Raw genomic sequence first — 56925 nt, 5'->3', positions numbered from 1 at the left:
GATTGCCATTGACCGCGATGATATCAGCAGAAAATCCCGGCGCGATCCGGCCAATCTCATTTTCCAGGCCCAGCACTTCGGCTGCGACCGTGGTGGCTGATGCCAGCACTGCGCGGTCCGACATGCCGCCTTTGCGCATCAGAGCCAGCTCGCCCGCGTTTTGACCATGTGGGAAGACGCCCGCATCGGTGCCAAATGCGATTTTCACGCCGTACTCGTTCGCGCGCTCCACAATCGTGCCCGCAAACTGGCCAACTGTGCGGATCTTGCCCTCCACCACTGGGGTGTAAAATCCGGTGCCGAGATTGGTTTTGATCCCTTCGAACGCCATCAAAGTGGGGACCAATGTCGTGCCGCTGGCGATCATCGCGTCGGCCGCGGCTTTATCGATGTAAGTGCCATGCTCAATCGTGTGCACACCAGCGCGCGCCGCCGCTTCAATCCCGCGTGCGCCATGCGCGTGAGCAGCGACCTTCAGGCCGAGCGTTTCTGCCGTGTCGACAATCGACTTCATTTCGGCGTCGGTAAAGTGCGCCTCTAGTCCCCGGCCCTGCTGGCTGAGCACGCCGCCCGTGGCTGTGATCTTGATCAGGTCCGCGCCATATTTGGATGCCTCGCGCACTTTCTCAGAGCACTCGACCGGCCCGGTGCAGGTGAACCCGGATTCCAGCACGTCGTTCACATGTTTATGAAAACCATTGGTGTCGCCGTGTCCGCCAACAATGCTGATCGTGCGGGCGGATGTTACGACACGCGGGCCGGGCACAATGCCCTCTGCCGTGGCGCGGCGCAGCATTTGCGTAACCTGATCGGTCCGCGAGCCAAGATCGCGCACAGTCGTGAACCCAGCCAACGCGGTGATGCGGGCATTCTTCGCCGCGATCAGCGTGTAATATTCCGGCGGCGTGGTGGCCGCGCGCCAGAACTCACCGCTCGGGTCACCGGACAGATGCGTGTGCAGATCGATCATGCCGGGCAGGACGGTTTTGTCAGAGAGATCGATCTCGCGGTCAACATTGAGGTCCCCCTCACTCTGACTGACCGACACGACCTTGCCATCTTCAATGATAATCACCGCCGGAGAGATCGGCGCGCTGTTCGCATCAACAATCACGCTGCCCGCCCTGATACCAATGGTCTCAGCCACCGCAGGCGCGCTCAGCAGTGTCGCAGCAACGATCGCGGGAACCGCGAGCTTGGATAGCAATTTCATCATTACACCTCTCTTACGTTTCGCACGTGATAGGCTCGCTCTAAGCCGAGCTGCAAGCCCATCAGACAAGAAACGAATGCGCTGAAATTTGCCAAAGGCGCGCTGAACGTTATGAAAGACATGTAATTATCCACCCACAGGGGACAATTTTCTTATGAACCGGCTTTCCTTAATTTCCGCCACATTGTTCGCATCGGTCTCATTAACCGCGGCCGCCCATGCCCGCCCGATGACGCCGGAAGACGTCGCCAAGCTGGAAAGCGTTGGCACAATGGCCGTCTCGCCTGATGGGCAGCGCATTGCCTTCACGACCTCCAGCCTGCCGGATGTGACCGAGGGCGAGAAGGACGGATCGTTCACTCAGGAATTGAAAGTGGCAAGCGCGCCGGGTGATGCCCGCGCTTATCTGCCCGATGATGTCTCACCGGGCGGCGTGGCGTTTTCGCCCGACGGCCAGATGGTCAGCTTCCTGTGGACGAAGGAAGACGAGAAACGCGCCGTTTGGGGCGTTCCAGTGGACGGCGGTACGTATAAGAAACTCGCCGAAGTCGAAGATGCCAATGTCCGCAGCTACCGCTGGAGCGATGATGGCGGCACCTTGTTCCTGCTCGCCAATGCTGAGGACGACAAGCAGCGCGAGACGCAGCGCAAGGCCGGATTTAACGCGCGGGTTTACGAGGAAGAGTTCAAGCCCGCCCGCATGTTCGCGGCGAAAGTCAGCGAAGAAGTGGACGAGAACCCGCGCGAGATCGCTCTGCCCGGTTTCGTCAGCGCATTCGACATTGCGCCGGGCAGTGCGTTCGGCATCGTCGAAACCGCGCCGACCCCGCTGGTCGATGACAGCTACACCAGCAAACGGGTCAATATCATTGATCTCAGCACGGGCAATGTTCGCGCAGTTGTAGAGACGCCGGGCAAGATCGACGATGTCGAAATCTCACCCGATGGCTCGCAGCTCTCGCTGATCGCAGGCGTCGATATGAACGACCCGGCGGCGACCACTTTGCACCTCGTCGACACTGCGACGGGCGCCTACCGCGCGCTCAATGCGGGCGCTGCAGAAGCCGCCGTGGATGCAGAATGGCTCGCCAATGGCCGCCTCGCCACGATCATTCACACCGGCGCGCAAAGCGTGCTGCGGATCTACAATTCGAACGGAACCGTGCGTCAAGAAACCGATCCGGGCGATTTGATCCTGACCCGGGTTGAGGCCGCTGGCGGACGGATGGTTGTCGCCGCAAACAGCCCCAAGCATCCGAACGAAGTGTTCTCCGTAAGCGGCAGCACCTTCACCCGTTGGACGACGCATAACCCGTGGCTGGCCGATATCTCCTTCGGGAATCAGCGCGCCTACACCTACACCGCGCGCGATGGCCAAGAGATTGAAGGCGTTCTGATCGAACCGGTTGGCGGCGTTCCAGAAGGCGGCGCGCCGACCATCATGAACGTTCATGGCGGGCCGGAAGCGCATGAAAGCAATGGCTGGCAAACGGCCTATTCGAAACCGGGCCAAATGGCCGCTGGTAAGGGCTATGCGGTGTTCCTGCCGAATTATCGCGGCTCCACCGGATACGGCGTTGCCTTCGCTAAACAGCATCAGGGCAATTACACCGATCCTGAGTTCACCGATATTGTCGATGCGAAACGCGCGCTGGTCGCGGAAGGCATCACCGATGCGGACCGCACCGGGATCACCGGCGGATCATACGGAGGCTATGCGAGCGCCTGGGGCGCAACCGCGCATTCAGCGGAATACGCCGCCAGCGTAATGTTCGTCGGTATTTCCAACCAGATCAGCAAGTTTGGCACCGGCGACATCCCATACGAGATGTACAATGTGCACAGCCGCAAATGGCCATGGGATGATTGGCAGGCGATGCTGGAGGTCTCACCGATCTTCCACGTCGACAAGGCCGAGACACCGATCCTGATCATGCACGGCGACAGCGATACCCGCGTTGATCCGGGTCAGTCGCTTGAACTTTATCGCTCGATCAAGATCCGTAAGCCCGAAACACCGGTTCGGATGGTGTTCTACCCGGGTGAACCACATGGCAACCGCCGGGCGGGCAGCCGCTATGATTACAATCTGCGGATGCTCGAATGGTTCGACACCTATTTGATGACCGGCGACCGCAAGGCAGCAATGCCCGCCCCGCGCCCGCAATTGGCCGATGGTGCCAAGGGCGCAAAGCCATCAACTAAGGACGATGACGACAGCGAGGATTGAGTTGTTTAGTCAGCGCTACATTTAAAAAAGGGCTGCTCTAACCGGCGGCCCTTTTTATGCTAGGCTGAGCCAACCGCATGCATCTGTGCCCCGCGACCAAGCCATCTAGCTAGTGCTGGTTCGGACCCGCAAGGGTTCGCAAGCGCGACCGCGCGCCCGAGCTTATGCGAGGAAAGCCAAGGCGGACGGATGTCCGCCGCCCGGCGTTTGAGGGCGATCAATCAAAAAGTATAACCCACACCCGCGCCGACCAGGAATTGATCCGCGCTGCCTCGGACCGAGGTAAACGGCGTGTCAGCGGCATCGCCGACCAAGCGGCTGTACCCGCCTATCCCATAGATATTGAGTCCGCCATTGAGCGCATTGCCATCCAGATCAAAGGTAACAATCGCGGTCAGGCCGAGGCTGTTTAGCCCGCCATCGGCGGTAAATTCGGCAAGGCCGCTATCCGCGCTCTGCTGAGGCGTGACGGTGTAGTAATAGTCGGCGAAGCTATCATCGACGAAGCTCGCGCTCGCGCTCACCTGCACTACTGCGCCGCGTCCGACCGGGGTGAAATAGCCGACGCTCGGCTCGATTAGCATCCCGTCATGCGCACCCAAAATGTCCCAGCGCACCTGCGTCGAGAAGGTGACCGCATCGAACCGGTTGAGCACGCCGGGAATGCGCACCCCGCCTTGCACGCCCAGCTCAAATGCGGTGTCCAAATCCTCGGTCAGCGCGACCACCGGGTCTTCGATGTCGCCATCACGGTCGTTGCGCAGGCGAAAGGCTGGCCCAAAAGAGACGCTGGTCTCAGATGGTCCTGCGCTCGGCGCCTGTGACAGCAGATCGAGCGCAAAGCCGGGGCCATTGGGGCTGATCCCGACGCCGCCCACGCGGCCAACGATCAGCGGCAGCGGAAAGACATTGTAATCATCTGAACCGGAATAGCTCGGCACGAGACCCGCGCCGATACCAATCGTCACCCAGGTTTCATCAAAGACGTTCTCGCCGTTCAAGACACCGGGTGGCGGACCACCAGCGCCGCTTGGCGCGCCTTGACGTTCGGTTTGCTGGCCCCCGCCCGCAGCAGCATCGCGCTCGCTCGGCTGGGATGTGCCATCTGCGTCATCACCGCTCGCATAAGCTGGCGGGCTGGCGAAAGTGGCGGCAGCGAACAGCGCCAAAGCGATTGTTTTTCGTGACATTTCTAGCTCCATTTAGCCATTCAACCGACCGCCCTTGGGTCAGTTCCCGAAGGCCTAAGCGGAACCTGCCGCTTGCCACTCGGCAATTGCATCAATCGGGAACAGCAGCATGATCACAGTAAGCGTCAAGCCATCACGCACCACGTATGCTGCGAGCAGTTCCATGAACACGGCAAGAATGATGGTCACTTTGATCGGGAGCTTCATCGCGAGCCAGAAGCCAAACGCCATCCAACCGATATCAGCAAAGGAATTAAGGACGCTGTCGCCAGAATAGCCCCAATTGGCCGTGACCGAGCGGAACCGCTCAATCACCATGGGCGTATTTTCGAGCACTTCCCATGCCGCCTCAAGAAACACCGCGAGTGGTAAGCCCCAACGAAACGCACTCTCTCCGCCGATTTTCCATTTCACAAACAGCAGCCACCCCAGCGCATAAAAGATCGGGCCATGAATGATGTGACTTGGCGTGTACCAATCAGCGATATGCTGGCTGTTGCCGGCAGAATTGATGTCGCCATGCCACAACTTGATATCGCCGCATTCGCAAATCGGCGGGCGGCCCATGACGAGCAAGATCAAGACGGCTGCGATTGCAATCCCGATAGAGACAAGGATCGTGGTGCGATTGGGGATCAGTTTTGCCATTGGCGCAGGGTGTGAATCAGCGCGGGCTCACTTGCAAGCAAAGATCGCCGCAAGCAGCCACAATTGCAGCGCAAAGCCTGAGGCGGCGGCATGGCAATATGCCTGCCATTACAACGCGCCATTGCCGATCTCTCGCGCTTTCCCTAGGGCGAGGTCAGCATGAGCGGAAACACAATCGATGTGGCCATTGTTGGCGGCGGTCTGGCTGGCGGATTGATCGCGCTGGCGCTTTTCCGCGAGCGGCCCGAATTGCGGCTTTCCATCATCGAAAATGGCAAGAGCTTTGGCGGCAACCACCGCTGGAGCTGGTTTGACAGCGACCTGTCCGAGGCTGGTCGGGAACTGCTCTCCGCCTTCCGCCAGACCGAATGGGACAGCGGCTATGACGTGGCCTTTCCGAAATATCGCCGCACACTGAAGACCGGCTATCGCTCCATGGCGAGCGCCGACTTTCACGAAGGTCTCGTGCGGCTGCTACCTGAGGGCGCGATGCGGCTTGGCTGCGCGGCGGAGGCCATCGATGCGCGCGGCGTCACGCTGGCCGATGGAGAGCGGATCAACGCCCGCGCAGTGATCGATTGCCGCAGTTTTTCACCCAGCCCGCATTTGCGCGGGGGGTGGCAGATCTTCATGGGCCGCCAGATGCGGCTGGATGAGGCCCACGGGCTGGAGCGGCCGGTGATCATGGACGCAGCCGTTGATCAGCACGCCCCCCACGGCAATGGCGGAGCTTACCGCTTCGTCTACACTCTGCCGCTGGGCGCGCATGATGTGTTTGTCGAGGATACCTATTACGCCGACGATCCAAAGATGGACCGCAGCGCTTTGTCTTCTCGCATTGATGCCTATACCCGCCAGCACGGCTGGGTCGATGGCGCGATTGTCGGCAGTGAAGCGGGCCTGCTGCCCGTGCTAACTGGAGGCAATTTCGCCGCTTACCAGGCCGAGGTGCGCATTCCCGGCGTCGCCATTGCGGGCGCGCGAGGCGGCTTCGTCCATCCGCTCACCAGCTATACCATGGTGATCGCGGTCGAAAACGCACTGACTATCGCGGCCGAAGCGGACCTTGCGGGCGCTCAGCTGGCCGCACTGTTCGAGACGCGGGCCGCGCGGCACTGGCGCAAGACCGGATATTACCGGATGCTGGCACGCATGCTGTTCTTCGCGCCAAAGCCGCACCGCCGGGTCGACATATTCCAGCGCTTCTACACCCTTCGCGAAGGGCTGATCGAGCGGTTCTATGCCGCGCGCTCTACCCGGCGTGATAAACTGCGCGTCCTTTGGGGCAAGCCGCCCGTAACTATCCCGCGTGCGCTCGCCGCCATGATCAAAAGCGGCGAGCCGCTGACAACCAAATCGCAATCGGAGAAATCGGTATGAATGCCCCCGTGTCGCAGACTGACAGACTGGACCTCGCCTCTCCGCCCCCCACTGGCCAAGGGATCAACCCGGCCTCGGCAGAGAAATATGAAGGCCGCACTGCCTGCGTCGTTGGCGCAGGATTTGGCGGCATGGCGCTCGCTATGCGGCTGCAATCGGCGGGCATTGCGACCACTGTGGTGGAAGCGCGCGATAAGCCGGGCGGCCGGGCCTATTTTTGGGAAAAAGACGGCTTCACCTTCGATGCTGGTCCCACGGTCATCACCGATCCGCCCTGCCTTGAGGAGCTGTGGCAGCCGACCGGGCACGACATTTCTGAAGACGTTGAGCTGATGAAGGTCATGCCGTTTTACCGGCTGAACTGGCCTGATGGCACCAATTTCGAATATTCAAACGACGAAGCGGAACTCAACGCAGAAATCGCCAAGCTCGATCCCGATGACGTGGTCGGATATGCCCGCTTTCTGGAATATTCCGCGGGCGTGCATGAAGAAGGCTATCTGAAACTCGGCCACAAGCCGTTCCTTGATTTCAAGAGCATGCTGAAAGCCGCCCCGGCGCTGGTCAAGAAACAGGCCTGGCGCAGCGTCTATTCTATGGTCTCCAGCTACGTGAAGAACGAGAAACTGCGTGAAGCGTTCTCGTTTCACTCGCTGCTGGTTGGCGGCAATCCGATGAACACCAGCGCGATCTACGCGCTCATTCACAAGCTGGAAAAAGACGGCGGTGTGTGGTGGGCGCGCGGCGGCACCAATCGCCTGATCGCAGGCATGATCCGCCATTTTGAGCGGCTCGGCGGCACCATGCGCGTTGGCGACGGGGTGAAGCAGGTTCACACCATCGGCAACCGCGCCACCGAAGTGGAGACCGAAAGCGGCTGGAAACAGCGCTTTGACGCGGTCGCCTCCAACGCGGATATCATGCATTCCTACCGCGATCTGCTGTCCGGCTCTCCGCGCGGACCGAAGGCGGCGAAAGCAATCTCGCGCAAGAGCTTCAGCCCATCGCTGTTCGTGGTGCATTTCGGGCTGGAGGGCGCATGGCCCGGCATCCCGCATCACATGATCCTGTTCGGCCCGCGCTATAAAGGCCTGCTAGACGACATCTATAAAAACGGCGTGCTGCCGCAGGATTTCAGCATCTATCTGCACCACCCGACCGTCACAGATCCCAGCATGGCGCCTAAGGGCAAGAGCACGTTTTATGCGCTCGTTCCCGTCGCGCACATGGGCAAGATGCCGATTGATTGGGACGTCGAAGGACCGAAGCTCGAAAAGGCGATCCTGGACGAAATTGGCCGCCGCCTAATCCCGGACATTCACGACCGGATCGTGACCAAATTCAGCTATGCACCAAAAGACTTCTCACAAGACCTCAACGCGCATTTGGGCAGCGCCTTCAGCCTTGAGCCCGTGCTGTGGCAGAGCGCATATTTGCGCGGACACAACCGCGACGATGTGATCGACAATTTCTACCTCGTCGGCGCAGGCACCCACCCAGGCGCAGGCATTCCCGGCGTGGTCGGCAGCGCAAAAGCAACCGCAGGCTTGATGCTGGAGGATTTGGCAAAGGCATCCTCCCCATGATGGGGAGGGGGACCGCGGCACCCCGCGCCGTGGAGGAGGGGATAGTCGCTTGATCAGCGGCCCTGCTCAAACCGTAAAGCTAGCGCGAAAACTGCGCCGAGAGATGTCGCTCCCTGAAGTCATGCTGTGGCAAGAATTTCGCAAACACCCTGGAGGCAACAAGTTTCGCCGGCAACATCCCGCTGGCCCGTTTGTGCTCGACTTCTATTGCGCCAAGGCAAAACTGGACGTCGAAGTGGATGGAACGGCTCACGACAGCCCGGCAATGTCCGTCAGAGACGCCAAACGATCAGCCTTTCTCAGACGCAAAGGCATCGCCACAACGCGCATAACAGCCAAGCTCATACTTGCAGATTTGGACGCAGTGGTTAGGCGACTAATTGTGATTTGCAACGAACGATTGGAAGCTATGTCGAACGCCCCCTCCACCAGCCTGCGGCTGGTCCCCCTCCCCGTCTCGGGCAGGAAAGATGAAACGCCTCGCTGTCTATTGCGGATCGGCCACGCCCGAAGACCCGCGCTATATCGAACTTGCCACTGAGGTCGGCCAAAGCCTTGCCACGCGCGGCATTGGCGTCGTCTATGGCGGCGGGCGGCTGGGCCTGATGGGCGCGGTGGCGAATGGCGCGAAAGACGCGGGCGGCGAAGTCATCGGCGTGATCCCAGAGGCCCTGGTCAATTCCGAGGTTGCCAATCACAATTGCGACGAGCTGATCACCGTCACAGGCATGCACGAGCGCAAACAGCGTTTCACCGATCTGTCCGATGGCTTTGTCACAATACCCGGCGGGGTCGGGACAATGGACGAATTGTGGGAAGCGATGAGCTGGGCGCAGCTTGGCTATCACTCCGATCCGGTGGGTCTGCTCAATGCCTTTGGTTTCTATGATGATCTGATCGCGTTCAACGCCAAAATGGCGGATGTCGGCTTTGTCCGCCCGGCACATCAGAACATCCTGATCCACGCGGACACTATGCCCGATCTGCTCGACAAAATGGCCGCATACCAGCCGCATACGCCGATCTTTCGGATGAAGGCTGAGGATTTGTGATGCAGTCTTCGTTGCGCACGGCCCGCACATCCGTGCGTGCCTTGGCCTGGCCAGCCCGCTCCCTCCACCCTTCCACCCGGATTATCACGCCGGGTTACGATCCGGGTGGAAGGGTGGAGGGAGCGGGCTGGCCGGGCGCGAGCGATAGCGAGCCGCGAACACATGGTTGACCCTGAACGCAGGGCCGTCCTCGTCGCTCATTCACGCGGCGCTATCAAGCACGGCTCGCAAAGCTTCTCCGCCGCCTCCAAACTGTTCGACCAGGAAACGCGCGAGCGCGCCTGGCTGCTTTACGCTTGGTGCCGCCGCGCCGATGATATCGCCGACAATCAGGACATGGGCGGGCCACTGGGCGATCAATCCAGCGCCGAGGAACGTCTAGCCCTGATCCGCAAGCTCACCGGCAAAGCGTTAAGCGGCGAGCCGACCGGGGATCCTGCCTTCGACGCGCTGGGCCTGGTGGCCGAGGAATGCGGGCTGACCGCACAGATGGCCGAAGATGTGATCGAAGGCTTTGCGCTCGACGCAGAAGATTGGCGCCCGCGCACCGAGGCCGATATGCTGCGCTATTGCTATCATGTGGCGGGCGCGGTTGGCGTCATGATGGCGGTGGTCATGGGCGTCGCCCCGGATGATGAGGACACGCTCGATCGTGCCTGCGACCTTGGCCTCGCCTTTCAACTCTCCAACATTGCCCGCGACATAGTCGAGGATGACGCGGCGGGCCGCTGCTATCTGCCAGCGGAATGGCTGGTCGAAGAAGATATCGAGCCCGGCCAGCACACCAAGCCGCACCACCGCGAAGAGCTAGCCGATATGGCCGCGCGGCTGGTCGCTTTGGTTGAAAAGCACGAGGCCGCCGCTCGCGTAGGCGCCGCCCGCCTCCCCTTCCGCAGCCGCTGGGCCGTGCTGTCCGCAGCGCGAATTTACGGCGCAATCGGGCGCAAGGTCCGCGCGCGCGGGACCGAGGCATGGAACAGTCGCACCTATGTGCCGCGCTCAGAAAAGGCGCTCTACGGCGTACGCGCATTCCTCTCCGCCGTGATCAACCGGGAAAAGCGCCCCGACGGGGAGATCACCTGGGGCATCAAGGATTTCCGGCCAAACGCTTGAAGCGGGCCGCGCACGCGACTAACCCGTCCAAATGATCAGCAAACTCCTTATCGCTAATCGCGGCGAAATCGCCTGCCGCATCATCGGCACTGCGCGGGCCATGGGGGTCGCCACAGTGGCGGTCTATTCCGATGCCGATGCCAAGGCTTTGCATGTGCGCCAAGCCGACGAGGCCGTGCATATCGGCCCCTCGCCCGCGGCGGAAAGCTATCTGATCGGTGACAAGATCATTGCCGCGGCCAAAGAGACCGGAGCCGAGGCGATCCACCCCGGCTATGGCTTTCTGTCAGAGAACGCAGACTTTGCGCAGGCCGTGATCGACGCGGGCCTGATCTGGGTCGGGCCAATGCCGGACAGCATCCGCGCGATGGGCCTGAAAGATGCGGCCAAGCGGCTGATGATGGATGCGGGCGTGCCGGTCACTCCGGGCTATCTCGGCGAAGATCAGTCGGTCGAGCGCCTGTCCAAGGAAGCGGACGCGATTGGATACCCAGTGCTGATCAAGGCGGTCGCGGGCGGCGGCGGCAAGGGCATGCGCAAGGTCGACACGCCAGAGAACTTCGCAGCCGACCTCGAAAGCTGCCGGCGTGAGGCCAAGGCTAGCTTTGGCAATGATGAGGTGCTGCTGGAGAAGTGGATCACCTCGCCCCGCCATATCGAGGTGCAAGTGTTCGGCGACAGCCACGGCAATGTCGTCCACCTGTTTGAGCGCGATTGCTCGCTGCAACGCCGCCACCAAAAGGTGATCGAAGAAGCCCCTGCGCCGGGCATGGACGAAGCCACCCGCGAAGAGATTTGCGCCGCCGCCGTACGCGCCGCAAAAGCGGTTGACTACGAAGGCGCAGGCACAATTGAGTTTATCGCCGACGCCAGCGAAGGCCTACGCGCGGACCGCATCTTCTTTATGGAGATGAACACGCGGTTGCAGGTCGAGCACCCGGTGACCGAGGAGATCACCGGTGTAGATCTGGTCGAATGGCGGCTGCGCGTGGCGAGCGGCGAGCCGATTCCGGTGAAACAGGACGAGCTGAGCATTAACGGCCACGCGATTGAAGCGCGGCTCTATGCGGAGGATCCAGCGAAGGGGTTTTTGCCGAGTACGGGGCGGTTGGATATCCTAGATTTCTGTGGCGATGCGCGCATCGAAACGGGCGTCAAGGAGGGGGCAAATGTTTCGCCATTTTATGACCCTATGATCGCCAAAGTAGTTTCCCTTGGTGAAACGCGGGAAGAGGCAATCGAGGCCCTCGCCGTGGAGCTCGAATATTCGTCAATCTGGCCCATAAAGACCAATCTCGCTTTCCTAGTTAGTTTGCTTCGCGATGAAGACGTCGTGCAAGCCAATCTCGATACTGGTTTGATTGAGCGCAAGCAGGAAGCACTGACCGCACAACCCGAGTTGAGCGATCGCGCCTTGAGTGATGCGCTTCATTGGTTTGTGCGAGAAACCACCGGCTTTGGCCAATTCGATCCAAAAGCAGAACCCTTAATCGGTGTTCGCCTAAATAGGGTGCAACAGCAGGAATTCAGACTGGCAGTTAACGGCGAGGCGACAGCGTTCCAATACGACCCAACACCCAAAGGGCAGTATTTTGAACACGGATTCAGAGACTGTATCGAACCTCATGCGCAGTTCGTCAGCATTGGCGGGCACATGTTCAAAATTTCGCTCCCGCGAACCGAAGGTGGGACAGGCACTTCCGCCGCAGACGGAGCGATCCTCGCGCCTATGCCGGGCAAGGTTATCGCGGTGGATGTAACTGAGGGCCAGACAGTCAAAGCGGGGGACCGCCTAATGGTGCTCGAGGCGATGAAGATGGAGCATGCGCTCACCGCGCCGTTTGACGGGACCGTCACCGAGCTTTCCGCCAGTCAGGATGCGCAGGTTCAGGTCGAAGCTGTACTGTGCGTGGTGGAGCCTACAGAATGATCCTCCCCGTTTCGGGGAGGTGGCAGCGCAAAGTGCTGACGGAGGGGAACTCGCGGCATATCCCCGCCACCAGACTGCGTCTGGTCCCCCTCCCCATTCTGGGGAGGAATTATGACCTGGCGATCTGAACTCGAAGAATTGCGAGCACGCGAGGCGCTGGCCGAGGAGATGGGCGGGCCGGACAAAGTCGCGCGCCAGCATAGCCGGGGCAAAATGGATGCCCGCGATCGGCTCGCGGCGCTGTGCGATCCCGGCTCTTTCCGCGAGATCGGCAAAATCGCCGGCAACGCCCGCTATGACGAGAACGGCGATCTGGCCGGTGTCACTCCTGCTCCGTTCCTGTTCGGCAAAGCGACCGTCAATGGCCGCCCCATCGTCGCGACTGCCGACGATTTCACCATTCGCGGCGGCGCGGCGGATGCGGGCATTTCGCGCAAGATGGTGCAGGCGGAAAAGATGGCGCACGAGCTGAAGCTGCCGATCGTCAAGATGATTGACGGCACTGGCGGCGGCGGCAGCGTCAAAACACTGGAGCAAATCGGCGCGACCTATATCCCCGCTGTTCCCGGCTGGGGCGATGTTGTCGAGAACCTCGACACTGTCCCGGTCGTCGCACTCGCGCTTGGTCCAACGGCTGGCCTTGGCGCAGCCCGCATTGTCGCCAGCCATTACTCGATCATGGTGCGCGGCCTCTCGCAATTGTTCGCCGCTGGCCCTGCCGTGGTGGATGGGCTGGGCGAAAGCTACAAGGGCTCCACCGATCACGCGCAGGCCAAGGAAGAGCTCGGCGGCGTCGACATTCACACCCGCAACGGCGTGGTCGATGATGAGGTCGCAAGCGAGGCCGAGGCCTTTGCCCGGGCGCGCCATTTCCTCAGCTTTATGCCTGAATATGTCGGCCAGCACGCGCGCCGCGCGCAGCCGAGCGATCCCGTGGACCGCCGGGAAGAAGCGCTGCTGTCGCTGGTACCGCGCGACGACAAGCAGGTGTACTCCATGCGCCGCGCGATGGACCTGATCCTGGACACAGGCACGGTGTTTGAGATTGGCAAGAATTGGGGCCGCGCCGCAATCACCGCGCTTGCCCGGCTAGACGGCTATCCGATCGCGGTGGTGGCGAGCGATCCGAGCTATCTCGGCGGGTCGTGGGAGGCTAAGACATCTGAGAAGGTCGAACGCTTCGTCAAACTCGCCGACCAATTCCGCCTGCCGATCGTGCACCTCGTCGACAATCCCGGCTTTATGATCGGGCGCGAGGCGGAAATGGCGGGCACGATCCGATATGGCGTGCAGGCGATGAACGCGATTTATAAGGCCAGCGTCCCACTCGCCAGCATTGTGATGCGCCGCGCCTATGGGATCGCGGGCAGTGCGATGAGCAATGCCGACAAATTCCAATATCGCTATTGCTGGCCCTCGGGCGATTGGGGCAGCCTGCCTATCGCTGGCGGATTAGAGGTCGCCTACAAATCCGAGCTGGAGGCGGCCGATGATCCAGCCGCCATGCTGGAGGAGATCAAGTCGCGCTTGGGCAAGGTCACCTCACCCTTCCGCAGCGCTGAACGCTTCAATGTCGAGGATATTATCGACCCGCGCGACACGCGGCCCCTGCTGTGCGAATTTGCAGAGCTGGCGTGGCGGCGTCTTAGCAGCGAGGCCTAGCCACTAAAAACTGGGCCGAACTCTTCTCACCACTTACCCATTTGGCCGCGTGAATAGCCTGCCCCGCTCGCTGAACAACACGATGCCCAGCGACAGCAAAGAACAGACCAGCATTGCTATCGCCAGCGGCACCGCTGTTCCGTCATAAGACTTGCCAATCGCAATGCCCAGCACCGCGCCCAGCGTCATCCGCAAAGATGCGTGAACGGAACTCGCCGCGCCCGATATGTGGTAAAATGGCTGCATTGCGATTGAACTGAAATTCGCGCCGACAAAGCCGAGCATGGCCATCGAAAAGCTGAGGATTGGCACAAATTGCCACACGGTCTGCGTGCCGCTGCTCGCCGAATAAAGCTGTAGCAAGGAGGCGGCGATAAATAGGAACAGCGCAGTGTGGCTGACCCGGCGCGCGCCGAACCGTTCGACGATCCGCGAATTCGTAAAATTGGCCGCCACCATGCCGAGCACAGCGCCGCCGAAAATGAGCGCGAAGTACTCGCCCATGCCGAACGCCTCGCCGATCAATTGCTGCGAGGAATTGAGGAAGCCAAAGAGCGAGCCAAATACCAGCCCACTGCCGATGACATACCCGATTGCCTGACGATTGAGCAGCGCCTGCCCCATGTTTCGCGCAACGGTCGGTAGGTCGATTTTCTGCCGCGTTTCATCCGTCAATGTCTCTGGCAGTCGCAGCCACATCCACCCAGCAACCAGCGTTCCCGCCGCAGCCATTGCCAGAAAAATCGCCTGCCACCCGGCGAATATTAGGATCAATTGCCCGATTGCGGGGGCAATGATTGGGACGATCAAAAAGATCATCATAATGAGGCTCATCAGCCGAGCCATCCGGTCGCCGCCCACTTGATCACGCACAATCGCCGCGGGCACAACGCTGAGCCCGGCGCAGCTAAATCCCTGCAACAGGCGCATCACAATCAGCATATCAAAACTGGTCGCCAACGCGCAGGCGATGGAAAGGCTGATATAGGCAAACAGGCACACCGCGAGTACCGGCCTGCGGCCAAACCGGTCTGCAAACATGCCGGGAAACAAGGCGCCCACACCGGCGCCGAGGAAATATGCGCCGATCACTTGCTGACGGTCGTTGCCATCGGCGTCAAAGTCGCTCGCGATCTCTCCAAGAGCGGGTAGCATTGCGTCAATGCCAAACGCCTGCAGGCTCATCAGCAGCGCCATCAGCACGATCATCTCGCGCTCACCCAAGGCATTGGGAGCAGTGGCGGCTGTGGTTGTTGACATGGTCAGCGGTCATTGCGCGCAAGCGTGCCAGAAAGAAAGCGGCGATTTGATAGAGATACGCTTTTGTTGAGGATTGCGAAGGTTTCGCTTGGCCAAGTGATCCCCTATTACAGAGCGATGGAAGACAGCGCAGGAAGCGGCGGGGAAAGCGACGAGGCAATTGGCCTGCGCAAGATCATCCATGTCGATATGGATGCGTTCTTTGCCAGCGTTGAACAGCGCGATCATCCCGAGCTGCGCGGAAAGCCTGTGGCGGTGGGCGGCTCTGGCGGTCGCGGGGTGGTCGCAGCCGCCAGCTATGAAGCGCGCAAGTTTGGCGTGCGCAGCGCAATGCCATCGGTGACGGCCAAGCTCCTGTGTCCCGATCTCATCTTCGTGCGTCACCGCTTTGATGCGTACAAAGAGGCCAGCCGGACGATCCGCAAAGTGTTTGAGCATCACACGCCGCATGTCGAACCGCTGAGCCTCGACGAGGCCTATCTTGATGTGACCGAGGACCGGCTCGGCATAGGCTCGGCCACCCGCATTGCTCAGCTGATCCGTCAAGAGATCAAGGCCAAGACCGAGCTGACCGCGAGCGCGGGTATTTCATACAACAAGTTCCTCGCAAAGATTGCCAGCGACCAGAACAAGCCCGATGGCATGTGCGTGATCCGGCCGGGCGAAGGCGCGGACTTTGTCGCTGGCCTACCGATCCGCCGGTTTCATGGGGTCGGGCCAAAGGCGGAGGAGAAGATGAAGCGATTTGGCATAGCGACGGGCGCGGATTTGGCGGCGAAAGACATCACATTCCTGCGCGAGAATTTCGGCAGCTTTGCCGATTATCTTTACCGCGCCGCACGCGGCATCGACCTGCGCCCCGTCCGCGCTCACCGCGAACGCAAATCTGTCGGCGGAGAACGGACTTTCAGCGAGGACATCTCCAGCGGCGCGCAATTGCGCGAGACCCTGGCCAATATCACCGATATCGTGTGGGAGCGGATTGAGGACGCCAAAGCGCGCGGGCGCACGGTGACCCTGAAAATGAAATACACCGATTTTCAGTCGATGACCCGATCGAAGTCTTTGCCTGACTGGGTCGCGGGTAAAGAAGAGTTTGCAGAGGTTGGCAGGGAACTGCTCGATGAGGCTTTGCCATTGAGGTTGCCGATCCGGCTGATGGGGTTGACCCTGTCAAATCTGGAAGGCGTAGAAGACAAATCGCCGCCCAAGGACACCGCTCAACTGTCGCTGCTTTAGCCAGCGTTCGCGCTACCAGCGCCCTTCTGCGCGCGCCAGAACTCCAGGCGTGTGCGGGTCCGTTCATTCAGCGGCTCTGGCAGCGAATGCAACGGGAAGAACCGCGCCTCTAGCACCTCGCGCTGGTCCGGCTGCGGGCGGTCATCGCAAATCGCAGCGAACAGATGGGCCGTGTGCGGTGCGCCTGACATGACCTCTTCTATTGTGCCGATGAGGGTGACGGAGTTGAGGTTCAGCCCCAGCTCCTCATGCACCTCACGCAGCGCCGCTTCGCTTGCGTCTTCGCTCTTGCCAAGTCCCCCGCCAGGAAGCGCCCAACCTTGCGGGCCGTAACTGTGCCGCAGCAGCAGCAAATTGCCATTAAAGTCGGTGATGATCACAGAGCAGCCCGCCAGTGGCTGCTTCGTCAAACCACGCCAGCGATGTCGCACCTTGTGCGCCAGCGGCAATGCCGCCCGGTGGAGCGCAGCAGGTATCAATCCGGTCAGCTTCATGCGAAACAGGTTAGCGTCTGCTCGCCCGCTGCGCCAATCAAACGTGCAACCGGTAGATTATGCTCACCGGCAAGGGCTGACTCAAACACAGCGCGCTTATCCGCCGAACCGCCGAGCGTGAACATCACCTGCCCGCTGTTTAGCAGAGCAGGAATGGTCAGCGTGATCCGATCAAACGGAGCCTCTGGCGGGAGTGGATCAGGAGTTAAACGCCGGATCGGCTGCGCGTCATCCATCTGCGGATCGGTGTTCGGGAACAGCGAGGCGATATGACCATCTGCCCCCATCCCAAGCCATGTAAGCGCGAAATGCGGCGGTTCCTGCGCATCAGGCAAAGCAACGATCTGCGCACCAATCGGCTCAAAAATGCTGCGCAATTTGCCGGTGTTGGAGGCCGCATGATCCTCCGCCACGATCCGGTCGTCATTAGGCCACACGATAATGCGCGACCAATCGAGCGCATGGCGAACCAACGCCTCGAATATCGGAAACGGGGTCGAGCCGCCGGGCACGGTGATAGAAATTGACAGGTCGCCCGCATCATTAAGGGTTGATGCGAGGGCTTCGCTAAGCTGCGCGGCGACAAATTCCGCGATGGCCTCTGGCGTGGCGTCTTCAATTATCTGTGCTTTCATAACACCCGCATAGCAAAAGGGCCGCTTCCGGCTAGCGGAAACGGCCCCTCGCATATGTATTCTTGTGTAATCTCGTGCTCAATAACGTCTGCTCCAAAAAATGACGCCAGCACGCTATCGCAAAAGGTTACTGTAAGATCGAATTGAGGAACCAGACGCGCTCTTCGGCCATATCGGTCCAATCGTCGATCAGGCCGTCGGTCGCATTGTCACCTGCCTGCTCGGCGGTGCCCTTCATTGATTTCAGACGCTCGACCATTGCCGCATTGTCATCGCGCAGTTCGGTGATCATGTCCTCAGCGGTCAGCGCGGTGCTGTCCTGATTTTTGACCTGAGTGTGCTGCCCAATCATACCGACCGATGTGATCGTGTCGCCGCCCAATTTCCGGGCGCGCTCACCAATTACGTCAATTTGGTCGCGGATTTCGATGGCCTGTTCGTCGAACAACATGTGGAGGTCACGGAAACGTGGTCCTTTCACGTGCCAGTGAAAATTCTTCGTCTTCACATAGAGCGCGAAGTGATCGGCCAGCAGGCCATTGATTGCGGCTACCATTGCGGTTTTCGAATTGCTGTTTGGGTCGAGCATTGGGGAGCTCTCCTGTTCTCGTGTTGGGCGCCTGAATATGTTCGCGGCGCGTCGAAAAGTTACACCTAAACAATGGTTAGGGTGCGCAATCGGTTCCGAGAACATCCAAATCGCAGTAATCGTTTGGGTCGATCACAGGAATGTGAAACGAGCGTTCAAACCAATCACCAAAGCCGCAACAATCAAACAAAGCGCCAGTACAAACCGGAGGGTGCGCAGCGGAAATCGCTGCAATTGACCCAAACCCAGTGTCCAACCGAGACCTATCGCTGCAATCCCGCCAATCGCCCCGCCGATGAAGGCTGTGGTCGGATAGACCGCCTCCGCCGCGAGCGCGAAGATCGCAAAGCGCGCCGCATCCCCGATTTGGCGCGCTAGCAAAACCGCTCCAATCGCAATGTACGATCGGGTCGGCTCTTTCATCGGCTTGACCTTGACTCGCCAGCACAGCTCAAACGCGGCAATGGCAAGCGCGAATGCAACAAGCATATCGGCCGCGCGCGGGGGCAGGATTGCGGCCATGGTCGCCCCGGCATAGGCCATCACGCCTGCGCTCATCACGGCGCAGACCGCGCCCGCAATCAGCAATCCGATATTGCGCTCCTGCACTTCAGAAAACTGCGCAATGATCACCTGATCACGTCCGCCTAGCGCAATCGCAAACACCAGCAACATAGCAAAGAGAAACGAGTCCATCGCCTGGCCCTAGCTTCACTCATACCGTTTCGCCAGCGCCTCCTGCGGCTAAGGTTTGCAGGCGCGCGTCGCTTGCTTACAAGTCTAGACAAACACAACACACACGGAGAGCATATGAAACTGACAGAAGGCATGGCCGCGGTTGTGACCGGCGGCGCATCGGGTCTGGGCCGCGCGAGTGCGGCGGCTTTGGCAGAGGCCGGGCTGAAGGTCGCGATTTTCGACATAAATGACGAAGACGGTGAGGCGCATGCGAAAGCGATTGGCGGCACCTTTCACCATGTCGACATCATAGACGAGGCCTCTGTCGAGGCAGGCTTTGCGGCTGCGCGCGCAGTCAATGGCCAAGAGCGGGTGACCGTCCACTGTGCTATGGCCAGTCGGCGCGGCAAGACCATCGGCTGGGACAAGGGAAAGGGCGGATACAAGCGTCTGTCAACCGAGGATTATGAGTTTGGTGCGCAGGGCATTCTGGTCGCGAGCTACCGGGTGGCGAGCATCTCTGCATTGGGCATGGCCAATTCGGAGCCGGTCAATGAGGATGGAGAACGCGGCTCCATCACCCTCACTGCCAGCGTCGCGGCGCAGGACGGCCAGATCGGCCAAACGATCTACGGTTCTTGCAAATCCGGCGTGAACGGCATGGTCCTGCCCATGGCGCGCGATCTGATGGATCTGGGCATCCGGGTAAACTCGGTCATGCCAGGGATTTTTGCGACGCCTCTGATGCTGGGCATGAAAGATCGCAATCCGCAAATGTGGGATCAGCTGAACGCCAGCGTCCCCTTCCCCAAGCGCCTCGGTGAGCCAGAGGAATTTGCATCCCTGATCGTAGAGATCGCTCGCAACACCTATATCAACGGGCACCAATTCCGATTGGACGGCGCGATCCGTATGCCGCCCAAATAGGTTTGATCAGGCAGGGGCAGGCTGACCGAGCTTGCGAGCGCGCAAAACCTGCGCCAAGGACGAACGCGCAACCGCATTCAGGAAACGACCCAATGACCGACCATATCCGTATTGAAACCGCCGACCGATTGACGACGGTGTCCTTCAACCGCCCGGAAAAGAAGAACGCGATTACGCAGGATATGTATCAGGCGATGGCCGATGCGTTGAACGATTATGCAAGCGACGACGGCGTGCGTGCACTGATGTTCACCGGGATTGGCGATTACTTCACCTCGGGCAATGATTTGCGAGATTTCGCGATGGGCCCGCGCGGCGATGGCTCACCGCCGGTCGTGCAATTTCTCCACGCGATCAAGGATTGCCCAAAGCCGCTGATTGCCGCGGTCAACGGCCCCGCGATTGGCGTTGGCCTGACGCTGACGTTGCACTGCGATCTGGTTTATTGCGCAACCTCAGCGACGTTTGCTGCGCCGTTCGTAAAGCTGGGCCTGGTGCCAGAAGCGGCGTCTTCGATGCTGCTGCCAGCAATTATCGGCATGGCGGCGGCGAACGATGTGTTCATGACCGGGCGCATGCTGACGTCTGAAGAATCGCTGCGCATGGGGTTGGTCTCACGCGTGTTTGAAGATGATATGTTTGCAGCGGAAACCAATGCGCTGGCGCAGTTGGTTGCCAATGCTGCGCCGAATGCGATGCGGCATTCGAAGGCGCTGGTGCGCACTCAGAACGAGGCGATCACTGAATGTATGAATGTCGAAGGTGAAATTTTCGCGGCGCGATTAAAATCAAGTGAATTTAGCGAAAGCGTGGCCGCGATGATGGCGAAGCGTCCGGCGGTTTACCCGTAAACTGCGCTTCTTTGCCGCCCAGCCTTGCAAGGTTGAGACCGGACGCTTGCTTGACGCCTTATCGGCACGGGATCATGCGAACAGGCGCCTTAAGCGAAAAGACCGGGGCTGGCTGGAGCGATCGCGCCTGCGAACAGAACGGCTGAAATGGCGACGGAGAGGACGGCTGCGAGGATCGTGGTGCTGTTGGCGTCGGCGTACATGATTGAATTCCTTTGGATGAATTGGTGCTGTTAAGCGAAAAGAGTTGGGCTGGCTGGGATGATCGCGGTGGCGAACAGAGCGGCAGAAATGGTCAGCGAGAATACGGCTGCGAGGACGGCGTTGTTGGTTTCGGTAGCGAACATTTTTTAGTCTCCTTTGGGTCTGTCTCGTATCTGGCGGGTCGATCCCGCTGGATGAAAACAACCTTGCAGGAGCCGTGCCAAACTTTAAAAACGGCGGATTTCTGGGGATTTCAGACATTAAGATGAACTGCAGATAAATGTGATTTGCGCATGATTGGGAAATCACACCAACAGTTGGGATCGCGATTTATACTACCACCATTGCCCTGCCAACGCTCGCCCAAATGGAGCAGCGAACGGACGAATTCAGCGATGATGAGGATGGAGCGGGTGAAGGGAATCGAACCCTCGTCGTCAGCTTGGGAAGCTGCTGCTCTACCATTGAGCTACACCCGCATTGAGCGCTGCGCGGTAAACACCAGGATCACTGGGCCGTCAATATGCGCACGCACCGCTACCTCTAGGCCCGCGCAGCCTGCCTTCGGTTCACTTGCACAGTGAAGTAGATGATCAGGCCTACGCCGATGACGCTCGGCCCGGCCCAGATCGCGGGGTTGAACACTTGATCTGGCACCAAACGGATTAGACCGACCGATAGAAACGCGGTGTAGGCGGAAATTCCCATGCCGATCAGCGCGCGAAAATGCTCACCGACATAGTCGCCGCGCACCACCTCTTTGCGCCAGACAAACCGCTCTTGCATAACCATCGCGACCAGCCCAACCGCCGCGACCAGCACCATTAGCGGGTGGCCGACGCGAAAGCCGAAATATCCGCACCACAGGGCCGAGACGACCACCGCCGCCATGACCGCTTGATAACGCAGCCCCCTGAGCGGCGCGTGATCGCGATTGTGTTGCACGGTCGCGAGGCCATAATCCGCAAAGCCTATCGTCAGGAAGCCAAGGTAGAGCATCATCCAGCCAAACAATCCGGCGAACAATTCTCTGTCCGTGATCGTCGGGATGCGTTCTTCCGAACCATAAAGCGACAGCAGCGCCATTGCGATTGCCAACGCGCCCGCTCCGATAAAGCCATAGCAAGCGATGCGGCCCCATTTGCGATGCGGGCGGGCTCCCTTACGTGCGGCAATCGGCACCCAAAAGGCCATCAGACCAATCGTACCGGCGATGACGTGCACCACCACAAGGGCTTCGAACAGATGCATTGCGCGATCTGCGTGCACAAAATTTCAGAAAGGCACAACAGCAAGACAGATCGTATCGCAATTTGGGAACGAAAGCTCTCACCAGTTTTGTGAGGCTTGCAGAACTTGCGCACCGCGCTTTCAACTGCAATTAGTCGGAAAATAGAGGAGCATCCAACCCAATGCGTCAGATTGATCACTTCATGGTTGGCGGACCAAGCGCCGCCGCCTCCCGCAAGCACCAAGTGTGGAACCCATCAACCGGCGAGATTCAAGCCGAGGTGACGCTGGGCGATGCCGCGCTGCTCGAAAAAGCCGTGGCGACCGCGAAGGAAGTTCAGCCCGCATGGGCGGCAACCAATCCGCAAAAGCGCGCCCGCGTGATGTTCAAGTTCAAAGAGCTGATCGAGGCCAATATGCAGGAGCTGGCAGAGCTGCTGTCCTCCGAACACGGCAAGGTCATCGACGATGCCAAGGGCGATGTTCAGCGCGGCCTTGAGGTGATCGAATTTGCTTGCGGCATTCCGCAGGTCTTGAAGGGCGAATACACCCAAGGCGCAGGGCCGGGCATTGATGTTTATTCGATGCGTCAACCGCTTGGGATCGGGGCGGGTATCACCCCGTTCAACTTCCCCGCGATGATCCCGATGTGGATGTTCGGCATGGCGATTGCGGTCGGCAATGCCTTCATCTTGAAGCCATCGGAGCGCGATCCATCGGTGCCAGTGCGGTTGGCTGAATTGTTTGTTGAGGCCGGGGCGCCAGAGGGCCTGCTGCAAGTCGTCCACGGCGACAAGGAAATGGTCGATGCAATCCTTGACCATGAAGACATTGCAGCGGTCAGTTTCGTTGGCTCATCCGACATTGCACATTATGTCTATAAGCGCGGCGTTGCCGCCGGTAAGCGCGTGCAGGCCATGGGCGGCGCGAAGAACCACGGCATTGTGATGCCGGATGCGGACCTTGATCAGGTCGTCAATGACCTGTCGGGCGCCGCCTTTGGCTCAGCGGGCGAGCGCTGCATGGCGCTGCCAGTGGTTGTGCCAGTGGGCGAAGACACTGCCGAGCGCCTCAAAGAGAAGCTGATCCCGGCGATCCATGCGCTCAACATTGGCGTCTCGAACGATCCTGATGCGCATTACGGCCCAGTTGTGACACCTGAGCACAAGGCGCGGGTCGAGGGCTGGATTGATACGGCAGAGCGCGAAGGCGGCGAAATCGTGGTCGATGGCCGCGGCTTCACTTTGCAAGGCCATGAGAAAGGCTTCTTTATCGGCCCCACCCTGATCGACCGGGTCACTCCGCAAATGGAAAGCTATCAGGAAGAGATATTCGGCCCTGTGCTGCAGATCGTGCGAGCCAATGACTTCGAAGAAGCCGTGCGCCTGCCGAGCGACCACCAATATGGCAATGGCGTCGCGATCTTCACCCGCAATGGCCACGCCGCACGCGAATTCGCATCGCGAGTCAATGTCGGCATGGTTGGCATCAATGTGCCGATCCCTGTTCCGGTCAGCTATCACAGCTTTGGCGGGTGGAAACGCTCCGGCTTTGGCGACACCGATCAATATGGCATGGAGGGACTGAAGTTCTGGACCAAGGTCAAGAAAGTCACCCAGCGCTGGCCCGACGGCTCACCAGATGGCGGGAACGCCTTTGTTATTCCAACTATGGGGTAAGGCTTATGCGACTGCTGATTGGAACCATTGCTCTGGTTCTGGCAGCCTGCTCGCCGGCGGAGCGAGGCGCGGAAGAAAGCATGGCGGTGGACGGCGAAGCGCCTGCTGCGCCCATTGTCGCATCGCCTGAGCCAGCGGCTGCACCGGAAGCGCCCACGGTTCCAGCTGTCGCCGCAATCCCAGAGCGATTTCGCGGCGTATGGGATTATACCGAGGGTAGCTGCGCGCCTGAATCCGACCTTCGCCTCGAAGTAACCGCTGGCGATCTGATGTTCTACGAAAGCGTCGGCGAGGTTGAGAGCGTCGAGGTGGAGAATGACAACCAAGTTGTGGTTGAGCTGTCCATGTCAGGCGAAGGCGAGAGCTGGACAGAGCGAACGCGGCTGACGCTGACCGATGGCGGCGATATTCTGACGCCCGTTGACGCGGATGGCGAGCAAGCGGGCACGCCGATGCCGCGCAAGCGCTGCGAATGACGGGTAGCTTGGCCCAGATCGTGAAGTCGGGCCTTCTGGCGCTCTTGGGCCTATTGCTCGTCAATTGTGCGAGCCCGAACGCGGCACAAGAAGCGAAAGCAATCAGTGACAAGCGTATCGCGCTGACATTCGATGATACACCGCGTCATCGGGGCGCATTTTTCACAGAGGATGAACGCACGCGACTGCTTATCATCGAGCTTGAAAAAGCGGGCGTTAAGCAAGCGGTGTTCTTCGTCAATCCGGGCAAAATCCCTCAGCGCGATGGAGCTGGTGCGCGTATAGAGGCCTATGTCGCGGCTGGTCATGTGCTTGCCAATCACACCGCGAACCACCCTCGCCTGTCGCAGACTGAGACTGACCAATACATCGCTGATCTTGATGCAGCGGCGAGCTGGCTTGAGGGCCGGGAAGGTGCGCGCCCTTGGTTCCGCTTTCCCTATCTCGATGAAGGCCGCGCCGACAAAGAGAAGCGCGATGCTGTTCGGGAAGTTCTGGCGGCGCGTGGGCTGCTCAATGCCTCACCCACAGTGGATGCCTCGGACTGGTGGCTCGATAGCGCGCTCAGCCGGGTTGAGCGGGAGAGTTTAGCCTATTCGCCGCCTGCCGTGCGCGACCTGTTTGTGCGTGTCCATGTCGAAGCGGCTGAGTTCTATCATGAGCTGGCGCTTGAGACATTTGAGCGTCCCATCGTCCACAATATCCTGCTCCATGAAACCGATCTTTCGGCGCTATTTATCGGCGATCTAATCGCGGGTTTGCGCGAGAAGGGCTGGACAATTGTGACCGCTGACGAGGCCTTTGCTGACCCCGTATATCTCAGCGCCCCCGACGTGCCGTCAGCGCAAGGGACCTTGGTAGAACTCGCTGCATGGCATCGCGGCATTGGCTCACAGCGCTGGTATCCCGGCAATGACACGCGCCTTTTGGAGCAGCAGTTTAACGAGCAGGTGCTTGGACTTGAGGGGGATAAGTAGATGCGGGTTTGGGTAATGGTTTCCGCAGCGGTTTTGCTTACCGCTTGTAACGAGGCTCCTGAGCAAGAGACCACGGGCGCAGAAGTGCCCACCCAAACCGCAACAGAATCGCCCATGCCGGTAGAGCCCGATGGCGGTATCGGCGATGGTGCCATTCCCTTGGATGAAGCGCAGGCGATTGCGAATAATGAGATCCCCGCACGCTACCACGGGGTTTGGGATTATATCGAAGGCACCTGTGCGCTGGAGAGCGATTTGCGGATTGCCATTTCAGCTACGGATATCATTTTTTATGAAAGCTACGGGCAAGTAAAGGCCGTCAAAACATCAGAAGAAAATGCACTCACTGTTACTCTAAACATGGAGGGTGAAGGAGACAGTTGGCAGCGTAGTTTCAAATTCAACCTAATCGATAGCGGTGAGTTTCTGATTCAATACGTCCATTTTGAAGAGGGTGACACCCCACTTCCAGTCCCCGTGCGACCTCCTCCGCCCCTGCAAAGAAAGCGCTGCCCCACATGACCCGCACCCGCGCCACTTCCGGCTCACCCTTCGAAGCACAGTTCGGCTTTTGCCGCGCGGTAAGAGAGGGCAATCGTATCGTCGTCGCGGGCACCGGCCCGATTGAGGACAACGGCGAGACAACGTCAGGTGGGGCCGCTGAGCAGGCCGAGCGCTGTCTCACCCTAATCGTGAAAGCGATTGAGGATTTGGGCGGCAGCGCGAGCGATGTCTTGCGCACCCGGATGCTGCTGACCGATCCTGCCGATCAAAGCGCGGTTGGCGAGGTGCATGCGCGCTTCTTTAGCGCGAACCCACCCGCTGCCACCATGGCCGGTGTCGCGTGGCTGTGCCGCGAGGAATGGAAGGTCGAGATCGAAGCTGAGGCTGTTATTGGTTGATGGGCTTCAGACGCCGGCGCTGAAACGGCCTAAAGGATGGATGAAGCGGCTGGCTTGGTTCAAGTAAGACTAAGCCGCCTCATCTTTGGTCCGGCGCGACAAAGCCAACTCCAGCGCCGCGATCAGCTCTGCTACATCGGTCATCTCGTCCAATTGCTCTGGGCCAAGGAGCAGCTCCGGCTGGCGGGCACCTTCGCGGATCAAAAGGGCGGGGAGCGCAAATTCGTGTCCAGGATAGTCAGCGGCGAAATCATCGCGGTGGTGAAACACCTTCTCCATGTCCAACCCATCGAGGAATTTTCGCCAAACCTTGCGCATCGATACGGTGCCATATGTCACCGCGCATAGAGAGCAGGGATAGGTCGCGGGAAAGACGGTTTTGTGCACCGCATGGGCCAACGCATTCAGGATGCCGCCATCGGCATTGTACACGATCAACAGCTTGAACTTTGTCTGGGTCATACCGATAATTACGTATCGGCGAGCAAATAGTTACAAAAAATTGCATGCCTCCGCAAAAATTCACAGCCGATCACACCTTTTCTCGCGCCCTTAAGCGAGGTAGGAGATGCGCCATGACTGGACAATTTCAACTCACCGAAGATCAACTCGCCATACAAGAAATGGCGCAGCGTTTCACCGCCGATAACATCACGCCTTTTGCTGGCGAATGGGACGAGAATCACCATTTCCCAAAGGACGTTATCAAAAGCACTGCAGAGCTCGGCTTTGGCGCGATCTATGTCTCTGAGGAAAGCGGCGGCATCGGGCTTGGCCGATTGGAAGCGGCGCTGATCATGGAGGCGATGGCGTATGGCTGTCCCACCACCAGCGCGTTCATCTCGATCCACAATATGGCCGCCTGGATGATTGATGAATTCGGCGGGCAAGAGTTGAAAGAACGCTACCTCCCGGACCTGGTCACGATGGACACAATCGCCAGCTATTGCCTGACAGAACCGGGCAGCGGATCGGACGCTTCCGCGCTCAAAACCAATGCGAATCTGGACGGCGACCACTATGTCCTCAACGGCACGAAGCAGTTCATTTCCGGCGGCGGCGTCAACGATATCTATGTGACCATGGTCCGCACGGGTGAACACAAGACCAAAGGCATCACCTGTCTGGTGATCGACAAAGACACACCGGGCGTCAGCTTCGGCGCGCCAGAGAAGAAGCTCGGCTGGAACGCATCTCCCACAGCACAAGTCGTCTTCGAAGACGCACGCATCCCTGTCGCGAACCGGGTCGGCGACGAAGGCGAAGGGTTCCGCTTTGCGATGATGGGGCTGGACGGCGGACGCCTGAACATTGGCGCATGTTCGCTTGGCGGGGCGCAGCGCTGTCTCGACGAAGCGATTGCCTACACCAAGGATCGCAAGCAGTTCGATACGCCGATTGCCGATTTTCAAAACACGCAGTTCATGCTGGCCGACATGGCCACCGATCTAGAGGCTGCGCGCGCGCTGCTTTATCTGGCGGCGGCTAAGGTCACCGACAATGCGCCGGACAAGTCGCGCTTTTCAGCGATGGCCAAACGGCTGGCGACCGACAACGGCAGCAAAGTTGTGAACGACGCACTGCAATTGTTTGGAGGCTACGGCTATCTTAAGGATTACCCGATTGAACGGTTCTGGCGCGATCTTCGCGTGCATTCGATCCTCGAAGGCACCAATCAAGTGATGCGCATGATCGTGGGCCGCGATCTGCTGCGCCAATAGATCCAATTTCGCGTTTAGAAAGTTGCTAATGACTCAAGACGTCCTCACCCGCAAAACCGGCGCTGTCGGCCATATTTCACTGAACCGGCCTAAGGCGCTGCACGCGCTGACGCTGGAGATGTGCCACGCGATCAGCGCTGCTCTCACTGAGTGGGCCAATGACGACACCGTCAAGGCCATCATCCTTGATCACGTAGAGGGCACACGCGGGTTTTGCGCGGGCGGCGATATTGCCTTCCTGCGGGATTCCGCGCTGAATGATGGCGGCGCATCGGGCCGCAAGTTCTTTCACGACGAATACCAGCTCAACCATCAGATGTTCACCTATGCAAAGCCGATTGTGGCCTTCATGGACGGCATCACCATGGGCGGCGGGGTCGGTATTTCTCAACCTGCGAAATTCCGCGTGGCGACCGAAAACACTCGCTTTGCCATGCCGGAAACCGGGATCGGATTGTTCCCTGATGTTGGCGGCGGCTGGTATCTTTCGCGCCTGGGCGGGCGGATCGGCCAGTTCCTCGCACTCACTGGCGCGCGGCTCGACGGCGCAGAATGCGTGTGGACCGGCCTTGCGACGCACTACGTGCCGAGCGACATGCTCGAAGACCTTAAGGCCCGTATCATTGAGCGGCCAGGACGGATCGCGGGCATTCTATCCGAGCCCGTGGGCACGCCGCCCGACGCGCGGATTGAGAAGAACGCTCTGCGCATTGCCAAGCATTTCGCCAGCGACAGCTATGAAGAGATCCTCGCCAGCTTAGAGGCTGAGATCGAGACCGATGAGAATGGCGGAGCGGATTGGGCCGCGAAAGAGCGGGATACTCTGGGCACCAAGAGCCCGCAGACCTGCAAAGTGGCGCTGCGGCAATTGGCGGACAGCGCGGGCCTCACCGATTTTGCCGACAATATGCGGATGGAATATCGCATCGCATCGCGCGTGCTGACCCGGCCCGACTTTGCTGAGGGCGTCCGCGCGGTGATCACCGACAAAACCAACGATCCCAAATGGGATCCGGCAACGCCAGAGGGCGTGTCTGACGAATTGATTGAGAGCATCTTTGCTCCGCTGCCCACCGACGAGGAGTGGGTGCCACTTCAATAAGTACGCGTCATCCTGAACTTGTTTCAGGATAACAAACATCGGGAACAGTTGACCCGGTTATGCTGAAACGAGTTCAGCATAACGAGATAGGATAGATTGATTATGACTTACGAAACCATAACCGTCGAAACCAATGCGCAGGGCAACGTCGGCGTCACGCTGATGACGCTCAACCGGCCAAAGGCGCTGAATGCGCTCAATTCTGTGGTGCTCGCTGAATTGACTGAGGCGTTCGCAGCCTATCAGGCCGATGACAGCCAGCTGTGCGCGGTCCTGACCGGCTCTGGCGAGAAGGCCTTTGCGGCCGGGGCGGATATCAAAGAAATGTCGGACAAGGCGGCAGCCGATTTCTATCTCGACGATTTCTTCTCGCCTTGGACCTCCGAGATCGTGAAAAAGACCCGCAAGCCGTGGATCGCGGCGGTAAACGGCTTTGCGCTGGGCGGCGGGTGCGAACTTGCGATGATGGCCGACTTTATCATTGCGTCCGACAATGCGAAATTTGGCCAGCCTGAAATTAAGCTGGGCGTGGCCCCCGGCATGGGCGGATCGCAGCGTCTCACCCGCGCCATTGGCAAGTCAAAGAGCATGGAAATGTGCCTGACCGGCCGAATGATGAGCGCGGAAGAGGCGGAGCGTGCGAACCTGATCGTGCGGGTCGTGCCGCAAGCGGATTTGCTGGCCGACGCGCTGAAGTCCGCTGCCTCTATCGCGAGCATGCCGCCAATGGCCGCGATCGCGAATAAGGAAATGGTCAACGCCGCGTTTGAAATGACGCTGGATCAGGGCCTGATTATCGAACGCAGGATCTTCCAAATCCTCACCGCGAGCGAGGACAAGGCCGAGGGCATGGCCGCCTTTATCGAGAAGCGTGAGGGCGTGTGGAAGGGGCGGTAATCATTCATCTAGCGTCGCTGTTAGCCGGACCTTGGCTCCTTTTCGCTAGTATCAAAGCTTGGAAGCGATTCCGAGCGTTTCCGCCTCCTGTACCGTCTCACGAAAGAGAGGGGCAAAAGCTTGCAGCATTCGGCGCAATGGGAGCCGCTGTTATTCTTTCATTTGCGATCACTATTTTTGGGGTCATAGGACTGTTGCGCTGACTGGGAGAACACAATGAAAATTGCATTTATCGGCCTTGGCAATATGGGCGGCGGAATGGCCGCAAACCTCGTGAAGGCGGGCCATGATGTGCGGGCCTTTGACCTTAGTGAAGCCGCTTTAGCTGCTGCAAAGGAAGCGGGCTGTGCGACCTTCACCAGCGCTTCTGAAGCCTGCGCCGGTGCCGAGGCGGTCGTTTCCATGCTGCCCAATGGCGCGATCGTGAAATCGGTTTTCACCGCAGATGTGATCGGCACAGCGCCCGCTGGCGCGGTTTTCCTCGATTGCTCGACTATAGATGTTGCCACCGCGCGCGAAGTGATCGGGCTCGCCACGGCGGCGGGTTATGACATGGTCGATGCGCCAGTATCCGGCGGGATTGCCGCGGCGAATGGCGGCACGCTGACCTTTATGGTCGGCGGCACGAAGGCCGCGTTTGACCGCGCCGAACCGATCCTTTCCGCGATGGGCAAGGCGGTGATCCACGCAGGCGATGCCGGCAATGGTCAGGGGGCTAAGATCTGCAACAACATGCTGCTCGCGGTGCATATGGCGGGCACATGCGAAGCCTTTGCGATGGCGGAAAAGCTTGGTTTAGACCCGCAAACCTTCTACGATATTTCCTCGGTTTCATCGGGCCAAAACTGGTCGATGACCAGCTATTGTCCAGTCCCCGGCGTCGGCCCGCAAAGCCCGTCTGACAATGACTACGAAGGCGGATTTGCCACGGCATTGATGCTGAAGGATCTGCGCCTAGCAATGGATGCGGCCGACACTTCAGACAGCGCGGTCCCCATGGGTTCGCGCGCGGCCGCGCTCTATGAGGATTTCGACGGCGCGGGCAATGGCGGCAAGGACTTTTCGGCCATCATCAAGACCTATTTATCTCAGCGATAATCCGCGCCAGCCATTCGCGCGGGGCTTGTCTGCGTCCAATATCGGCGACGAATTCCTGGCCGCGCGCAACGCTTTGCAATTGGCCGCGCTTGGCCCAGCGAGATGGCCGGTCATGATAGGATAGGCCGCCGCGCTTCAACCAGTCCGGTTTCCGCCAAACGCTGGGCGAAGCACCGGGGAGCGTCAGCCGCAGCGCATCGCTCGCATGGTTTGCCGTGCGGCCTTCCCCGCGCCAGATCACATCGTTGGAGGCATGCAGCGCGAGCGCATGGGGATGTCCCTCTTCCGCTAGCTCGCTTGGGACGCTTTCAGTCAGCGCCACCATCTCCTCAACGCGCAAATATCCAAAAATCCGGTGATGCGGATCGCCGCGCGTGCCGTCTGCGTGCTCTTCACGAAACAGGCCGAAGAACACAAACACATCGCCCAGGCCAACGCCCTGCCGCTCCAGATGGGTTTGCGCCGCGCCGCATTGGCCAAACCAGCATGTGCCATCCTGCCGAAACATCGGATCGTGATGGCACAGATCGTCTGCGCCGAGCTTCCCTTTGCTCGCCGCATAGACCAGATCGCCCAGCCCCAAATCGCCATAGCGCGTGCTGCTGGCCGCGCCCGCCGGGATAGGCAGACTGATCGGGCGACCATCCACTATCGGCGAAGGACCACCGCCCGCCGCGCTGTCAAACCCTTTGCGAGAGAAGATAATCCGCATCCGCCGATCCATGGCGCGCAAACGGGTGTTGCACAACACTCATCGCACACCACTTTGCGCAGCCCCCGATTAGCGCTAAAGGCGCGGACATGGACGGATCAATCAAAGCAACAGCTCTCATCATGGCCGGCAAACGCTCCGGTGTGCTCGACCCCTTGGCCCAGCGCGCTGGTGTCGCACAAAAATGCGTCGTCCCTGTCAATGGCACCCCGATGGTCGCGCGCGTCGTTGAACAGGTCGCGGCGTGCGAGCGTGTCGGAAAAATTCGCATTGTCGCGCATGAGCCGGACGAAATTGCCGCTCAGCCCGTGGTTGCAAAGCTGATTGAAGAAGGCCGTCTGAGCTTTGCAGAAGGCAAGTTCAACATCGTCGACAGCGTGTTTTCAGGCGCGGAGGGCGTAGAGTTCCCCATGCTCATTACCACCGCTGACAATTGCCTGGTCACGCCGGAAGGCTATGCCGAATTCATTGACAAGGCTTTGGCTGAAAACGCTGGCGCCGCCGCTGGCCTAGCACGCAAGGAAGACGTGCAGGCCGCCGATCCCGAAGGCCAATCGAAGTTCTATCAATTCAAAGACGGCGGCTATTCCAATTGCAACATGTATTGGATGGGCAGCGCAGAGGCATTGAAAGCCGCAGAGATCATGCGTGAAGGCGGGCAATTTGTGAAATTCCCGCGCCGCATCATCAAGGCGTTCGGCTTTATGAACCTGATCCGGTTCCGCATGGGTTGGGGTTCTAAAGAGAAATTGTTCGCGCAAATCTCTCGCCGGTTTGGTCTGAAGATGGTGCCAATTGTTCTGTCGAAGGGCCAGTACGCCATCGACGTCGACAATGAGCGGACCTTTGAAGTGACCGAGCGGCTACTGGCCAAGACCGAAGGCAAGCGCGGCTAAGCATACGGACACGCCGCCATGAAGCGCCTCTTCAAAAACATCGGTTGGCTCCTCGGAGGGCGCGGCTTTAACGCAGCGATGAGCCTGCTCTACCTTTACCTCGCGACGCACACGCTGGGGATTGAGAGCTTCGGCCATTTCGCGATCATTGTCGCATTGGGCCAGACGGTCACGGGCTTGGCCAATTTTCAGACCTGGCAATTTATCATCCGCTGGGGCGCGAACGGCGACGGCCCCGGCGAAGCGACCGGCTTTGCTATCGCGCTTGATCTGCTGTCGGTAGTGATGGGCGCGGTGATCGCAGCCTTTGTGGTGTGGACGGCGCAGATGTGGCTGCCACTGCCGAGCGAACTGCTGTGGCTGACCTTTGGCTATTGCATCGTCTCGCTGCTATCGATCCGCACCACGCCCACTGGCCTGCTGCGGCTGAGGTTTGAATTTGCCACGGCAACCGGCGCAGAGGCGGTCCAGCCCGCGATCCGCGCGGCGGGGGCGGTGCTCGCTTGGTTGTTCATGCCCAATGTCGCTGGGTTTATAATGGCCTGGGCCGCGGCGGAGGTCGCCGTGGCGATTACCCTATGGATTGTCGCCACCCGCAAAGAGCCGATTGATTTTTCAAAGGTCAGCCTGAGCGAACTTCCCAAAAAGCACCGCGATGCATGGCGCTTTGTCTGGTCGACCAACATGTCGGGCAGCCTTACGATTGCGGGCAAGCAGGTGATCATCCTGCTGGTTGGCACATTTGGCGGAGCCGCGCTGGCGGGCGGTTTCCGGGTCGCAGCTCAGCTGGGTCAGGCGCTGGTCACGCTCGCGCAAACTATCTCGAAAGCGATCCTGCCAGAGCTGGTGCACGACAAGGAAAACGCAGTCGAGATCGCGCGGCGCATGGCCAATATTGCGGTTGTCGCAGGCGGGCTGGCGGTGGGGATGGCGCTGCTGTTTGGCCGCTGGGGCCTGGCGACCATCGCGGAGGATGATTTCTCCGGTTTTTACTGGGCGATGGTGATCCTATCCATCGCGGGCGCGGTGGAGCTGGTCGGGGCTAGTCTGGAATCGCTGCTGGTTTCCGCAGGTAAAGCGCACACGGCATTCTTCGTGCGCGCCGTGCCGACGATCCTCGCGCTGCTATTGCTGAGCACAGCGATTGAATGGGACGGCGCGAAAGGCGCGGCCTTTGCCATGCTCGGTTCAAGCACGCTCGCCGTGCTTGGCTTCTTCGTGGTCGTGCTGAACCTGCGTGAGATCAAAATCGCGGTCGCGCCCGATGGCGAGGCGGAGCTAAAAAGCCCGATCGCCCCGCCCTTTAGGTCCTACCGCTTAAGCTGAAGGCTCCGGATCCTGCCATGCCAGTTTCGGCTTGCGCGCAGCCTGCGTCTCATCCAGCCTGCGGCGCGGCGCATAATACGGCGCCTGCTTCATCGTCTCATCACCGGCGAGCGCGCGCTCTGTCACACTGCGGAACGCGGTTATGAATTGATCAATGCTCGCCTTACTTTCGGTCTCTGTCGGCTCGACCAGCATCGCGCCATGCACCACCAGCGGGAAGTACACGGTCATCGGGTGATAGCCCTCGTCAATCAGCGCCTTCGCCAGATCGAGCGTTGAGAGGCCGCCACCGAAGTCCTTATCGCCAAACAGCGCCTCGTGCATGCACGGCCCGCTGTCTGCGAACGGCGCGTGTAGGATGTCTTCCAGACTGCGCAGCACGTAATTCGCATTGAGCACGGCGTCCTCGGCAACTTGCTTCAGACCGTCGGCACCGTGGCTCAGCATATAGGTGAGCGCGCGGGTGAACATGCCCATCTGGCCATGGAACGCCGTCATCCGGCCAAAGCTTTGGCCGCGATGCTTGCGGCCCTCTTCTTCGACCAACTCATAGCTGTCGTCAGCGGTTTTGCGCACCACCGGCAGCGGGGCAAAGTCCTTCAGCGCCTCGGAAAACACCACCGGGCCAGAGCCGGGACCACCGCCGCCATGCGGGGTGGAGAATGTCTTATGCAGGTTGATGTGCATCGCATCCACGCCCAGATCGCCCGGGCGCACCCGGCCGACAATCGCGTTGAAATTCGCGCCGTCGCAATAGACATATCCGCCCACTGCATGGACCGCATCGGCAATCTCGCGGAAATCCTTTTCAAACAATCCGCAGGTGTTGGGATTGGTGATCATCACCGCCGCCACATCAGGCGCGAGCCGAGCCTTGATCGCCTCTAAATCGACGCGGCCTTCCGGGGTGGCGGGAATATCCTCCACTTTGTAGCCCGCAAAGGCAGCGGTCGCTGGGTTGGTGCCATGCGCGCTTTCCGGCACCAGCACGACTTGGCGTGCATCGCCGCGCGCGGTGTGCGCCGCGCGGATCGCCAGGATACCGCACAGCTCGCCATGCGCGCCCGCTTTCGGGCTCATCGCGACGCCGGGCATGCCGGTCAGCTTCATTAACCAATCGCCCAGCTCGTGGATCACTTGCAGCGCGCCCTGCACCGATTGCTGCGGGGCAAGCGGGTGAATATCGGCAAAGCCCGGAAGCCGCGCGACTTTCTCGTTGAGCCGCGGATTGTGCTTCATCGTACAACTGCCGAGGGGGAAGAAGCCCAGATCAATACCGTAGTTTTGGCGGCTCAGCCGGGTGTAATGCCGCACCGTCTCTGGCTCGGTCAGGCCAACGAGGCCAATCGGATCACTCCGCTCAAATCCACCGAGGCGGTTGGGCGCGTCAGGATCTATCTCTGGCAGATCAACACCGGTCGTCTCCGCATGGCCGATCTCAAAGATCAGCGGCTCTTCAAGCATCAAAGCGCGGTTGCCGGTCGTGGTCGATGGGCCATTGTGCAGGCCGTCCTCGCTCACTTGCATCTCAGGCTTCCAGCCAGATTTGTTAGGCGCGTTCATATCGTTACTCCGCTCGTGCTGAGCTTGTCGAAGCACTGTCCTTCTTTGTGTGCTTCGTATGGAAAAAAGAAATGCAGCCCTTCGACAAGCTCAGGGCAGACGGGGAAACAAAAGCTCATGTGATTACCCCTTCCAGCTCGCTCGCCAGTGTTTCGATGTCTTCCTCTGTCGTCGTCTCGGTCACCGCGACCAGCAAAGCATCCTCGAGCCCCGCAACGCCGGGATAGAGCCGGTCGAGCGAAACCCCGCCCAGAACGCCGCGATCGGCAAGGCTGCGCACAACATCGCGCGCTGGCTTTCCGCCGAGTTGCAGGGTGAATTCGTTGAAGAAGGCGCTGTTGAGCAGGCTCACACCGGGGATTTTCTCCAGCCGGTCCACCGCAATGCAGGCCAAGCGGTGGTTCTCCGCCGCCAGTTCGCGCAGGCCCTTTTCGCCGAGCAAGGTCATGTGAACATTGAACGCCAGCGCGCACAGGCCGGAATTGGTGCAGATGTTCGAGGTCGCCTTTTCCCGGCGAATATGCTGCTCGCGCGTGGAGAGCGTCAGCACGAAGCCGCGCTTGCCCTCTGCATCCGTGGTCTCACCGCACAGCCGCCCCGGCATTTGCCGCACATGCTTGGGATCGCGCACCGCGAACAGGCCAAGGTATGGCCCGCCGAATTGCAAGCCGACGCCGATTGACTGCCCCTCACCCACAACGATGTCCGCGCCCATCTCGCCCGGCGATTTGATCGCCCCCAGCGCCACCGGTTCTGTGTTCACCACCACCAGCAAAGCGCCCTTTGCGTGCGCAGCGTCGGCCAGTTCAGTGAGGTCCGGGATGCGGCCAAGGATGTCGGGATATTGCACCACGACGCAGGCAGTGTCGTCGTCGATCCGGCTGATCAGGCCAGCATTGTCAGGCTCGGTTTGAATGGCGGGCATCGCATCGGCGATGGTGTCACCAGTAAACTGCGCCATGGTTTTGACCACTTGACTGTAATGCGGATGCAGCGCGCCCGATAGCACCGCGCGGTGGCGGCGAGTGACACGGCCAGCCATGGCCACAGCTTCCCAGCATGCGGTCGAGCCGTCATACATAGAGGCATTGGCAACCGCGCAGCCGTAAAGCCGCGCGACCTGGCTCTGAAATTCGAACAGCATTTGCAGCGTGCCCTGAGCAATCTCAGGCTGATACGGCGTGTACGCGGTCAGGAACTCACCGCGCTGGATCACCGTATCGACGCTGGCCGGGACATGATGGCGATACGCCCCTGCGCCCAGAAAGAATGGCGCATCCCCTGCCGCCAAATTCTTGTTCGCGCGCGCTTTCATATGCCGCTCAACCGCCATTTCAGAGGCATGCATCGGCAACTCGCGGATCGGGCCGTCAAGCTGCGCCACGGCGGGCACATCGACAAACAGATCATCGATCGAATTCGCACCAATTTTCGCCAGCATATCGGCGCGATCAGTGTCGGTGAGAGGCAGGTAACGCATTGAGTATTCTCCAGACCGCTTCGCTATCGAAAAAAGCGGTATCCCACCGCGCCATCAGTTACGGCGCGGCGGGCAATTCAGATGCCGATTAAAGACTGTCGACGAAGGTCTTATAGCCCTTGTCGTCCATCAAGCCTTCGAGCTCGCCGGTGTCGCTGATGGTCAGGCGGAAAAACCAGCCCTCTTCTTCAGGCGAGGTGTTGACCAGCGCGGGCTCATCTTCGAGCCCTGAATTGGTCTCGGTCACTTCGCCGGTGATCGGCGCGTAGACATCGCTTGCCGCCTTGACGCTTTCGACCACAGCGGCCTCGCCGCCTTTGTCGACCATTGCGCCCACATCGGGCAGTTCGACGAACACGATATCGCCCAATTGTTCCTGCGCATAATCGGTGATGCCAACCGTGGCGGTTTCGCCTTCGACATCAATCCATTCATGTTCATCGGTGAAATAACGCGGCATTGTGATCAGCTCCCTCGGTAATAATTATGGGCTACAAATGGCATAGGTGAAACGGTGGCGGAGAGGCGCTTAGAACGCACCTCAATCTCTAGTGTTTGGCCTTCGTCCGCATGGGCGGGATCGACATAGGCCATGGCAATCGGAGCCCCAAGCGTGGGCGAAAAGCCGCCGCTGGTGACGACGCCGATTTCCTTGTCAGCGGCAAACACCTTGGCACCTTCGCGCGCAGGCATGCGGCCATCCACTTTCAGGCCAATGCGCGTTTTCGCAGGTCCATTCGCAATCTCGCTCTGGACACGCTCTGCTCCCAGAAAGCCGCCTTCGCTGCGGCGGCGCTTGTTAATTCCAAAGATCAGCCCCGCTTCGATAGGGCTGATTTCCGGTGATAGATCATGGCCATACAGCGGCAGGCCCGCCTCCAAACGGAGGCTGTCGCGCGCACCGAGGCCAATCGGGCGAACCTCTGGTTCCGCGCACAACAGGGTCGCGATCTCTTCCGCCGCCACTGCGGGAATCGAGATTTCAAAGCCGTCCTCGCCAGTGTAGCCAGCGCGGGCAATCGTCACCACATGCCCCGCGATCTCGAACGGGCCAAAGCGCATGAAGGTCAGATCGGACAGCGCGTATTCGCCCGTCGCATGGCGCGCGAGCGCATCGACAGCCTTGGGGCCTTGCAGCGCGAGCAGAGCATGCTCGTCCATGTGGTGCAGCGTAATCTCGTCAGGCAGATGTTCGCGCAGATGGCCGATGTCATCCCATTTGGTCGCGCCATTCACCACCAGATACAGACTACTGGGCCAGCGCGAGACCATCAGATCATCGAGCACACCGCCATTTTCATCGAGCAGCAGAGAATAGCGCTGCCCCCCAATTTCAGCGTAGAAAGATCGATCGGCAGGATTGCTTCGACGGCCTCGTCGAGCCCTTCCCCTGACAACAGGACCTGCCCCATGTGGCTCACATCGAACAAACCAGCGCTGGTCCGCGTCCATTCGTGCTCTGCGACGATACCGCCGCCCTCGCCCGTATATTGGATCGGCATTTCATAGCCGGCGAACGGGACCGTACGCGCGCCGCGTGCGCGGTGCCAGGCGTCCAGCGGCAATTGCGTGATCGCCGGCGCGCCATCTTCCATATCATCAGTGATTTGATCGTCGCTCAATATCAGTCCCCGCACAGGCGTGCGACGCTCCACTATTGAAGCGCCGTGTCATCCTGCCCCCTCTGTCGGGAAACCTGAGAGCTTAGCTTAGCCTAGCCTTGCAGCGCGGCGAGCCTTCCCCTTCGGTGGCCTTGCGAAAGCTCGCAAGAGCGCTTTCCAGAGTGCCCATTCCAGCGCGGTCCGTTTGCCTGAGAGTTTCCGGGGCGGTTGCTCCTTCGGCGCCTTGCCCGATTGCCTTGGAGGGCAAATCGGCCAAATCTCTCCCGCGAAAGATGCCAGAATCACTTCTGACGGGCATCCGTCATGTTGCGCATGCGAAGGGGTGCGTCAATCTCCGCCAAGCATTATCCGGGAAAACGCGAAACAATCGTGCGATCAGTTGGAATTTTGCTCAGCCAGCAGCGCCTGAGCGCGCGCCATTAGGTTGATTTCTCGCTGTGAGAACCCGCCCTCGTCTTCGGCCCCTTGGCGCGGGGGAACGGCGGTGGTGAAGTAAGCTATTCCCGTGCCACCGACTGCGTCGAGCCACAGCCCTGAACGAAGACCATAGGCTTCACCAGCATGGCCAATGCGCGACAAACCGTCATCGAAGAGCCCATCGGAACACGTTTCTTGGGGGGCCTCAATCATTTGAACGCCAAGTCCGTAAACACAAAAGAACTCCTGTCCTGGCCCAGGTTTATGCATCATCGAAAAAATAAACATGCCAAGTGAGTCAAATGACAGGAAACTGTCGGTATGGCGTTTGGTCAACTCCCGCCCAATCTTGGCGAGATCCATCATCCCGATCCGCACCCCACCTTGAGGTGAGAAGATCGAGGCGTTGGTGCCGGGCACATAGCTATCAAGATCGCATGCAGTGCCCTCCTTCACGGGTACAGTGCAATTGGGCGGCAGATCGCTTGGCTCATCGCGGGCGACCTCGCCAGTATCGCGGTAAAGCGTGACGGCGCGGCTTGCCTGATCCTCGCTGCACCCGATCCAGTTGACGCATGCTTCAATGCCCAGCGGAGCAAACACCGTGCGCTCCAAAATGCGGTCATATCGCTCACCCGTCGCGGCTTCCAGCACGGTCGCCACCACGGGCGATCCGAGGTTCGCGTATTCAAACGGAGCCTCTCCAGGCGGGCTGTCGGCATACCACGCGTCTGGCTCAGCAAGCTTCGCCTCCAGGCTTTCGCCGAGCGGAATGACGTAGCCCGCATTGTCGCGCAGGCCGGATCGGTGAGACAGCAATTGCGCCAAAGTCACCTTGGCATCGGGAAAGTTGGGCGAGCGAACCTGCCAGCCCAGATAGTCCGACACATCCGCATCCAGAACGACCTTGCCCTCATCGACCAGCCGCAAGGTCGCGAGCGCCATGATCAGCTTTGAAATGCTCGCGATGCGCACCGGATCGTTGGCTTCGACCGCCTCGCCGCGCTCCCGATTGCGCACACCCTCGACGATCAGCGGTTTGATCGTCTCTCGGTCGAACGCCACCACCACCGTCGCGGGCGGCGGACCGGCGTCGATGTCCGGTATGGTCGCGCAGGCGGATGTCATCGGCAGAGCAAGGAGCAGCGGAGCAAGCAATCGAGCATACATAGCCTGAGCATTGCCGCTAAACCTAGCACAATCAATCCAAATTAGGACGCAGCCAGCGCTCCGCCGTCGCGATATCAACCCCGCGCCGCGCTGCATAGTCCTCCGGCTGATCGCGCCCGACGCGCGCGACCCCGAAGTATTGCGATTCTGGATGCCCGAAATAGAAACCTGAGACGGCCGCTGTTGGATACATCGCGAAGCTCTCAGTTAGCTCTAGTCCGACGTTCTTCTCTGCTTCGAGCAGTTCAAACAGGATCGGCTTCAGCGAGTGGTCAGGACACGCTGGATAGCCCGGCGCCGGGCGAATACCGCGATATTGCTCTTTGATCAGCGCTTCATTGGTCGGCTGCTCACCGGGGGCATAGCCCCACAGATCGGTGCGAGTGTGCAGGTGCAGACGCTCGGCAAAGGCCTCGGCAAATCGGTCCGCCAGCGCTTTCAGCAGGATATCAGAATAGTCGTCCTTATCCGCTTGGAAGCGGGCCGAATGCGGCTCAATCCCATGAATGCCGACCGCAAAGCCGCCGATCCAATCGCCATCGGGATCAATAAAGTCGGCTAGGCACATGTTGGCCCGGTCGCGCGATTTCTTCACCTGCTGGCGCAGGAACGGCAGCGTCACATGCTCCTCGCGCCGGACGCGGTGGATCGTCACGTCATCGCCGTCGCGTGCGCAGGGCCAAAGGCCCGCCACACCGCGCGCGGTCAGCCATTTTTCCGCAATGATCTGGTCGAGCATGGCATTGGCATCATCGAACAGCTGGCTGGCGGTTTCGCCCACCACATCATCCGACAGGATCGCAGGATAATTGCCGTGCAGCTCCCAAGCGCGGAAGAATGGCGTCCAATCGATATATTGCCTGAGATCCGCCAAATCCCAATCGTCAAACACATGCACGCCGGGATTGAGCGGCGGGGCGGGTTTGTCGCTGAGGTAGGCGTCGTAATAATTGGCCCGCGCATCTTCGAGGCTCAGCAGAACGCTCGGCGTTTTGCCTGCCCGCGCTTCGCGCACCTTGGTGTATTCACCGGCGGTGTCGCCAACAAATCCGTCGCGCTGAGTATCGGACAGCAGCTTACTCGCCACGCCAACCGCACGGCTCGCATCGAGCACATGGATCACCGGGCCGTCGTAGGCTGGATCAATTTTAAGCGCGGTGTGAACCTTGCTGGTGGTCGCCCCGCCGATCAGCAGCGGCATCGTCATCTCCGCGCGCTGCATTTCTTCGGCCACGGTCACCATCTCATCGAGCGACGGGGTGATCAGGCCGGAGAGGCCGATCATATCGACATTGTTATCGTTCGCCGTTTCCAGGATCTTCGGCCACGGCACCATCACGCCAAGGTCGATAACTTCATAGCCATTGCATTGCAGGACAACGCCGACGATGTTCTTGCCGATATCGTGCACGTCGCCCTTTACGGTCGCCATGATGATCTTGCCTTTGGCCTTACGTTCAGCCTCCGGCAGCAAATCCTTCTCCGCCTCGATAAACGGGATCAAATGCGCGACGGCCTTTTTCATAACGCGCGCGGATTTCACCACTTGCGGCAGGAACATTTTGCCGCTGCCGAACAGATCGCCGACGACATTCATGCCGTCCATCAGCGGGCCTTCGATCACTTCAATCGGGCGGCCACCTGCGTCGGCAGTGGCGCTGCGCATTTCTTCGGTATCATCGACGATATGCGCATCGATCCCTTTGACCAGCGCATGTTCCAATCGCTTTCGAACTTCCCAGCCGCGCCATTCCGCCGCCTGCTTATCGTCTTCTTTTGATTTGCCTTTGAAGCTCTCTGCGAGATTGATCAGCCGCTCGGTCGCGCTGTCTTCCCCATCCACCGGACGCATCAGGATCACATCTTCGCACGCATCGCGCAGCACGGGATCAATCGTGTCATAAACATCCAATTGCCCGGCATTCACGATCGCCATGTCGAGCCCGGCGGGGATCGCGTGATAGAGAAAAACGGAGTGCATCGCGCGGCGCACTGTCTCGTTCCCGCGAAAGCTGAAAGAGAGGTTGGACAGCCCCCCGCTGGTTTTCACATGCGGGCACGCAGCCTTGATCTCGCGCACAGCCTCAATGAAGTCGAGGCCATAGCGGTCATGTTCTTCGATGCCGGTGGCGACCGCGAAGACGTTGGGATCAAAGATGATATCTTCCGGTGGAAACCCGATGCTGGTGAGCAGCTCGTAAGCGCGGCTGCAAATCTCAACCTTGCGCGCCTTGGTGTCCGCCTGTCCCGTCTCGTCAAACGCCATCACCACCACAGCCGCACCGTAGGCCATGCATTTGCGCGCTTGCTCAAGGAACGGCTCTTCGCCTTCCTTCATCGAGATTGAGTTCACAATCGGCTTGCCGGAGACGCATTTCAATCCGGCCTCGATCACCTCCCATTTGGAGCTGTCGATCATCACCGGAACGCGGGCGATATCAGGCTCTGCTGCGATCAGTTTGAGGAATGTCGTCATGGCGTGAACGGCATCGAGCAGCCCTTCGTCCATATTGACGTCGATCACCTGAGCGCCGTTTTCGACCTGCTGCCGCGCGACCTCGACCGCGGCGGCGTAATCATCCGCCATGATGAGTTTCTTGAACCGGGCGCTGCCGGTGACATTGGTGCGCTCACCAACATTGATGAAGCGTGCGGAGGATTGAGCAGAATTGTTTGCCATATTTTCGATCTATTCTTTTTGGAGCAAAGGGGGCGACGCTTCAGACGCGGTGGAACCCGATTTCCTCGCATTCCTTCCAAATGTCGCTAATCCCATGTGCACGCTCATTGGTTCGATTTTGTTGCCAGTTGGAGGCTGTGCGATCGCCGTCCCACATGGCCTCACATTCCGGGCAAACTATGAGCACGACTGGTGCCGTATCGTTCGGTGCACCAACCTGCTTTTTCGCCCTTTTCTGATATGATAACAGCAAGAGCCAATCTTGGTTACATTCGGGACAAGCCACCTTTCCTGTCATTTTCAGGCGGCCACCGTAAAGGGTTCGAGCCCAGCAAGGCGCATTGCCGTTTCTGGCGAAGGCACTTTGCGCGGGGGAAGGCCCGCAACCGCATCGGCAATCGCCTGAATATGCGCGGGTGAAGACCCGCAGCAACCACCCAGAATATTCGCCTGGCCGTTCTCGGCCCATTGCTTGACCAGACCAGCCGTGGTCTCCGGCATTTCGTCATATTCGCCCAGCTCATTGGGCAGGCCGGCATTGGGATAGGCCATCAGCAAGGTGTCGGCGATGCCTGAGAGAACCTGAACATGCGGGCGCAGTTGATCCGCGCCGAAGCTGCAATTGAGACCGATGGTGATCGGATTGGCGTGGCGGACGGCATACCAGAACGCCTCGACCGTGTGGCCCGAGAGGTTGCGGCCTGACAGATCGGTGAGCGTCATCGAAATCATCACTGGCACTTCGCGGCTCAGATCAGCCTCCAGCTGCTTCACCGCCATAATGCCTGCCTTGGCATTCAGCGTATCGAACACGGTTTCGATCAGAATGAAATCGCACCCACCCTCGATCAGAGCGGAGGCCTGTTCCTTGTAGACGGCGGTCAGCTCATCAAAGTCGATTTCGCGAAAGCCGGGGTCTTCGACATCAGGGCTCAGCGACAGGGTCTTATTGGTTGGGCCTATCGCGCCTGCGACGAAGCGCGGACGGCCGTCTTTCGCCGCATATTCATCGGCGAGTGCGCGGGCGATTTTGCCACTGGCGATGTTGATCGCAGCTACCTGATCCTCGGCTGCATAATCCGCTTGGCTGATCTGGTTGGCTGAAAACGTGTTGGTGGAGATCACGTCCGATCCCGCATCCAGATAGGCGCGCGTGATGTCTTCGATCACATCTGGCCGGGTCAAGGCGAGAATATCATTATTGCCCTTTTGATCGGCCTTAAGACCCAGATCACCGGCATAGTCCTCTTCGGTCAGCTTGCGTTCCTGGATTTGCGTCCCGAACGCGCCGTCAAAGATCAGCACGCGCTTCTCAGCTTCCGCCAGCAGAGCTTCCCGCGCGCTCACGCCGCTTCTCCCAACGGACGTTTGCCAAGCATATGACAAATCGCATAGCTGAGCTCCGCACGGTTGAGCGTGTAAAAATGAAACTGGCGCACACCGCCCGCATAAAGCTTGCGGCACAGCTCTGCGGCAATCGTCGCAGAGACCAGCTGGCGCGCAGCAGGGCGTTCGTCCAATCCGTCAAACAGGCCTTCCATCCAAGCTGGTATCGCCGTGCCGCACATGCCGGACATGCGCTGAACCGCGGCGAAGCTCATCACCGGCATAATGCCTGGCACAATCTCACCATTGATCCCGGCCGCCGCCGCCTTGTCGCGGAAGCGGAAGAAGCACTCCGGCTCAAAAAAGAACTGAGTGATGGCGCGGGTTGCGCCGGCCTCAAACTTCGCTTTCAAATTGTCGATATCGGCCTGCGCATCGGGGGAATCCGGGTGAACCTCTGGATAGGCCGCGACGGATATCTCAAAATCAGCGACCTTCTTTAAACCCGCAATCAGCTCGACAGCATTGGCGTATCCACCGGGGTGCGGCGTGTACCCGCCCACGTCCTCAGGCGGGTCTCCGCGCAAGGCAACGATGTGGCGGATGCCGCTTTCCCAATAATGCCGCGCCACTGCGTCGACCTCTTCGCGGGTTGCGTTGACGCAGGTCAGATGCGCAGCGGCTGGAATACTCGCTTCGTTTTGGATCCGCACGACTTGCTCATGGGTCCGCTCTCGCGTCGATCCACCGGCGCCATAGGTCACCGAGACAAAGCGCGGCCCCAGCGGCGAAAGCGTGTCGACACTGCTCCACAGGGTCTCTGCCATCTTTTCCGATTTGGGCGGGAAGAATTCAAAGCTGATATCAATGTCACCGGGCAATCCGGAGAAAAGCGGCGTATCCAAAGCCGTGCGTGCTTCATGCATTTGATCGAGGGTCGGGCTCACGCTGTGCGTTCCTTAGCGGGGTTGAGAGAGAGTTACTGCGGCGTTCGCCGAGCCAGATTTTCACGGTCGGCTGCTCGCCATCGAGCGCTTGCGGCAATTCGGGCTCAAAGCCTGCGTCAAACAAGAGGTCGCACAATTGCGCATCGGAAAAGCCGAGGCGAGCGTGGGCGTGCCGATCGCGCAATTCTTCGTGATTGTGCGCGGCAAAATCGACGATCGCGATCCGCCCGCCGGGCCGCGTGACGCGTGCCGCTTCGAGAAGTGCAAGCGAAGGGTCTTGCACGAAATGAAGCACTTGGTGGATCACAATGGTATCAAAGCTCGCGGCGGCAAAGGGTAGATCGCCAAGATCACCCTGCACCAGTTCGATTTGCTCAGTCGGCAGATGCTGCAGCTTAGCCCGCGCGATCCGCAGCATCTCGAGGCTCTTATCCAGCGCGACAATCCGCTCCGCGCTGCCTGCGAACAATTCCGCCATGCGGCCTGTTCCCGTGCCAATATCCAGCAACGTTCCCAGCGGCGCTTCGCCCAGAGCGCGCGTCAAAGCCTTTTCAACCTCACTGTCTGAGCTGTGCAGGCGTCGCAGCTCATCCCATTCGCTGGCATGGCGGGCAAAGTAACCCTCGGCGGCCTCTTCGCGGGCGGTACGAATCGCCGCGAGTTTGCGCATATCCTCTGCGCAGGCTTGGCCAAAATCCTGATCTTCCGTCTCAGCGATAGCCAGCAACCTAGCAACCGCCTCAACCACGGGAGAGGCTTGCTCCGCCCCGCCCTGCATGCGCAGAAACACCCAGCCGCCCTCGCGCCGGCGCTCCGCCAGACCCGCATCGCATAAAATCCCCACATGGCGCGAGACGCGAGGCTGGCTCTGCCCGAGCACCTGCGCGAGTTCGCCCACAGCCAATTCCATCGCCGAAAGCAGGCGCATGATGCGCAGCCGAGTGGGGTCGGCCAGCGCGCGGAAGATTGTGTCGATATTCATCGTGAGGACAACATATAAAGATATTTTTATATCTGTAAATGCACCAAGGTCATAGGAGTTAACCCTTAGCTGCTCGCAGTAACAACGCGCGGACTTGCATTCTGATCCGCCGGGCGCGAAACCCCGCTTTCGAAAACGCCAAAGGACGCGCAAAATGAAGCTGGGTTGCTGCTATTATCCTGAACATTGGCCGGAGGATATGTGGGCCGATGATGCGCGGCGCATGGCCGAAATGGGCCTGTCTCTGGTGCGGATCGGCGAATTTGCCTGGAGCCGGATTGAGCCGCAGCCGGGCAAGTTTGAGTGGGATTGGCTCGACCGGGCGATTGAGAGGCTCGCCGATGCGGGCCTCAAAATCATCCTTGGCACGCCCACTGCGACGCCGCCCAAATGGCTGGTCGATCAAATGCCGGACATGGTCGCGATTGACGAGCAGGGCCGTCCGCGCGGCTTTGGCTCGCGGCGGCATTATTGCTTCTCACATCTGGGGTACCGCGCCGAGAGCCGCCGGATCACCAACGCGATGGCAGAGCGTTATGGCACTCATCCTGCGATCACCATGTGGCAAACCGACAATGAATATGGCTGTCATGACACGGTCTTGAGCTTTTCAAAGGCCGCCGCTGAGCGTTTCCGCGAATGGCTTGCCGCGCGATACGGCGATGTCGATGTGCTGAATGCCGCGTGGGGCAATGTGTTCTGGAGCATGGAATATCACACCTTTGCTGGGGTCGATCCGCCGCACCTCACCGTAACCGAGGCAAACCCAGCGCATTGGCTCGACTACCGCCGATTTGCCTCCGACGAGGTCGCCAGCTTCAACCGGGAGCAGACCGAAATTCTGCGCGCGGTATCGCCGAAGCGCGATATCACGCACAATTTCATGGGGTTCTTCACCGAATTCGATCACTACGACGTCAGCCAGGATTTAGATGTCGCGACGTGGGACAGCTACCCGCTCGGATTTCTGGAGCAATTCTGGTTCAGCGAAGAGGAAAAGCGAGACTTCCTGCGCCAAGGCCACCCCGATATAGCCGCCTTTCACCACGATCTGTATCGCGGCTGCACTGGTGAGCGCTGGGGCGTGATGGAGCAGCAACCCGGCCCGGTGAACTGGGCGCGTTTCAACCCCGCGCCTCTGCCTGGAATGGTGGCGCTATGGACGATGGAGGCGATGGCGCATGGGGCGGAATTCACCAGCTATTTCCGCTGGCGGCAGGCCCCATTTGCACAGGAGCAAATGCACGCAGGCCTGCTGAGGCCCGACAGCGAAGAAGCGCCAGCAGCCGACGAAGTGCGAGAGGCCGCGCGCATGATTGCGGACATTGGCCCGCAAGAGGCAGCCCGCGCGCCTGTCGCTCTGGTGTTCTCTTACGAGGCCGCTTGGGTATGCGGCATCCAGCCGCAGGGAAAGAGCTTCCGCTATTTAGAGCTGGTGTACGAGCAGTACTCGGCGCTGCGCCGCGCGGGGTTAGACGTCGATATCATCTCGCCCGCCGCAGACCTAACGGACTATCAAATGGTCGTCATCCCAACCCTGCCGATTGTGCCAGATGGCTTCCCGGAGAAGCTGGCGGCGCTTAATTGCCCCGTGCTGATCGGCCCGCGCTCTGGCAGCAAAACGAGCAGCTTCTGCATTCCTGACAATTTGGCACCCGGCGTTTTGCAGGAGCTATTCGCGCTCAAAGTCACACGCGCCGAGAGCATTCGCGATGGTGTGATCGAGCCGGGCCAAGGCTTTGAAATCGCCCGCTGGCGCGAGGACATATCCAGCGACCTCGAGCCCGAATTTGCCGACGCTGACGGCGGTGGCGTGGTCTATAAGCAAGGAGGTCGCCGCTATGTCTCCATCTGGCCGGATCGCGCCTTGCTGGATCAGCTCATAGAGCGCATGGCGAGCGAAGCGGGTGTTGCTCTTACAGCCCTGCCCGAGGGTTTGCGCACCCGCCGCAGCGTCTCGCATATCTTCGCGTTCAACTATTCCAGCGAGCCTGTGGTTTGGCCTGAAACCGGTGAGGAAATTGCGCCCGCTGGCTATGCGATTAGTCAACGCCGCGCATGATGACTTGCCATTCCGCCGCCGCGCAGACATGAGCCAGCCATGAGCACCGCACGCAAATACGCAATCATCGGATGCGGCATGATGGGCCGCGAGCATATGCAGAACTTGGCGCTGGTTTCCGGCACGGAGCTAGTTGCGATTGCCGATCCCGATGCCGGGTCACGCAGCGCCGCCGCTGCGCTCGCAAGCGAGCTTGGCCAGACCATCACCTGCCATGATGACAACGCCGCAATGCTGCGCGAGGCGAAGCCCGACGCCGTCATCATCGCATCGCCCAATTTTACGCATTACGAGGTCGTTGCGCCGGTCATGGACGCAGGCTGCGCGGTGCTGCTCGAAAAGCCAATGTGTACCTGCGTCAATGATGCAGAGGCGCTGGCCAAAGCCGCACGCGACTATGAGGGGCTTTTCTGGGTTGGTCTCGAATACCGCTACATGCCGCCTGTCACGCGTTTTGTTGAGCGGGTTCATGCTGGCGAGGCGGGCGATATCAAAATGCTGGCCATTCGCGAGCACCGCTTCCCATTCCTCGAAAAAGTCGGCGATTGGAACCGTTTCAACCGCAACACTGGCGGCACTCTGGTGGAGAAATGCTGCCACTTCTTCGATCTGATGCGGCACATCCTGCGTGATGAACCCGTGCGCGTGTTTGCCAGCGGCGCTCAGGACGTAAACCACCTCGATGAAACATATGGCGGCAAGACGCCGGACATTATCGACAACGCCTTTGTGATGGTGGATTTCGCCGGTGGCGCGCGCGCTGTGCTGGACCTGTGCATGTTTGCCGAAGGGTCTGAGCAGCAAGAAGAAATCAGCGCGGCCGGCCCCATCGGCAAGATGGAAGTGAAGCTGCCGCGCGGGCAAGTGATCTGGTCCCCACGTGACAAGTCTGGTCCGCACCGCGAAACGGTCGAAACCCCCGCCGATGCCCTCGCCGCTGGTGATCATCACGGGGCAACATATTATCAGCTGCGCGATTTTCACGCGGCCCTGCTCAGCGGCGGCGGTCCGCTGATCACGGCTCGCGATGGCTATCGCTCGGTTGTCATCGGCGCTTCTGCCCAGCAAAGCATCGCCACCGGCCAGCCGGTCGAACTCAATTTCTCAGACGAAGGTTAGACTATGCCGCAAATCCTGCCCCCAATCGGCTTTGGCCTTTGGAAAATCCCGCGCGAAGATACGGCAGCAACAGTAGTTGAGGCGATCCGCGCAGGCTATCGTCATTTCGACAGCGCGGCGGATTACGGCAATGAAATTGAAACCGGCCAGGGCATCGCGCGGGCGATCGCGGAAGGTCTGGTGACCCGCGATGAACTGTGGATCACCTCAAAACTGTGGAACACATTCCACGCGCCCGAACATGTCGAAGAAGCATGCCGCAAATCTCTGGATGACCTAGGCGTCGAGCAGCTTGACCTCTATCTGATCCACTTCCCGATCGCGCTTGAATATGTGCCTATTGAGACACGCTATCCGCCCGAATGGGTGCATGATCCCGCCGCGAACTCCGGCATGAAACTGGCCAAGGTTCCGCTGCATGCGACATGGGCAGCGATGGAGGCTCTGGTCGATAAGGGGCTCGTGAAGCAGATCGGCGTATGCAACTACAACACCGGCCTGATCCACGATTTGATGAGCTATGCGCGGATCGAACCAGCGATGCTGCAAGTGGAATCGCACCCGTTTCTGACACAAGAAAAGCTGATCCGCTGCGCTGGCGCTCACGGCATTCCTGTCACCGCCTTTTCCCCGCTCGGCGCGCAGAGCTATTTCGAGCTCGACATGGCGGACAAGGAAGAAAGCGTGCTTGGCTCTGCTCCCGTCATGGTGGCGGCTCAGTCCCATGGCAAAACGGCGGCGCAAGTTGTGCTGCGCTGGGGCGTGCAGCGCGGCACGGCGGTGATCCCAAAGACCACCAAGCCGGAGCGGATGCGTGAAAATCTGAGCATTGATGATTTTGAACTGAGCCAGGTTGAGATGGCCGCGATCAGCGCGCTCAATCAGGACCGCCGGTTCAACGATCCTGGCGTGTTCGCTGAGGCGGCGTTCGGCACCTTCCACCCGATTTACGATTGAGCGGCGCGATGAGTGACACCCCCGAATTCCCAGCCCTCATCACCGGAGGCGGCGATCTTAGCACGTTCATCAGCGCGAATAAGCCAGCGGTCGATGCGGCGCTGGATCATGCTGGCGCGCTGCTGTTTCGCGGGTTCGATGTGCTAGACCCCCTCGCCTTCGATGCAGCGATTGAAGCTTATGGTGAGGCTGGGTTCACCTATGAAGATTCGCTCTCCAATGCGGTGCGCACCAATGTGACGCCGCGCGTCTTTACCGCCAATGAAGCGCCGCCAGAGACAGAGATTTTCCTGCATCACGAGATGGCTCAGACTCCGCTGTTTCCTGCAAAACTGTTTTTCTATTGTGAGATCGCAGCGCAAAGCGGCGGAGCGACGCCGCTGTGCCGGTCCGACTGGGTGCTCGATCAATTGCGCGCCGCCAATCCGGAATTCGTCGCGCGCGTCGAGGCCGAGGGCGTGCGCTACACCAATGTCATGCCGGGGCGCGATGATGCCGGTTCTGGCCAAGGGCGCAGCTGGCGCAGCACGCTGAGTGTCGCCGACCGGGCGGGCGCGGAAGCGCGTCTGTCAGAGCTCGGCTATTCATGGGAATGGCTGGAGGATGAAAGCCTGCGCGTCACCACGGCGGCCTTGCCCGCTGTGCGCGAGCTTGCCAGCGGCGGCACCAGCTTTTTCAACCAGCTGATCGCCGCCTTCAGGGGCTGGGCCGACAGCCGCAATGATCCTAACCGTGCGATTACCTTTGGCGGCGGAGAGCCGATCACGCCGCAGGACATGGCCGATGCGATCCGCATTGCGGACGAGCTGACCCATGATCTGGCGTGGCAATCCGGCGATGTCGCTTTGCTCGACAATTACCAGGTGATGCATGGACGGCGGCCGTTCGCGGGCAAACGCCGGGTGCTGGCCTCTCTGATTGCCTAAGCGGTTCGGCGCGCGGCCATTCCCCACACGCCAAGGTTCGCGATTACCAAAGCACCGATCAGCAATCCGAACACCACACCCGGCCCGGTAACCGACGCCAGCCCCAGCGGCGAGAACAGCAGGTAGGTCGCCACGACGCAGCCGAACAGCGTCACCGCCAGCGGCTTTGCAAAGCGCCACGGCGTCATATCGACCTGCTGTTTGCGGGTGAATTGCCACGCCTCTGCGCGCGGACGCAGCCAGCCGCAGGCCAGCATGATGCCCACCTCGATCCAGAACAGCACCGCATAGAGATGGATGAAGTGCAGCGTGATCACATCATCAAACACGAAACGGATGAGACCGTATGTGACCACATGGAAGATGATCACCAGCTTCGCGCCCAGCGAAGGAACGCGGGAAGTGAACAGGCCGACGATCACGATCACCACCGTCGGGATGTTGTAGAAACCAGTGAAAACGCGAATGATCTGCCAAAGCCCCTCTGGCGAAAAATAGAGCAGCGGCGCGACCACGAAAGAGAACAGCGCGATCACCAAGCTGGCAATTTTGGCGACCCGCACCAATTCTGCATCGCTCGCTGCGCCGCCGCGCGCGGGCGCATAGACATCCAAGGCAAACAGGGTGGCAGCGGAATTGAGCAGTGAATTGAACGAGCTGAATACCGCGCCCAGGAGCACCGCGAGGAAGAAGCCGGACAGATAGACCGGTAAGACGTCTCGGATGAGCCTCGGATAGGCCTCATCAATCGTACCCAGCCCCGGACCATAAAGGTGGAATGCGATGACGCCAGGGATCATCATCATGAACGGCACCAGGATCTTAAAAAAGCCGGAGAACAGGACGCCCTTTTGTCCCTCGGCAAGGCTCTGCGCGCCCAGTGTGCGCTGGATCACATATTGATTGGTGCACCAGTAAAACAGGTTGGCGAAGATCATGCCGGTGAAGATCGTGCCGAACGGCGTAGGATCATCCGCCGCGCCAATCGCGTTCAGTTTCTCCGAGTTTTGTGTCGTGATTTGAGCCAGGCCATCACCAAAGCTGCCGCCGCCCAAAGCGATCAGGCCAAACACGGGCACCAGCACTCCGATGATGAGCAAGCCCACGCCATTGAGCGTGTCAGAAATCGCCACCGCGCGCAGGCCACCAAAGATTGCATAGACCGCGCCAGTGACGCCGATCGCAATCACCGTCATCACTAATGCCGGGAAATATGCGAGACCGGTAAGCGCAGGCACATCGAACAACAACAGCACCGCAACCGAGCCGGAATAGAGCACGCTGGGGATCGTCACGAGGCCGTATCCGAGCATGAACAGCACCACCGACATGCTGCGGACCACTGGATCGAACCGGTCGTTCAAAAATTGCGGCAGAGTTGTGAAAGCACCCGCGAGATATTTCGGTAGGAATATAAGCGCCATCGCAATGGTCGCTACGGCCGCCGTTACCTCCCACCCCATGCTCGACATGTTGTAGCCATAGGCAGAACCATTCAGCCCGATCAGCTGCTCTGCGGAAAGATTGGTGAGCAGCAGCGAGCCCGCAATAAAGGTCGCGCCTAGCCCGCGCCCCGCGAGGAAATAGCCGTCTTTGGTATCCGCCGTCCCGCGCGTTTTCAGCCAGCTGATCCATCCGACCAGCGCCATAAAGAACAGGCGGCTGAGCGCAGTGAAGAGCAGATTTCCTGCGCTCACGCGGCGGTTTCCAGCAGTTTCGCATAGTGATCGCGCAGGGTGTCTTCGCCGAATTCGGGTGTCATATCGGGATCATATTGGCCGGTTTCCGGGTCGAGCACCAGCATGCTTTCCGTCGCATAATAGCGCGCAATCCGGGCGTATTCGGCTTTTTCCGCGCACCAACTCGACCACCGTTCCCCAAGGCCAAACAGACCTGCAAACACGCTCATCATGCCAACCGGCACGCGGCGCACCTTTACCTCGCGTCCCAACACATCGCCCAGCATAGCGGCTTGGTCGAGCGGGCCAATCGCTGGCCCCGGCCCGCCAATTGGCAGAATACGATTGTGCCGCTCAGGATCGGTAAGGCAATCAGCGACAAAGCGCGCAAGGTCCGCGTCGCTGATCGGCTTGCACCGGGTCAGCTCGCCATCGCCGAACACCATAAACGGCTTGCCCTTTTGTACGCCTTTGACTTGCCCGGATAGGGATTTGAAGAAGGCGGTTGGGCGGACGATTGAATAGGTGAGGCCTGAGGTGGCAAGCTCCGCCTCGAACTTCAGCTTTGCGCGCTGGAATGCGAGCAGCGGCTTTTGCACGCAAATGGCCGACAGCAATACGAAATGCCGCGTCCCAGCAGCCTTCGCGGCCGCGAGGGCATTCGCATTAGCCGCGTAGTCAATGGCCTCAGCATCTTTCGCCGTGCCGCTGCGAGAGGCGAGGCACGAGATGACTGCATCGAACGGACCTCCTTGGAGAAGGTCGCGCTCAATCGATGCAGGGTCAGTGACATCGCCGAAGCGGCATTCAGCGCCTGCTTGCTGGAGCTCTTGAGCGATGGCATCTGCCACTGGTGAGCGCCGCAGCGCTGCGACCACTTCGTGCCCATCGGACAACAGGGCGGCCACAACAGCCCGGCCAATCGTCCCGCTCGCGCCCAAAACAAGTACGTGTTTTTCAGGGCACTTTTGCGCGTTGGCTTCCATGCTGGCGACCCTATCAGGCAGCCCGCACCGGTCAAATCATCGCTGTGTGTAAGCTGGCCGGGTTTGACACCGGCCAGAACTTACCGTTGCACGCGTCCTGAGCCGTCACCTGACATGAGTTTCTCAACTTCAGGCACAGTCACTCGGTTAAAGTCGCCCATGATCGTGTGCTTGAGCGCGCTGGCCGCAACCGCAAACTCCAGGCTTTGCTGGCGGTCTTCATATGCGTTGAGGCCATAGATCAGCGCCGAGGCAAAGCTGTCGCCCCCGCCAACGCGGTCAACGATATCGGTCAGCGCGTATTTCTTCGACAGCATAAACCCGTCATCGCGCGTGCGCAGGCACGCTGACCAATTGTTGCGATCCGCGCTCAGGCTTTCACGCAGAGTGATCGCGATCGTGTGCATATTGGGGTAGATGTCGAGCACCTTCTGGCCCAGCGCTTCATACTTCTTGGTATCCAGCTCGCCGCTTTCCACATCCACATCAACGGTGATGTCGAGCGATTTTTGGCAGTCTTCCTCGTTCGCAATGCCGACGTCGACATATTTGACGAGTTCGCGCATCACCTCTGGCGCGCTCTTGCCATACTTCCACAGCTTGCCGCGGAAGTTAAAGTCGCACGAGACGGTAACGCCTGCCTCTTTCGCAGCCTTGACGCAGGCCATCGAAAGGTCAGCCGCAGACTGGCTGAGCGCAGGGGTGATCCCAGTGATGTGGAGCCATTTGGCCCCTTTGAAGATCACCGGCCAGTCAAATTCATCCATATCTGCGTTGCAGATCGAGGAGTTGGCCCGGTCATACACCACTTTGGAAGGGCGCTGATTGGACCCCGTCTCTAGGAAATAGATCCCAACCCGGTCGCCAGAGCGACTGATATGCGCGGTGTCCACACCGAACTTGCGCAGCTCCATGATCGCATTTTCGCCGATATCATTATCCGGCAAAGCGCTCACGAACCCGGCATCAAGGCCGTAATTCGACAGCGCCACGGCGACATTCGCCTCGCCGCCGCCAAAAGTCGCCTCAAAACCAGGCGACTGAAAAAAGCGCTCATGCCCCGGCGTTTTCAGCCGCAGCATGATCTCACCAAATGAAAGAAATTGCGTCATGGGGAGAAGATCCAAGTCCTAGAGAATTTTAAGGGGAAGGCCGCTTACGAGAAAGCGAGGCCGCCATTGATGTCGATATTGGCACCGGTGATGAAGGAGGCTTCTTCCGATGCCAGGTAAGCGACAAGATCAGCGGTTTCTTCCGCGCGGCCTTGACGCTTAAGCGGGGTGGAGTTCGCGACATTTTCACGCGCTGCGTCAGGCGTGAAATCATCGTGGAACTTGGTTGCGATCATGCCGGGACACAGCGCGTTGACACGGATACCGTCTGGGCCAAGCTCTTTGGCAAGGCCGCGGGTCATCGTCATCACAGCGCCTTTTGACGTGGCATAGGCAATCGCGCCGCCGCCGCCGCCATCGCGGCCTGCAAGGCTGGCAAGATTGATGATCGCCGCGCCCGCACTCATGTGAGGCACAGTGGCCTTACACGCGAGGAAAGTCGACGTGGTGTTGAGCTGCATGACGAAGTTGAAGAACTCTTCATCCATCTCGCCCAGCTTCTTACGAGCGACAAGGCCGCCTGCATTGTTCACGAGGATGTGAATGGCATCGCCAAAGGCGGCGGTTGCGGCCGCGATCAGCGCGTCGACTTCGGCAGGCTTGGTCACGTCAGCCTTCACTTTGATCGCTTTGCCGCCAGCGGCTTCAACAGCGGATACGGTTGCATCTGCATCCGCCTCATTGCTGTTGTAGTTCACCACAACATTCGCGCCTTCGCTGCCGAGCTTCACGCAAACAGCGCGGCCAATATCGCGGCTGCCGCCGGTGACGATTGCAGTTTTGCCTTCAAATTTCATCGTTTTTTCGTCCTATCTTTGGGGAGGAGAGAGCGGCGCTATGCCGTCTTTGGTTTGAGAGGTTTAATGTCTGGGCACAGAACAAGCACCGAGAGCACAGTCAAGATCGCAAGGCCCGCCCCGACAACGAATGCCGGTGTGTAGCTGTTCACGGTGATGACCGGGATCAAGAAATTGAGCCCAACAACAGCAAGTTTCGCTGCTGTCCCAGCAAAACCGGCGAGCGAGCCAACCGATTTGCCGCTGTAGAAATCGCTCGGAAGCGTCTGGATATTGCCAACCGCGGTTTGGAAACCAAACAAGATCACGGCCATCAACATAACAGCGAACAGCGGCGTGCTCGCCTGAGTGGTTGCCAGCAATGACAGGAGCATAATCACTCCGCCAAGGGCAATCACGGTCTTACGTGTCCGGTTCACTGTCCAGCCGGCCTTGATCCGATTGCCTGCTAGCAAGCCGCCAAACCATGCCCCGAACATCGCACCGACATAAGGGATCCAAGCATAGACGGCGATTTCTTCGACGCCGAACCCATATGTTTTGTAGAGGTAAATCGGCAGCCAACCCACAAACAGCCACCAGATTGGATCGAGGAAGAACGAGGCCATGATCACGCCCCAGCTTTCCTTGCGGCTGAGTATTTCGCCTGTGTCGGGTGCGTAGTCAGCGACCTCATTGGTCTCGACATTGCGCTGTCCGGTCAGGATATATTCTCGTTCTTCGGCACTGATCCATGGGTGCGCATCGGGGCCGCTTTTGTAGATGATCAGCCACGGCGCCAGCCATAGGAAACCAAGCGCGCCAATCGCAACGAAGGTCGCCTGCCAGCCGCCCAACCAAACGAATAGCAGTCCAATGATTGGTGCGGAGACAATCCCGCCAATCGCGGCGCCTGAGTTGAAGATACCCTGCGCGAGCGCTCGCTCGTTGATCGGAAACCATTCGGCATTGGCTTTGGTCGCGCCAGGCCAGTTACCCGCCTCCGACACACCAAGCAATGCGCGGAAAATCGCAAAACTGGTCAGTCCAGTGGCGACCGCATGCAGCATGGTTGCGGCCGACCAAACGACGATCGAGAGGACAAAGCCCAGACGTGTCCCGATCCAGTCAAATATCTTGCCAAAGATCGACTGCCCGAACGCATAGGCGAAGGTGAAGACATTGAGGATGATCGCATAATCAAGCTCAGTGAGTTCAAGCTCT

General features: G+C 59.7%; 51 protein-coding genes, 1 tRNA gene, 1 pseudogene and 2 riboswitches (2 of these 55 cut by a window edge). Of the genes and pseudogenes, 26 read left to right on the top strand and 27 right to left on the bottom strand.

The features are described 5' to 3' along the window. Positions 1-1213: the 5' portion of a metal-dependent hydrolase family protein gene (locus tag AC0V6M_RS07960; protein WP_486139591.1), read on the bottom strand. The gene continues 68 nt to the left of window position 1, outside the view; 1213 of the gene's 1281 nt are visible here — the first part of the coding sequence; it begins with the start codon at positions 1211-1213; its stop codon lies beyond the left edge, outside the window. Between the two features lie 154 nt (positions 1214-1367). On the opposite strand from AC0V6M_RS07960, the gene AC0V6M_RS07955 reads away from it, so the two are divergent. Continuing rightward, a complete protein-coding gene (locus AC0V6M_RS07955) occupies positions 1368-3443 on the top strand; it encodes a S9 family peptidase (protein ID WP_486138281.1) in 2076 nt (691 codons plus the stop codon). Between the two features lie 221 nt (positions 3444-3664). On the opposite strand, the gene AC0V6M_RS07950 is transcribed toward AC0V6M_RS07955, so the two are convergent. Both AC0V6M_RS07950 and AC0V6M_RS07945 read right to left on the bottom strand, forming a co-directional pair. Then, positions 3665-4633 (bottom strand): MipA/OmpV family protein, encoded by a 969-nt coding sequence (locus AC0V6M_RS07950; protein ID WP_486138280.1) that lies wholly within the window; start codon positions 4631-4633, stop codon positions 3665-3667. A 54-nt stretch (positions 4634-4687) separates the two neighbouring features. Further along, complete coding sequence (locus tag AC0V6M_RS07945; protein ID WP_486138279.1) at positions 4688-5281, bottom strand: DUF2585 family protein; 594 nt, start codon at positions 5279-5281, stop codon at positions 4688-4690. A gap of 159 nt (positions 5282-5440) precedes the next feature. Between AC0V6M_RS07945 and crtY the strand changes: the two genes are divergently transcribed. The 7 genes from crtY to AC0V6M_RS07910 all read left to right on the top strand — a co-directional run bounded on the left by crtY (position 5441) and on the right by AC0V6M_RS07910 (position 14004). Next, a complete protein-coding gene (gene crtY / locus AC0V6M_RS07940; protein ID WP_486138278.1) occupies positions 5441-6661 on the top strand; it encodes a lycopene beta-cyclase CrtY in 1221 nt (406 codons plus the stop codon). Continuing rightward, positions 6658-8247, top strand: a complete 1590-nt coding sequence (locus tag AC0V6M_RS07935; RefSeq protein WP_486138277.1) for a phytoene desaturase — start codon at positions 6658-6660, stop codon at positions 8245-8247. The genes crtY and AC0V6M_RS07935 overlap by 4 nt, the downstream gene beginning before the upstream one ends. 103 nt (positions 8248-8350) lie before the next feature. After that, positions 8351-8788 carry an endonuclease domain-containing protein gene (locus AC0V6M_RS07930; protein WP_486139590.1) on the top strand — a complete coding sequence of 146 codons (438 nt, stop codon included), beginning with the start codon at positions 8351-8353 and terminating at the stop codon, positions 8786-8788. After that, on the top strand, positions 8718-9299 hold the full coding sequence (locus AC0V6M_RS07925) for an LOG family protein (RefSeq protein WP_486138276.1): 582 nt from the start codon (positions 8718-8720) through the stop codon (positions 9297-9299). Before AC0V6M_RS07930 ends, AC0V6M_RS07925 begins: the two co-directional genes overlap by 71 nt. A gap of 162 nt (positions 9300-9461) precedes the next feature. After that, entirely contained in the window at positions 9462-10412 is a 951-nt protein-coding gene (locus tag AC0V6M_RS07920; protein WP_486138275.1) for a phytoene/squalene synthase family protein, read from the top strand. Between the two features lie 31 nt (positions 10413-10443). Beyond that, positions 10444-12342, top strand: a complete 1899-nt coding sequence (locus AC0V6M_RS07915) for an acetyl/propionyl/methylcrotonyl-CoA carboxylase subunit alpha (RefSeq protein WP_486138274.1) — start codon at positions 10444-10446, stop codon at positions 12340-12342. A gap of 111 nt (positions 12343-12453) precedes the next feature. After that, positions 12454-14004, top strand: a complete 1551-nt coding sequence (locus tag AC0V6M_RS07910) for an acyl-CoA carboxylase subunit beta (protein WP_486138273.1) — start codon at positions 12454-12456, stop codon at positions 14002-14004. 33 nt (positions 14005-14037) lie between these two features. On the opposite strand, the gene AC0V6M_RS07905 is transcribed toward AC0V6M_RS07910, so the two are convergent. Continuing rightward, the gene (locus AC0V6M_RS07905; protein WP_486138272.1) at positions 14038-15264 is read right to left on the bottom strand and encodes a multidrug effflux MFS transporter; all 1227 of its coding nucleotides are present in this window, start codon (positions 15262-15264) and stop codon (positions 14038-14040) included. Positions 15265-15381: 117 nt separating this feature from the next. On the opposite strand from AC0V6M_RS07905, the gene dinB reads away from it, so the two are divergent. Continuing rightward, positions 15382-16503 (top strand): DNA polymerase IV, encoded by a 1122-nt coding sequence (gene dinB, locus AC0V6M_RS07900; protein WP_486139589.1) that lies wholly within the window; start codon positions 15382-15384, stop codon positions 16501-16503. Here the strand turns inward: dinB and AC0V6M_RS07895 are convergent. The 4 genes from AC0V6M_RS07895 to AC0V6M_RS07880 all read right to left on the bottom strand — a co-directional run bounded on the left by AC0V6M_RS07895 (position 16500) and on the right by AC0V6M_RS07880 (position 18917). After that, positions 16500-16997 carry an NUDIX domain-containing protein gene (locus tag AC0V6M_RS07895; RefSeq protein ID WP_486138271.1) on the bottom strand — a complete coding sequence of 166 codons (498 nt, stop codon included), beginning with the start codon at positions 16995-16997 and terminating at the stop codon, positions 16500-16502. The two genes, dinB and AC0V6M_RS07895, sit on opposite strands and share 4 nt — an antisense overlap. Beyond that, a complete protein-coding gene (locus AC0V6M_RS07890; protein ID WP_486138270.1) occupies positions 16994-17632 on the bottom strand; it encodes a 6-phosphogluconolactonase in 639 nt (212 codons plus the stop codon). Before AC0V6M_RS07890 ends, AC0V6M_RS07895 begins: the two co-directional genes overlap by 4 nt. Before the next feature lie 127 nt (positions 17633-17759). Next, complete coding sequence (locus tag AC0V6M_RS07885; RefSeq protein ID WP_486138269.1) at positions 17760-18221, bottom strand: Dps family protein; 462 nt, start codon at positions 18219-18221, stop codon at positions 17760-17762. Between the two features lie 132 nt (positions 18222-18353). Next, positions 18354-18917 (bottom strand): hypothetical protein, encoded by a 564-nt coding sequence (locus AC0V6M_RS07880; protein ID WP_486138268.1) that lies wholly within the window; start codon positions 18915-18917, stop codon positions 18354-18356. A gap of 114 nt (positions 18918-19031) precedes the next feature. Here AC0V6M_RS07880 and AC0V6M_RS07875 point away from each other — a divergent pair, with 114 nt between their 5' ends. After that, positions 19032-19826, top strand: a complete 795-nt coding sequence (locus AC0V6M_RS07875; RefSeq protein WP_486138267.1) for an SDR family oxidoreductase — start codon at positions 19032-19034, stop codon at positions 19824-19826. A 92-nt stretch (positions 19827-19918) separates the two neighbouring features. Further along, the gene (locus tag AC0V6M_RS07870; protein ID WP_486138266.1) at positions 19919-20677 is read left to right on the top strand and encodes an enoyl-CoA hydratase-related protein; all 759 of its coding nucleotides are present in this window, start codon (positions 19919-19921) and stop codon (positions 20675-20677) included. An 89-nt stretch (positions 20678-20766) separates the two neighbouring features. On the opposite strand, the gene AC0V6M_RS07865 is transcribed toward AC0V6M_RS07870, so the two are convergent. The 3 genes from AC0V6M_RS07865 to AC0V6M_RS07855 form a co-directional block, all read right to left on the bottom strand. Next, complete coding sequence (locus AC0V6M_RS07865; RefSeq protein WP_486138265.1) at positions 20767-20880, bottom strand: enoyl-CoA hydratase; 114 nt, start codon at positions 20878-20880, stop codon at positions 20767-20769. A gap of 406 nt (positions 20881-21286) precedes the next feature. Beyond that, positions 21287-21360, bottom strand: a tRNA-Gly gene (locus AC0V6M_RS07860). A gap of 64 nt (positions 21361-21424) precedes the next feature. Further along, a complete protein-coding gene (locus AC0V6M_RS07855) occupies positions 21425-22132 on the bottom strand; it encodes a hypothetical protein (RefSeq protein WP_486138264.1) in 708 nt (235 codons plus the stop codon). 161 nt (positions 22133-22293) lie between these two features. Here AC0V6M_RS07855 and AC0V6M_RS07850 point away from each other — a divergent pair, with 161 nt between their 5' ends. From AC0V6M_RS07850 to AC0V6M_RS07830, 5 genes are all read left to right on the top strand, one after another. Further along, complete coding sequence (locus AC0V6M_RS07850) at positions 22294-23790, top strand: CoA-acylating methylmalonate-semialdehyde dehydrogenase (RefSeq protein WP_486138263.1); 1497 nt, start codon at positions 22294-22296, stop codon at positions 23788-23790. A 5-nt stretch (positions 23791-23795) separates the two neighbouring features. Continuing rightward, entirely contained in the window at positions 23796-24266 is a 471-nt protein-coding gene (locus tag AC0V6M_RS07845) for a hypothetical protein (protein ID WP_486138262.1), read from the top strand. Further along, positions 24263-25243, top strand: coding sequence for a polysaccharide deacetylase family protein (locus AC0V6M_RS07840; protein ID WP_486138261.1), 981 nt, complete (start codon positions 24263-24265; stop codon positions 25241-25243). Before AC0V6M_RS07845 ends, AC0V6M_RS07840 begins: the two co-directional genes overlap by 4 nt. A 114-nt stretch (positions 25244-25357) precedes the next feature. Next, complete coding sequence (locus AC0V6M_RS07835) at positions 25358-25765, top strand: hypothetical protein (RefSeq protein WP_486138260.1); 408 nt, start codon at positions 25358-25360, stop codon at positions 25763-25765. Further along, a complete protein-coding gene (locus tag AC0V6M_RS07830; RefSeq protein ID WP_486138259.1) occupies positions 25762-26145 on the top strand; it encodes a RidA family protein in 384 nt (127 codons plus the stop codon). The genes AC0V6M_RS07835 and AC0V6M_RS07830 overlap by 4 nt, the downstream gene beginning before the upstream one ends. A 69-nt stretch (positions 26146-26214) precedes the next feature. Here AC0V6M_RS07830 and AC0V6M_RS07825 read toward each other — a convergent pair whose 3' ends face one another. Further along, entirely contained in the window at positions 26215-26607 is a 393-nt protein-coding gene (locus AC0V6M_RS07825; RefSeq protein ID WP_486138258.1) for a hypothetical protein, read from the bottom strand. A 113-nt stretch (positions 26608-26720) separates the two neighbouring features. Between AC0V6M_RS07825 and AC0V6M_RS07820 the strand changes: the two genes are divergently transcribed. The 4 genes from AC0V6M_RS07820 (at position 26721) to mmsB (ending at position 30963) form a co-directional block, all read left to right on the top strand. Continuing rightward, positions 26721-27866 (top strand): acyl-CoA dehydrogenase family protein, encoded by a 1146-nt coding sequence (locus tag AC0V6M_RS07820; RefSeq protein WP_486138257.1) that lies wholly within the window; start codon positions 26721-26723, stop codon positions 27864-27866. Positions 27867-27894: 28 nt separating this feature from the next. Then, positions 27895-28968 carry an enoyl-CoA hydratase/isomerase family protein gene (locus AC0V6M_RS07815; protein ID WP_486138256.1) on the top strand — a complete coding sequence of 358 codons (1074 nt, stop codon included), beginning with the start codon at positions 27895-27897 and terminating at the stop codon, positions 28966-28968. Between the two features lie 102 nt (positions 28969-29070). Beyond that, positions 29071-29865 carry an enoyl-CoA hydratase-related protein gene (locus AC0V6M_RS07810; RefSeq protein WP_486138255.1) on the top strand — a complete coding sequence of 265 codons (795 nt, stop codon included), beginning with the start codon at positions 29071-29073 and terminating at the stop codon, positions 29863-29865. A gap of 216 nt (positions 29866-30081) precedes the next feature. Beyond that, positions 30082-30963 (top strand): 3-hydroxyisobutyrate dehydrogenase, encoded by an 882-nt coding sequence (gene mmsB, locus AC0V6M_RS07805; RefSeq protein ID WP_486138254.1) that lies wholly within the window; start codon positions 30082-30084, stop codon positions 30961-30963. Here the strand turns inward: mmsB and AC0V6M_RS07800 are convergent. Beyond that, positions 30938-31675 (bottom strand): Nmad3 family putative nucleotide modification protein, encoded by a 738-nt coding sequence (locus tag AC0V6M_RS07800; protein ID WP_486138253.1) that lies wholly within the window; start codon positions 31673-31675, stop codon positions 30938-30940. The genes mmsB and AC0V6M_RS07800 overlap by 26 nt on opposite strands. A gap of 89 nt (positions 31676-31764) precedes the next feature. On the opposite strand from AC0V6M_RS07800, the gene AC0V6M_RS07795 reads away from it, so the two are divergent. Both AC0V6M_RS07795 and AC0V6M_RS07790 read left to right on the top strand, forming a co-directional pair. Beyond that, positions 31765-32571, top strand: coding sequence for an NTP transferase domain-containing protein (locus tag AC0V6M_RS07795; protein WP_486138252.1), 807 nt, complete (start codon positions 31765-31767; stop codon positions 32569-32571). 18 nt (positions 32572-32589) lie between these two features. Beyond that, positions 32590-33897, top strand: a complete 1308-nt coding sequence (locus AC0V6M_RS07790) for a lipopolysaccharide biosynthesis protein (protein ID WP_486138251.1) — start codon at positions 32590-32592, stop codon at positions 33895-33897. Here the strand turns inward: AC0V6M_RS07790 and gcvPB are convergent. The 9 genes and pseudogenes from gcvPB to AC0V6M_RS07745 form a co-directional block, all read right to left on the bottom strand. Next, a complete protein-coding gene (gcvPB, locus tag AC0V6M_RS07785; protein WP_486138250.1) occupies positions 33889-35460 on the bottom strand; it encodes an aminomethyl-transferring glycine dehydrogenase subunit GcvPB in 1572 nt (523 codons plus the stop codon). The genes AC0V6M_RS07790 and gcvPB overlap by 9 nt on opposite strands. 115 nt (positions 35461-35575) lie before the next feature. After that, entirely contained in the window at positions 35576-36940 is a 1365-nt protein-coding gene (gene gcvPA, locus AC0V6M_RS07780) for an aminomethyl-transferring glycine dehydrogenase subunit GcvPA (protein WP_486138249.1), read from the bottom strand. Between the two features lie 88 nt (positions 36941-37028). Further along, positions 37029-37400, bottom strand: a complete 372-nt coding sequence (gene gcvH, locus AC0V6M_RS07775) for a glycine cleavage system protein GcvH (protein WP_486138248.1) — start codon at positions 37398-37400, stop codon at positions 37029-37031. A gap of 5 nt (positions 37401-37405) precedes the next feature. Then, positions 37406-38535: pseudogene (gcvT, locus tag AC0V6M_RS07770) on the bottom strand (glycine cleavage system aminomethyltransferase GcvT). A gap of 85 nt (positions 38536-38620) precedes the next feature. After that, positions 38621-38726, bottom strand: a riboswitch (glycine riboswitch). A 2-nt stretch (positions 38727-38728) separates the two neighbouring features. Then, positions 38729-38838, bottom strand: a riboswitch (glycine riboswitch). Between the two features lie 99 nt (positions 38839-38937). Further along, positions 38938-40149 carry a serine hydrolase domain-containing protein gene (locus tag AC0V6M_RS07765; RefSeq protein WP_486138247.1) on the bottom strand — a complete coding sequence of 404 codons (1212 nt, stop codon included), beginning with the start codon at positions 40147-40149 and terminating at the stop codon, positions 38938-38940. A 31-nt stretch (positions 40150-40180) separates the two neighbouring features. Next, complete coding sequence (gene metH / locus AC0V6M_RS07760; protein ID WP_486138246.1) at positions 40181-42829, bottom strand: methionine synthase; 2649 nt, start codon at positions 42827-42829, stop codon at positions 40181-40183. A 300-nt stretch (positions 42830-43129) separates the two neighbouring features. Next, positions 43130-44176, bottom strand: a complete 1047-nt coding sequence (locus tag AC0V6M_RS07755) for a homocysteine S-methyltransferase family protein (RefSeq protein WP_486138245.1) — start codon at positions 44174-44176, stop codon at positions 43130-43132. Then, on the bottom strand, positions 44173-45081 hold the full coding sequence (metF, locus tag AC0V6M_RS07750; RefSeq protein WP_486139588.1) for a methylenetetrahydrofolate reductase [NAD(P)H]: 909 nt from the start codon (positions 45079-45081) through the stop codon (positions 44173-44175). Before metF ends, AC0V6M_RS07755 begins: the two co-directional genes overlap by 4 nt. After that, positions 45074-46084, bottom strand: a complete 1011-nt coding sequence (locus AC0V6M_RS07745) for an ArsR/SmtB family transcription factor (RefSeq protein ID WP_486138244.1) — start codon at positions 46082-46084, stop codon at positions 45074-45076. Before AC0V6M_RS07745 ends, metF begins: the two co-directional genes overlap by 8 nt. Positions 46085-46238: 154 nt before the next feature. On the opposite strand from AC0V6M_RS07745, the gene AC0V6M_RS07740 reads away from it, so the two are divergent. Genes AC0V6M_RS07740 through AC0V6M_RS07725 form a run of 4 tightly spaced genes read left to right on the top strand, consistent with a single transcriptional unit; the run spans position 46239 to position 51148 of the window. Beyond that, positions 46239-48146: a beta-galactosidase gene (locus tag AC0V6M_RS07740; protein WP_486138243.1), complete on the top strand. Its 1908-nt coding sequence runs from the start codon at positions 46239-46241 to the stop codon at positions 48144-48146. 39 nt (positions 48147-48185) lie between these two features. After that, positions 48186-49265: a Gfo/Idh/MocA family protein gene (locus AC0V6M_RS07735; RefSeq protein ID WP_486138242.1), complete on the top strand. Its 1080-nt coding sequence runs from the start codon at positions 48186-48188 to the stop codon at positions 49263-49265. A gap of 3 nt (positions 49266-49268) precedes the next feature. Beyond that, positions 49269-50222 (top strand): aldo/keto reductase, encoded by a 954-nt coding sequence (locus tag AC0V6M_RS07730; protein WP_486138241.1) that lies wholly within the window; start codon positions 49269-49271, stop codon positions 50220-50222. An 8-nt stretch (positions 50223-50230) separates the two neighbouring features. Beyond that, positions 50231-51148 (top strand): TauD/TfdA family dioxygenase, encoded by a 918-nt coding sequence (locus tag AC0V6M_RS07725; protein ID WP_486138240.1) that lies wholly within the window; start codon positions 50231-50233, stop codon positions 51146-51148. On the opposite strand, the gene AC0V6M_RS07720 is transcribed toward AC0V6M_RS07725, so the two are convergent. From AC0V6M_RS07720 to AC0V6M_RS07700, 5 genes are all read right to left on the bottom strand, one after another. After that, on the bottom strand, positions 51145-52845 hold the full coding sequence (locus tag AC0V6M_RS07720) for a solute:sodium symporter family transporter (RefSeq protein ID WP_486138239.1): 1701 nt from the start codon (positions 52843-52845) through the stop codon (positions 51145-51147). The two genes, AC0V6M_RS07725 and AC0V6M_RS07720, sit on opposite strands and share 4 nt — an antisense overlap. After that, positions 52842-53813, bottom strand: a complete 972-nt coding sequence (locus AC0V6M_RS07715) for an SDR family NAD(P)-dependent oxidoreductase (protein ID WP_486138238.1) — start codon at positions 53811-53813, stop codon at positions 52842-52844. The genes AC0V6M_RS07720 and AC0V6M_RS07715 overlap by 4 nt, the downstream gene beginning before the upstream one ends. An 80-nt stretch (positions 53814-53893) precedes the next feature. After that, positions 53894-54925 carry a PfkB family carbohydrate kinase gene (locus AC0V6M_RS07710; protein WP_486138237.1) on the bottom strand — a complete coding sequence of 344 codons (1032 nt, stop codon included), beginning with the start codon at positions 54923-54925 and terminating at the stop codon, positions 53894-53896. A 44-nt stretch (positions 54926-54969) separates the two neighbouring features. Beyond that, a complete protein-coding gene (locus AC0V6M_RS07705) occupies positions 54970-55722 on the bottom strand; it encodes an SDR family NAD(P)-dependent oxidoreductase (RefSeq protein WP_486138236.1) in 753 nt (250 codons plus the stop codon). A 38-nt stretch (positions 55723-55760) separates the two neighbouring features. After that, on the bottom strand, positions 55761-56925 hold the 3' portion of the coding sequence (locus AC0V6M_RS07700) for an MFS transporter (RefSeq protein ID WP_486138235.1). Its footprint extends 110 nt past the window's final position; the window shows 1165 of its 1275 coding nt (coding positions 111-1275); the start codon falls outside the window, past its right edge; it ends in the stop codon at positions 55761-55763.

This window comes from Erythrobacter sp. JB3-1, assembly GCF_057364995.1.
This window is presented reverse-complemented; position numbering and strand designations above follow the sequence as displayed.

Coding starts and splice junctions, on each gene's coding strand:
- mmsB (WP_486138254.1), top strand. CDS start 30,082: ATGAAAATTGCATTTATCGGCCTTGGCAATATGGGCGGCGGAATGGCC.
- AC0V6M_RS07895 (WP_486138271.1), bottom strand. CDS start 16,997: ATGAAGCTGACCGGATTGATACCTGCTGCGCTCCACCGGGCGGCATTG.
- crtY (WP_486138278.1), top strand. CDS start 5,441: ATGAGCGGAAACACAATCGATGTGGCCATTGTTGGCGGCGGTCTGGCT.
- AC0V6M_RS07935 (WP_486138277.1), top strand. CDS start 6,658: ATGAATGCCCCCGTGTCGCAGACTGACAGACTGGACCTCGCCTCTCCG.
- AC0V6M_RS07925 (WP_486138276.1), top strand. CDS start 8,718: ATGAAACGCCTCGCTGTCTATTGCGGATCGGCCACGCCCGAAGACCCG.
- AC0V6M_RS07945 (WP_486138279.1), bottom strand. CDS start 5,281: ATGGCAAAACTGATCCCCAATCGCACCACGATCCTTGTCTCTATCGGG.
- metH (WP_486138246.1), bottom strand. CDS start 42,829: ATGGCAAACAATTCTGCTCAATCCTCCGCACGCTTCATCAATGTTGGT.
- AC0V6M_RS07835 (WP_486138260.1), top strand. CDS start 25,358: ATGCCGGTAGAGCCCGATGGCGGTATCGGCGATGGTGCCATTCCCTTG.
- AC0V6M_RS07920 (WP_486138275.1), top strand. CDS start 9,462: ATGGTTGACCCTGAACGCAGGGCCGTCCTCGTCGCTCATTCACGCGGC.
- AC0V6M_RS07705 (WP_486138236.1), bottom strand. CDS start 55,722: ATGAAATTTGAAGGCAAAACTGCAATCGTCACCGGCGGCAGCCGCGAT.
- AC0V6M_RS07825 (WP_486138258.1), bottom strand. CDS start 26,607: ATGACCCAGACAAAGTTCAAGCTGTTGATCGTGTACAATGCCGATGGC.
- AC0V6M_RS07715 (WP_486138238.1), bottom strand. CDS start 53,813: ATGGAAGCCAACGCGCAAAAGTGCCCTGAAAAACACGTACTTGTTTTG.
- AC0V6M_RS07735 (WP_486138242.1), top strand. CDS start 48,186: ATGAGCACCGCACGCAAATACGCAATCATCGGATGCGGCATGATGGGC.
- AC0V6M_RS07710 (WP_486138237.1), bottom strand. CDS start 54,925: ATGACGCAATTTCTTTCATTTGGTGAGATCATGCTGCGGCTGAAAACG.
- AC0V6M_RS07890 (WP_486138270.1), bottom strand. CDS start 17,632: ATGAAAGCACAGATAATTGAAGACGCCACGCCAGAGGCCATCGCGGAA.
- AC0V6M_RS07915 (WP_486138274.1), top strand. CDS start 10,444: ATGATCAGCAAACTCCTTATCGCTAATCGCGGCGAAATCGCCTGCCGC.
- AC0V6M_RS07745 (WP_486138244.1), bottom strand. CDS start 46,084: ATGAATATCGACACAATCTTCCGCGCGCTGGCCGACCCCACTCGGCTG.
- dinB (WP_486139589.1), top strand. CDS start 15,382: ATGGAAGACAGCGCAGGAAGCGGCGGGGAAAGCGACGAGGCAATTGGC.
- AC0V6M_RS07845 (WP_486138262.1), top strand. CDS start 23,796: ATGCGACTGCTGATTGGAACCATTGCTCTGGTTCTGGCAGCCTGCTCG.
- AC0V6M_RS07765 (WP_486138247.1), bottom strand. CDS start 40,149: ATGTATGCTCGATTGCTTGCTCCGCTGCTCCTTGCTCTGCCGATGACA.
- AC0V6M_RS07830 (WP_486138259.1), top strand. CDS start 25,762: ATGACCCGCACCCGCGCCACTTCCGGCTCACCCTTCGAAGCACAGTTC.
- gcvPA (WP_486138249.1), bottom strand. CDS start 36,940: ATGCGTTACCTGCCTCTCACCGACACTGATCGCGCCGATATGCTGGCG.
- AC0V6M_RS07725 (WP_486138240.1), top strand. CDS start 50,231: ATGAGTGACACCCCCGAATTCCCAGCCCTCATCACCGGAGGCGGCGAT.
- AC0V6M_RS07790 (WP_486138251.1), top strand. CDS start 32,590: ATGAAGCGCCTCTTCAAAAACATCGGTTGGCTCCTCGGAGGGCGCGGC.
- AC0V6M_RS07950 (WP_486138280.1), bottom strand. CDS start 4,633: ATGTCACGAAAAACAATCGCTTTGGCGCTGTTCGCTGCCGCCACTTTC.
- AC0V6M_RS07865 (WP_486138265.1), bottom strand. CDS start 20,880: ATGTACGCCGACGCCAACAGCACCACGATCCTCGCAGCCGTCCTCTCC.
- AC0V6M_RS07855 (WP_486138264.1), bottom strand. CDS start 22,132: ATGCATCTGTTCGAAGCCCTTGTGGTGGTGCACGTCATCGCCGGTACG.
- AC0V6M_RS07800 (WP_486138253.1), bottom strand. CDS start 31,675: ATGCGGATTATCTTCTCTCGCAAAGGGTTTGACAGCGCGGCGGGCGGT.
- AC0V6M_RS07820 (WP_486138257.1), top strand. CDS start 26,721: ATGACTGGACAATTTCAACTCACCGAAGATCAACTCGCCATACAAGAA.
- AC0V6M_RS07910 (WP_486138273.1), top strand. CDS start 12,454: ATGACCTGGCGATCTGAACTCGAAGAATTGCGAGCACGCGAGGCGCTG.
- AC0V6M_RS07730 (WP_486138241.1), top strand. CDS start 49,269: ATGCCGCAAATCCTGCCCCCAATCGGCTTTGGCCTTTGGAAAATCCCG.
- AC0V6M_RS07930 (WP_486139590.1), top strand. CDS start 8,351: ATGTCGCTCCCTGAAGTCATGCTGTGGCAAGAATTTCGCAAACACCCT.
- AC0V6M_RS07870 (WP_486138266.1), top strand. CDS start 19,919: ATGACCGACCATATCCGTATTGAAACCGCCGACCGATTGACGACGGTG.
- AC0V6M_RS07875 (WP_486138267.1), top strand. CDS start 19,032: ATGAAACTGACAGAAGGCATGGCCGCGGTTGTGACCGGCGGCGCATCG.
- AC0V6M_RS07885 (WP_486138269.1), bottom strand. CDS start 18,221: ATGCTCGACCCAAACAGCAATTCGAAAACCGCAATGGTAGCCGCAATC.
- AC0V6M_RS07850 (WP_486138263.1), top strand. CDS start 22,294: ATGCGTCAGATTGATCACTTCATGGTTGGCGGACCAAGCGCCGCCGCC.
- AC0V6M_RS07955 (WP_486138281.1), top strand. CDS start 1,368: ATGAACCGGCTTTCCTTAATTTCCGCCACATTGTTCGCATCGGTCTCA.
- gcvH (WP_486138248.1), bottom strand. CDS start 37,400: ATGCCGCGTTATTTCACCGATGAACATGAATGGATTGATGTCGAAGGC.
- AC0V6M_RS07815 (WP_486138256.1), top strand. CDS start 27,895: ATGACTCAAGACGTCCTCACCCGCAAAACCGGCGCTGTCGGCCATATT.
- AC0V6M_RS07810 (WP_486138255.1), top strand. CDS start 29,071: ATGACTTACGAAACCATAACCGTCGAAACCAATGCGCAGGGCAACGTC.
- AC0V6M_RS07740 (WP_486138243.1), top strand. CDS start 46,239: ATGAAGCTGGGTTGCTGCTATTATCCTGAACATTGGCCGGAGGATATG.
- metF (WP_486139588.1), bottom strand. CDS start 45,081: ATGCATGAAGCACGCACGGCTTTGGATACGCCGCTTTTCTCCGGATTG.
- gcvPB (WP_486138250.1), bottom strand. CDS start 35,460: ATGAACGCGCCTAACAAATCTGGCTGGAAGCCTGAGATGCAAGTGAGC.
- AC0V6M_RS07905 (WP_486138272.1), bottom strand. CDS start 15,264: ATGTCAACAACCACAGCCGCCACTGCTCCCAATGCCTTGGGTGAGCGC.
- AC0V6M_RS07795 (WP_486138252.1), top strand. CDS start 31,765: ATGGACGGATCAATCAAAGCAACAGCTCTCATCATGGCCGGCAAACGC.
- AC0V6M_RS07840 (WP_486138261.1), top strand. CDS start 24,263: ATGACGGGTAGCTTGGCCCAGATCGTGAAGTCGGGCCTTCTGGCGCTC.
- AC0V6M_RS07880 (WP_486138268.1), bottom strand. CDS start 18,917: ATGGACTCGTTTCTCTTTGCTATGTTGCTGGTGTTTGCGATTGCGCTA.